The 41,827-nt window shown below is 58.3% G+C and carries 44 protein-coding genes (1 of these 44 running past the window's edge); 31 read left to right on the forward strand and 13 right to left on the reverse strand.

Annotation, left to right across the window (positions count from 1 at the left end):
- A protein-coding gene (locus ACNKU7_RS16705) for a YifB family Mg chelatase-like AAA ATPase (protein ID WP_418298146.1) crosses the window boundary here: on the reverse strand, positions 1-934 show its 5' portion. It extends 557 nt beyond the left edge of the window; 934 of the gene's 1,491 nt are visible here — the first part of the coding sequence; it begins with the start codon at positions 932-934; its stop codon lies off the left edge, out of view.
- 67 nt (positions 935-1,001) lie between these two features.
- Complete coding sequence (locus ACNKU7_RS16710; RefSeq protein WP_418298147.1) at positions 1,002-1,232, reverse strand: accessory factor UbiK family protein; 231 nt, start codon at positions 1,230-1,232, stop codon at positions 1,002-1,004.
- 432 nt (positions 1,233-1,664) lie between these two features.
- On the opposite strand from ACNKU7_RS16710, the gene ACNKU7_RS16715 reads away from it, so the two are divergent.
- The 6 genes from ACNKU7_RS16715 (at position 1,665) to ACNKU7_RS16740 (ending at position 7,252) form a co-directional block, all read left to right on the forward strand.
- On the forward strand, positions 1,665-2,405 hold the full coding sequence (locus ACNKU7_RS16715) for a TorF family putative porin (protein WP_418298148.1): 741 nt from the start codon (positions 1,665-1,667) through the stop codon (positions 2,403-2,405).
- A 52-nt stretch (positions 2,406-2,457) separates the two neighbouring features.
- On the forward strand, positions 2,458-2,796 hold the full coding sequence (locus ACNKU7_RS16720) for a P-II family nitrogen regulator (protein ID WP_418298149.1): 339 nt from the start codon (positions 2,458-2,460) through the stop codon (positions 2,794-2,796).
- A gap of 71 nt (positions 2,797-2,867) precedes the next feature.
- The gene (locus ACNKU7_RS16725; RefSeq protein ID WP_418298150.1) at positions 2,868-4,127 is read left to right on the forward strand and encodes an ammonium transporter; all 1,260 of its coding nucleotides are present in this window, start codon (positions 2,868-2,870) and stop codon (positions 4,125-4,127) included.
- Between the two features lie 121 nt (positions 4,128-4,248).
- On the forward strand, positions 4,249-4,587 hold the full coding sequence (locus ACNKU7_RS16730) for a P-II family nitrogen regulator (RefSeq protein ID WP_043319767.1): 339 nt from the start codon (positions 4,249-4,251) through the stop codon (positions 4,585-4,587).
- A gap of 316 nt (positions 4,588-4,903) precedes the next feature.
- Complete coding sequence (locus tag ACNKU7_RS16735) at positions 4,904-5,116, forward strand: hypothetical protein (protein ID WP_418298151.1); 213 nt, start codon at positions 4,904-4,906, stop codon at positions 5,114-5,116.
- 252 nt (positions 5,117-5,368) lie between these two features.
- Positions 5,369-7,252 carry a DUF3604 domain-containing protein gene (locus ACNKU7_RS16740; RefSeq protein ID WP_418298152.1) on the forward strand — a complete coding sequence of 628 codons (1,884 nt, stop codon included), beginning with the start codon at positions 5,369-5,371 and terminating at the stop codon, positions 7,250-7,252.
- 42 nt (positions 7,253-7,294) lie between these two features.
- Here ACNKU7_RS16740 and xerC read toward each other — a convergent pair whose 3' ends face one another.
- Genes xerC through lptM form a run of 5 tightly spaced genes read right to left on the reverse strand, consistent with a single transcriptional unit; the run spans position 7,295 to position 11,354 of the window.
- The gene (gene xerC, locus ACNKU7_RS16745; protein WP_418298153.1) at positions 7,295-8,209 is read right to left on the reverse strand and encodes a tyrosine recombinase XerC; all 915 of its coding nucleotides are present in this window, start codon (positions 8,207-8,209) and stop codon (positions 7,295-7,297) included.
- A 5-nt stretch (positions 8,210-8,214) separates the two neighbouring features.
- Positions 8,215-8,973: a DUF484 family protein gene (locus ACNKU7_RS16750; protein ID WP_418298154.1), complete on the reverse strand. Its 759-nt coding sequence runs from the start codon at positions 8,971-8,973 to the stop codon at positions 8,215-8,217.
- Between the two features lie 31 nt (positions 8,974-9,004).
- The gene (gene dapF / locus ACNKU7_RS16755; RefSeq protein ID WP_418298155.1) at positions 9,005-9,835 is read right to left on the reverse strand and encodes a diaminopimelate epimerase; all 831 of its coding nucleotides are present in this window, start codon (positions 9,833-9,835) and stop codon (positions 9,005-9,007) included.
- Positions 9,836-9,870: 35 nt separating this feature from the next.
- A complete protein-coding gene (lysA, locus tag ACNKU7_RS16760) occupies positions 9,871-11,124 on the reverse strand; it encodes a diaminopimelate decarboxylase (RefSeq protein ID WP_418298156.1) in 1,254 nt (417 codons plus the stop codon).
- Positions 11,121-11,354, reverse strand: coding sequence for an LPS translocon maturation chaperone LptM (gene lptM, locus ACNKU7_RS16765; protein ID WP_418298157.1), 234 nt, complete (start codon positions 11,352-11,354; stop codon positions 11,121-11,123). Before lptM ends, lysA begins: the two co-directional genes overlap by 4 nt.
- 103 nt (positions 11,355-11,457) lie before the next feature.
- Between lptM and cyaY the strand changes: the two genes are divergently transcribed.
- Complete coding sequence (cyaY, locus tag ACNKU7_RS16770) at positions 11,458-11,790, forward strand: iron donor protein CyaY (RefSeq protein ID WP_418298158.1); 333 nt, start codon at positions 11,458-11,460, stop codon at positions 11,788-11,790.
- Positions 11,791-11,878: 88 nt separating this feature from the next.
- On the opposite strand, the gene argH is transcribed toward cyaY, so the two are convergent.
- Positions 11,879-13,300 carry an argininosuccinate lyase gene (argH, locus tag ACNKU7_RS16775; protein WP_418298159.1) on the reverse strand — a complete coding sequence of 474 codons (1,422 nt, stop codon included), beginning with the start codon at positions 13,298-13,300 and terminating at the stop codon, positions 11,879-11,881.
- 224 nt (positions 13,301-13,524) lie between these two features.
- On the opposite strand from argH, the gene ACNKU7_RS16780 reads away from it, so the two are divergent.
- Together ACNKU7_RS16780 and ACNKU7_RS16785 are read left to right on the forward strand one after the other, a co-directional pair.
- Positions 13,525-14,604 (forward strand): sensor histidine kinase, encoded by a 1,080-nt coding sequence (locus tag ACNKU7_RS16780; RefSeq protein ID WP_418298160.1) that lies wholly within the window; start codon positions 13,525-13,527, stop codon positions 14,602-14,604.
- Complete coding sequence (locus ACNKU7_RS16785) at positions 14,601-15,377, forward strand: LytR/AlgR family response regulator transcription factor (RefSeq protein ID WP_418298161.1); 777 nt, start codon at positions 14,601-14,603, stop codon at positions 15,375-15,377. Before ACNKU7_RS16780 ends, ACNKU7_RS16785 begins: the two co-directional genes overlap by 4 nt.
- A gap of 5 nt (positions 15,378-15,382) precedes the next feature.
- Here ACNKU7_RS16785 and ACNKU7_RS16790 read toward each other — a convergent pair whose 3' ends face one another.
- From ACNKU7_RS16790 to ACNKU7_RS16805, 4 genes are all read right to left on the reverse strand, one after another.
- Positions 15,383-17,086, reverse strand: a complete 1,704-nt coding sequence (locus ACNKU7_RS16790) for an amidohydrolase (RefSeq protein ID WP_418298162.1) — start codon at positions 17,084-17,086, stop codon at positions 15,383-15,385.
- Positions 17,083-17,340, reverse strand: a complete 258-nt coding sequence (locus ACNKU7_RS16795) for a hypothetical protein (RefSeq protein ID WP_418298163.1) — start codon at positions 17,338-17,340, stop codon at positions 17,083-17,085. Before ACNKU7_RS16795 ends, ACNKU7_RS16790 begins: the two co-directional genes overlap by 4 nt.
- A gap of 69 nt (positions 17,341-17,409) precedes the next feature.
- Positions 17,410-18,558 carry a PilT/PilU family type 4a pilus ATPase gene (locus ACNKU7_RS16800; protein ID WP_418298164.1) on the reverse strand — a complete coding sequence of 383 codons (1,149 nt, stop codon included), beginning with the start codon at positions 18,556-18,558 and terminating at the stop codon, positions 17,410-17,412.
- Positions 18,559-18,854: 296 nt separating this feature from the next.
- Complete coding sequence (locus tag ACNKU7_RS16805; protein WP_226668572.1) at positions 18,855-19,889, reverse strand: type IV pilus twitching motility protein PilT; 1,035 nt, start codon at positions 19,887-19,889, stop codon at positions 18,855-18,857.
- 81 nt (positions 19,890-19,970) lie between these two features.
- Between ACNKU7_RS16805 and ACNKU7_RS16810 the strand changes: the two genes are divergently transcribed.
- Positions 19,971-20,666, forward strand: a complete 696-nt coding sequence (locus tag ACNKU7_RS16810; protein WP_418298165.1) for a YggS family pyridoxal phosphate-dependent enzyme — start codon at positions 19,971-19,973, stop codon at positions 20,664-20,666.
- Between the two features lie 36 nt (positions 20,667-20,702).
- Here the strand turns inward: ACNKU7_RS16810 and ACNKU7_RS16815 are convergent, their stop codons facing one another.
- Positions 20,703-22,748 carry a S9 family peptidase gene (locus ACNKU7_RS16815; protein WP_418298166.1) on the reverse strand — a complete coding sequence of 682 codons (2,046 nt, stop codon included), beginning with the start codon at positions 22,746-22,748 and terminating at the stop codon, positions 20,703-20,705.
- A gap of 197 nt (positions 22,749-22,945) precedes the next feature.
- Here ACNKU7_RS16815 and proC point away from each other — a divergent pair, with 197 nt between their 5' ends.
- The 21 genes from proC to ACNKU7_RS16920 all read left to right on the forward strand — a co-directional run bounded on the left by proC (position 22,946) and on the right by ACNKU7_RS16920 (position 41,731).
- On the forward strand, positions 22,946-23,773 hold the full coding sequence (proC, locus tag ACNKU7_RS16820) for a pyrroline-5-carboxylate reductase (RefSeq protein WP_418298167.1): 828 nt from the start codon (positions 22,946-22,948) through the stop codon (positions 23,771-23,773).
- An 11-nt stretch (positions 23,774-23,784) separates the two neighbouring features.
- On the forward strand, positions 23,785-24,390 hold the full coding sequence (locus tag ACNKU7_RS16825; protein WP_418298168.1) for a YggT family protein: 606 nt from the start codon (positions 23,785-23,787) through the stop codon (positions 24,388-24,390).
- Between the two features lie 104 nt (positions 24,391-24,494).
- Complete coding sequence (locus ACNKU7_RS16830) at positions 24,495-25,052, forward strand: porin family protein (RefSeq protein WP_418298169.1); 558 nt, start codon at positions 24,495-24,497, stop codon at positions 25,050-25,052.
- A 220-nt stretch (positions 25,053-25,272) separates the two neighbouring features.
- A complete protein-coding gene (locus ACNKU7_RS16835; protein ID WP_418298170.1) occupies positions 25,273-27,249 on the forward strand; it encodes a dynamin family protein in 1,977 nt (658 codons plus the stop codon).
- Between the two features lie 188 nt (positions 27,250-27,437).
- Positions 27,438-28,634 (forward strand): homoserine O-succinyltransferase MetX, encoded by a 1,197-nt coding sequence (gene metX, locus ACNKU7_RS16840; protein ID WP_418298171.1) that lies wholly within the window; start codon positions 27,438-27,440, stop codon positions 28,632-28,634.
- A gap of 2 nt (positions 28,635-28,636) precedes the next feature.
- On the forward strand, positions 28,637-29,227 hold the full coding sequence (gene metW, locus ACNKU7_RS16845) for a methionine biosynthesis protein MetW (RefSeq protein WP_418298184.1): 591 nt from the start codon (positions 28,637-28,639) through the stop codon (positions 29,225-29,227).
- Positions 29,228-29,340: 113 nt separating this feature from the next.
- On the forward strand, positions 29,341-29,790 hold the full coding sequence (locus ACNKU7_RS16850) for a DUF4426 domain-containing protein (protein ID WP_418298172.1): 450 nt from the start codon (positions 29,341-29,343) through the stop codon (positions 29,788-29,790).
- Positions 29,791-29,883: 93 nt separating this feature from the next.
- Positions 29,884-30,489, forward strand: coding sequence for an RdgB/HAM1 family non-canonical purine NTP pyrophosphatase (rdgB, locus tag ACNKU7_RS16855; protein WP_418298173.1), 606 nt, complete (start codon positions 29,884-29,886; stop codon positions 30,487-30,489).
- Positions 30,490-30,529: 40 nt separating this feature from the next.
- On the forward strand, positions 30,530-31,768 hold the full coding sequence (gene hemW / locus ACNKU7_RS16860) for a radical SAM family heme chaperone HemW (RefSeq protein ID WP_418298185.1): 1,239 nt from the start codon (positions 30,530-30,532) through the stop codon (positions 31,766-31,768).
- A gap of 160 nt (positions 31,769-31,928) precedes the next feature.
- Positions 31,929-32,255, forward strand: coding sequence for a thioredoxin TrxA (trxA, locus tag ACNKU7_RS16865; protein WP_418298174.1), 327 nt, complete (start codon positions 31,929-31,931; stop codon positions 32,253-32,255).
- 382 nt (positions 32,256-32,637) lie between these two features.
- On the forward strand, positions 32,638-33,897 hold the full coding sequence (rho, locus tag ACNKU7_RS16870; protein ID WP_280317676.1) for a transcription termination factor Rho: 1,260 nt from the start codon (positions 32,638-32,640) through the stop codon (positions 33,895-33,897).
- 296 nt (positions 33,898-34,193) lie between these two features.
- A complete protein-coding gene (locus ACNKU7_RS16875; protein ID WP_226668600.1) occupies positions 34,194-34,463 on the forward strand; it encodes an RNA recognition motif domain-containing protein in 270 nt (89 codons plus the stop codon).
- Positions 34,464-34,624: 161 nt separating this feature from the next.
- Complete coding sequence (gene ubiD / locus ACNKU7_RS16880; RefSeq protein ID WP_418298175.1) at positions 34,625-36,088, forward strand: 4-hydroxy-3-polyprenylbenzoate decarboxylase; 1,464 nt, start codon at positions 34,625-34,627, stop codon at positions 36,086-36,088.
- A gap of 25 nt (positions 36,089-36,113) precedes the next feature.
- Positions 36,114-36,509: a hypothetical protein gene (locus ACNKU7_RS16885; RefSeq protein ID WP_418298176.1), complete on the forward strand. Its 396-nt coding sequence runs from the start codon at positions 36,114-36,116 to the stop codon at positions 36,507-36,509.
- Between the two features lie 957 nt (positions 36,510-37,466).
- Positions 37,467-37,850, forward strand: coding sequence for a hypothetical protein (locus ACNKU7_RS16890; RefSeq protein WP_418298177.1), 384 nt, complete (start codon positions 37,467-37,469; stop codon positions 37,848-37,850).
- 141 nt (positions 37,851-37,991) lie between these two features.
- Positions 37,992-38,414 (forward strand): SMI1/KNR4 family protein, encoded by a 423-nt coding sequence (locus ACNKU7_RS16895; protein WP_418298178.1) that lies wholly within the window; start codon positions 37,992-37,994, stop codon positions 38,412-38,414.
- Between the two features lie 124 nt (positions 38,415-38,538).
- Positions 38,539-39,000: a hypothetical protein gene (locus ACNKU7_RS16900; protein ID WP_418298179.1), complete on the forward strand. Its 462-nt coding sequence runs from the start codon at positions 38,539-38,541 to the stop codon at positions 38,998-39,000.
- 735 nt (positions 39,001-39,735) lie between these two features.
- Positions 39,736-39,996: a hypothetical protein gene (locus ACNKU7_RS16905; RefSeq protein WP_418298180.1), complete on the forward strand. Its 261-nt coding sequence runs from the start codon at positions 39,736-39,738 to the stop codon at positions 39,994-39,996.
- Positions 39,997-40,192: 196 nt separating this feature from the next.
- Complete coding sequence (locus tag ACNKU7_RS16910) at positions 40,193-40,465, forward strand: hypothetical protein (RefSeq protein WP_418298181.1); 273 nt, start codon at positions 40,193-40,195, stop codon at positions 40,463-40,465.
- 166 nt (positions 40,466-40,631) lie between these two features.
- Positions 40,632-41,204, forward strand: coding sequence for a hypothetical protein (locus tag ACNKU7_RS16915; protein ID WP_418298182.1), 573 nt, complete (start codon positions 40,632-40,634; stop codon positions 41,202-41,204).
- A 131-nt stretch (positions 41,205-41,335) separates the two neighbouring features.
- A complete protein-coding gene (locus ACNKU7_RS16920) occupies positions 41,336-41,731 on the forward strand; it encodes a DUF4019 domain-containing protein (protein ID WP_418298183.1) in 396 nt (131 codons plus the stop codon).
- Positions 41,732-41,827 lie beyond the last annotated feature (96 nt).

Consider the following 41,827-nt stretch of genomic DNA (forward strand, 5'->3'; position numbering starts at 1 on the left):
GCTCCCGCAGTATCTCCAGCGCCGAGCGCGGGAACTCCGGCATTTCATCCAGGAACAGCACGCCGCGGTGGGCGAGGCTGATTTCGCCGGGCCGCGGCGTGCTGCCGCCGCCCACCAGCGCGGTGGGCGAGGCGGAGTGGTGGGGGGCGCGAAACGGGCGTTGCTGGATCCGGGGCAGGCCGGCGCTGGAATAGAGCGCGGCGACTTCAATCAGCTCGCGCTCGCTCAGTTGCGGGAGTATCCCGGGCAGGCGGCTGGCGAGCATGGTTTTGCCGGTTCCCGGAGGACCGTAAAACAGCAGGTTATGACCGCCGGCGGCGGCTACTTCCAGTGCCCTGCGGGCTCTCAGCTGCCCGCGCACTTCGGCAAGGTCGGCACAATCGCTGTCCGCTTGCGCAATGTCCCGCTCGGCTGTCGGCAGTGGCTCGCGGCCGTGCAACTGCGCGCACACCTGCAGCAGGGAGGACGCCGCTTTTACCGGGGTATCGATGAGAGCGGCTTCGGCGGCAGACTCGGCCGCCACCACCAGTGTGCGGCCGCTGTCTTTGCACGCCATGGCGGCGGGCAGGGCGCCGGGAATCGGGCGCAGGCTGCCAGAGAGGGCTAGCTCGCCGATGAACTCGTAGCTTTCCAGATGCTCGCCGGGCACCTGTCCCGACGCGGCGAGGATCCCCAGAGCGATTGCCAGGTCGTAGCGCCCCCCGGCCTTGGGCAGATCCGCCGGGGCCAGGTTGACGGTAATGCGGCGCTGGGGGAATTCGAAATGGCTGTTGACGATGGCACTGCGCACGCGATCGCGGCTTTCCTTCACCGCCGCTTCCGGCAGGCCGACGATGTTGAACGCGGGCAGGCCATTGGCGAGGTGGGTTTCCACCGTCACCAGCGGCGCATCGATGCCCAGCTGTGCGCGGGCATAGGTAATCGATAGGTTCAAATTTCTTCCCTGAAATTTTCCGTGAGCGATCGAGGGGAAAAGGTCACTACGACCTTTTCAGCATCAGTTAGTCGGCATCGCGATCCAGTTGCGCTTCCATCTCCTTCACCTGGGCCTCAAGCTGCGCGAGTTTTTCTTCCGCGCGCTGCAGCTTCGCGGCCTGAATGTCGAATTCCCGCTGGCTGACCAGGGGCAATTTGCCCAGGGCCACGGCGAGCGCATCCTGCAGATCACTGGTGATCACCGCCCCCTGTTGACGCAGTTCGTTGAGTAACTGTTGCAATTTGTCCGCAGCCAAGCGCAATTCTCCACTAAGAAATCCAAGTTTGATGGCGAGAAATAGTAACGCAGTGGGCTTTTACCACCAAGGTATCTCGCCGTGCCCCTTTCTGGCTCGCGCCGCTGGCCGTGGCGCCTGGTTGATGCGCCCTCGCGGTGCAGGTGCCATTTTGGTGCGCACCGTTTTTGCGCAGATTCGTTGCGCCTCTCCACCTGCGCCTGCTCAGGGGGTGGAAAAATCACCTAACTCTTTGATTTTTAAAGCTGTTCTCATAGTTGGCACTAACTCTGCAAGAGGTTACCTGCAAATCGCACTGACAGTGAAGGACGGGAACCAGCCTTCACCGAGGTACTCAGGCGAGCGCGGCGGGTGCCGGCTCCCCCGGTGTTGTCGAAGCCGCTAATAAAAATAAGTAAGCAGTTTCATGAACAGAGAACCAGGAGAACCAACGTGGGAATCAATACCAATAAAAGTGTGACCACTACTGTCAATGGGCTTGTCGCGGGTAGCGCGCTGGCCATGGCGATTTTCAGCGGCGCAGCTGTTGCCGAAGACGGACCCAGCTTCAGCGCCAATATCGGTGTCGTCAGTGACTACAAATTCCGTGGGGTATCCCAGTCTGATACCGGCCCGGCAGTTCAGGGCGGTGTGGATCTGGATATGGGCAATGGCTTCTATCTGGGTACCTGGGCGTCGCAAGTGGACTTCGCCTACGGCGCAGACGAGACCGAATTCGAACAGGATTTCTACGGCGGTTACGCCGGTGAAACCGCCGGTGGTGTGGGCTACGACGTGGGCTACATCTACTACGCCTACCACGGCAGCGACCAGGACGAGGACTACCAGGAAATCTACGGCAGCCTGAGCTTTGGCGACCTGAGCCTCGGCTTCGCCTACTCCGATGACTACTGGTATCAGGCGGGCGAATTCTACTACCTGAACGCGGGTTACTCCTTCGACCTGGGTAACGACATCGCACTGGGTCTGAGCGCGGGCCTGAACCTGTTTGACGAGGAGATTTTCCTCGATGGATCCGACTCCTACATCGACTACAACGTGTCGCTGAGCAAGGAGTTTGGCGGCCTCGCACTGAGTGCCTCGCTGATTGGCACAGACGCCAGCAAGGCGGAGTGCTACGGCACCGACTGGTGTGAAGCGACGATTGTGGCCGGCGCTACTTACAGCTGGTAATCAAAAGAACCGGGCCCGCCCCAGTGGTGGGCCTTTTTAACAGGGGGAGACCATGAAACTGGTAACCGCAATCATCAAACCTTTCAAGCTGGATGCCGTGCGCGACGCGCTGGCGGAAGCCGGTGTCCGCGGCATCACCGTCAGCGAAGTCAAAGGTTTCGGGCGGCAGAAGGGGCACACGGAACTCTATCGCGGCGCGGAGTATGTGGTGGATTTCCTGCCCAAAACCATGCTGCAGATCGCTGTGGACGACAGCCAGGTGGATGCCGTGCTTGAAGCCATCGGCGCCGCCGCCCAGAGCGGCAAGATCGGCGATGGCAAGATCTTTGTCGCCAACCTGGAACAGGCGATCCGCATCCGTACTGGGGAAAGCGGTACGGCGGCCATTTAATAACGACGAATTCATCTTACGAATGAACAACCGGGGCGACTCGGGAAATTTTGGGTTAAACGGAGCGAAAAATGGAAAATCAAATTTTTCAATTGCAGTACGCAATTGATACATTTTATTTCCTGGTGTGTGGTGCACTGGTCATGTGGATGGCAGCGGGCTTTGCCATGCTGGAAGCGGGCCTGGTGCGTTCCAAGAACACCACGGAAATCCTTACCAAAAACGTGGCACTGTTTGCCATCGCGTGCATCATGTACCTGATCAGCGGCTACGCGATCATGTACGACGGTGGCTGGTTGCTGAGCGGCATTGAGGCATTTGACCTGAATGGCGTACTGGCAAGCTCTGCAGAGAACGGCTTCGAAGGCGATTCCGTTTACTCAGGTGCTTCCGACTTCTTCTTCCAGGTGGTATTCGTGGCCACCGCCATGTCCATCGTTTCCGGTGCCGTGGCCGAGCGCATGAAGCTGTGGAGCTTCCTGGTGTTCGCCGTGGTCATGACCGGTGTGATCTACCCGCTGGAAGGTTCCTGGACCTGGGGCGGTCAAGAAGTCTTCGGCCTGTACAACCTGGGCGACCTGGGCTTCTCCGATTTCGCCGGTTCCGGCATCGTGCACATGGCTGGTGCCGCCGCTGCCCTGGCTGGCGTATTGCTGCTGGGCGCGCGTAAGGGCAAATACGGCCCGAACGGCGAAATCTACGCCATCCCCGGCGCCAACCTGCCGCTGGCCACCCTGGGTACCTTCATCCTGTGGATGGGCTGGTTCGGCTTCAACGGCGGTTCCGTACTGAAACTGGGCGACGCCGCCAACGCACACTCGGTGGCGATGGTGTTCCTGAACACCAATACCGCCGCTGCTGGTGGTGCGGTAGCTGCGCTGATCACCGGTCGCATCCTGTTCGGCAAGGCCGACCTGACCATGCTGCTCAACGGCGCGCTGGCTGGCCTGGTAGCGATCACCGCTGAGCCTTCCACCCCGACCGCCCTGCAGGCGACCCTGTTCGGTGCCATCGGCGGCGTGCTGGTAGTCTTCTCCATCATTACCCTGGACAAGCTGAAAATTGACGACCCGGTTGGTGCCATCTCCGTGCACGGTGTTGTTGGTCTGCTCGGCCTGCTGCTGGTACCGGTCACCAATGCCGACTCCAGCTTCTCCGGCCAGCTGATCGGCGCCGCAACCATCTTCGCCTGGGTATTTGCAGCCTCTATCGCAGTCTGGTTCGCCCTCAAGCTGATCACCGGTATTCGCGTCAGCGAAGAAGAAGAGCAGCAGGGTGTTGACTTGGTTGAGTGCGGAATGGAAGCTTATCCGGAATTCATGAGCAAATAAGCGCTCATTGAGAGGAGCCGCTGGTGTAGTACTGCGCAGCAGGTATCAGCGGCAGCAAGATTTTTCCGGCGCCGGCCAGTAACGGGCCGGTGCCCGAAAGACAAATACAGAGGATAAGTAGATGAAATTGATTACGGCTGTCGTAAAGCCTTTCAAACTTGACGATGTGCGCACCGCGCTGTCTGAAGTCGGCGTGCAGGGCATGACCGTGACCGAAGTCAAAGGCTTCGGCCGTCAGAAGGGACACACCGAACTGTACCGCGGTGCCGAGTACGTTGTGGACTTCCTGCCCAAGGTGAAGCTGGAACTGGCTGTAGACGACAGCATGGTCGACAGCGCGGTTGAGGCCATCACCAAAGCCGCGCAGACCGGCAAGATCGGTGACGGCAAAATCTTCATCACGGCGCTGGAAGAAGTGATTCGCATCCGTACCGGTGAAACCGGCAGCGAAGCGGTCTGATCGAAATCACGATCACAGTGTTTTGCAAAGCCCCGCATGCGGGGCTTTTTTGTGCCCGCTATTCGGCGGTGAGGGGATTTGATTCCGGACTCAGCGCCGATACGTTTCGCGCTGGGGCGATGATTTTTACCTGGCGGGAAAAACAGCATAACCAAGTGCAATAAATCCGGCATGAATTGGTAAAAAATACTCTACTGAAATAAGGAACCTTTTCTGGCAGGCCGCTCAGACACTGCCTATATATATTGCGCCGCAGTAAAGCGGCACAGGGGTTCTTCCTCTGTAACAGGGGTATCAAGTTACAGGGTACAGTGACATGACAGATGAGCAATCCAACACGCGTTTAAACGACTCAGAAGAGTTTGGTGATGAACGCACCGTGACCTCCCGCGAGCGGGCCCGCAGCCAGCTCAGCGCTGAAGTCGAGGCATTTCTTGCCAGCGGCGGCGCGATCAGTGAGATAGCACCAGAGGTCACCGCCGATCCTCCGCGCAAGCCGCAACCGAAGTACGGCAGCAGGCCGATCTGAAGTAGGGCTGGTGAGATTAGCCCTACTTCACCACGGGTCAATGCAAGTTGGCTCGCCGCCCTGGCTTCCGGGGCGATTCCTTGGCTGGCGGGCCGTTGAGCATCTTTTTTCAGCGGCCTGCTAAGCTTTCCGAGCTATACCCCTATCCCTTTCACGATTCATTTTTCCATTCTGTTTGTGAGCCTTTGACGGATCATGTCTACGATTTGGCGCACAAGTAGGCATGGATGTCATCAGAGATCTTCGTCCGCCATGACCAGAGTGCTCGTCTCGATTTTGTTGTTTACGGCGATAAATGGGGCCTTTGCGCAGGATGCGCCGCAGTCTGTGCCCAGTCCAGAAGCAGAGTACGCTCCATACCCCGACCAGAATTTTCCCAACAGGGTCTTCTTTGGCGACACACATTTACACACCAGTTATTCCACTGATGCGGGGATGTTTGGTAATCGCCTGGGACCGGACGAAGCCTATCGGTTTGCCAAGGGTGGGACCGTGACTTCGAGCACCGGGGTAAAGGCACGCCTCAAGCGTCCGCTGGATTTTCTGGTTATCGCCGACCATGCGGAAAACCTGGGCCTGTCGCCAATGATCAGTGAATCGGACAAGCGCTTGCTGGCATCCTCGTGGGGGAAACAAGTCCATGACCTGACGAAGGTGGGTAAGCCTGATGAGGCATATGCCATGTGGGGCAGCGCAGTCGGTGCGCGCAAGGATCCTTTGAGTGGTATTGAAGGCCTGATGGTGTCTATGTGGCAACGCCTGACCAAGGCCGCCGAGAACCACAATACTCCTGGCCTGTTCACTGCCCTGATCGGCTACGAATGGACTTCAAGCCCGGATGGCAACAACCTGCACCGCAACCTGGTGTTCCGCGATGACAAGACGAAAGCCGATCAGGTAGTACCGATGTCCGCTTACGACTCGGAAGACCCAGAGGATCTGTGGAAGTGGATGGAGAGCTATGAAAAGAAAACTGGTGGACGGGTGCTGGCGATACCGCACAACGGCAACCTGTCCAATGGCCTGATGTTTGACAGCGTGACGTTAACTGGCAGGAAACCCCTTGACCGGGATTACGCAGAGCGTCGGGCGAGATGGGAGCCCCTCTATGAAGTCACTCAGATCAAGGGCGATGGCGAGACTCATCCCCTGCTGTCACCCAATGATGAATTCGCGGATTTCGAGACCTGGGACAAGGGCAGCTTTGGCGCGGCAAAGGAAAAGGACATGCTGCCGCGCGAGTATGCGCGCGAGGCCCTGAAGCAGGGCTTGGCTTATGAACAAAAGCTGGGTGCCAACCCCTATCAATTCGGGTTGATCGGCAGTACCGACTCACATACATCACTGGCAACCGCTGCCGAGGACAATTTTTTTGGCAAGGCCACGGCGGTAGAGCCTACCGCTGATCTTATCCGGTTTGAGGAAAAGATTACCGGCTACCTGCCGGATCCCGAGGGCCGCGACTACGCGATACGGCACTATCAGGCCAGCGCCTCTGGGTTGGCAGCCGTCTGGGCGCGGGAGAATACCCGTGAGGCGTTGTGGGATGCCATGGCGCGCAGGGAAGTTTATGCAACCACGGGTACCCGGTTGGTTGTGCGGCTGTTCGCGGGCTTTGATTTCGTGGCTGATGATCTCAACCGCCATGATTTTGCCCGCTACGGCTATGCACAGGGCGTACCCATGGGGGGCGAGCTGCAGCAGTCGGAAACGGCTCCGGCATTTCTGATTCGCGCCATGCGCGATCCAGATGGCGCGAACCTCGACCGCATACAGGTGGTTAAGGGCTGGCTGGATGCGGACGGGAAAACCCACGAGCGGGTTTATGATGTTGCGGTTTCGGATGGGCGGAAGATCAGCCGTGACGGCCGCGCAGGACAGAAAGTCGGCAACACCGTTGATGTGGCCAGTGCTAACTACGACAACAGTATTGGTGATGTATTTCTTCAGGCCTACTGGAAGGATCCGGACTTTCAGCGCACACACAAGGCTTTTTATTATGTGCGGGTGCTGGAAATACCTACGCCTCGCTGGACCACATACGATGCGAAGTATTTCGGCGTGAAACGGCCTGACGGCGTGCCAGCGGCTATTCAGGAGCGCGCCTACACCTCTCCGGTCTGGTATTCGCCCTGAGCGCGCATTGCCCCGCTCGAATAGGGGCGAGTGGTTAAAGCTCTAGATCTTTTTGTGCTTGGCGCGCGGGTGTGCGCTGTCGTAGACCCGGCTCAGGTGCTGGAAGTCCAGGTGAGTGTAAATCTGGGTGGTGCTGATATCCGCATGGCCGAGCAGTTCCTGCACGGCGCGCAGGTCGCCGCTGGACTCCAGCATGTGACTGGCGAAAGAGTGCCGCAGCATGTGCGGGTGCACCCGCTGCTCTGCACCACCGCGCCTGGACCAGTGGCTGAGGCGCGTCTGAACCGCGCGGTTGCTGAGGCGCTTGCCGCGGGCGGTGGTGAACACCGGTTCGCCGCCGCGGTCGTCGCCTTGGGCGGCGGGCGCCTGCCGGCGCCAGTCTTGCAGGGCCTGGCGCGCGTGCCGGCCAATGGGCAGCAGCCGCGTCTTGTTGCCCTTGCCGGTTACGCGAACCTCGCCGGCGCCCAGATCCAGATCCGGCCAGTTGAGGGCGGTAAGTTCCGACAGGCGCAGGCCGCTGCTGTAAAAGAGTTCCAGAATGGCCGCGTCCCGCCGCGCCAGCAGGTCGTCTTCTGCGTCGCTGGCCGGGCTTTCGACAAACTGTGCGGCGCCGTCTACATCCAGCAGCCTGGGCAGCTTCTTATCCGCTTTGGGCGCGCGCAGGCCCTCGGCCACATTGGCGGGCAGCCAGCCCTCGCGCACGCAAAAGCGCAACAGGGTGCGCACCGCAGACAGCCAGCGCTGCAGGCTCTTGGGGCCGAGCCCTTCGCGGTGCAGGTGTGCCAGCCAGCTGCGCAGGCGCATTTCGCCGAGGTCGCGCAGGTCGTCCAGGGATTCCCGGTCTGCCAGTTGCTGCATCTTTTGCAGGTCGCGGCGATAGGCAGACAGGGTGTGCGTGGAGAGGTTCTTGTGCTGCAGGTGCCGCAGGAAGGCGTCCGTCACTGCCGCGAGCTGCATGGTGCTCAGCCCCGCAGCAGGTTTGGCAGCAGGCGCTCGAGGATTTCGCCGATGTAGGACAGGAACAGGGTGCCGAGGCTGGAGCGATAGTGATTCGGGTCACTGGAGCCGACTGCCAGCACACCCAGTTGATCCGCCAGCGGGATCACGGCAGCCGAAGCGACCTGGCTGGCGTCGCTGCCGAACAGGTAGGCGGTTTCCGCCGGGCGCAGGGTGCCGCAGACGGTGCGGCCATTGCGCAGGATGGAGCCAATTGCTGTTTCCGCGCTGGCGCGGGAGCTGCAGCGGACTTCCCCCAGCTTGCTGGCGGATCCGGGCAGGGGGCCGAACAGGGTGAGGGCGGTGAACTCCACGCCAAAATCGTTCTGGAAACTTTTCACCAGCGCACTGCCGGCTTCGGCTACGGTGCGCGCTTCCAGCAGTGACAGCACCAGGCGCCGGCTGCTCATAAACAGCTGGTCGTTCTCGCGGGCGGTTTGCAGCAACTGATCGAGGCGCTGGCGCATCTCGATGTTGCGTTCGCGCAGCAGGTTGGTCTGGTGTGTCATCAGCGACACGGTCTTGCCGTTTTCTTTCGGCAGCTGGATGGTGTCCAGCAGCTCCATATGATCGGCGAAGAAGGCGGGGTTCTGGATCAGGTAGCGGGCCACCTGCCGCGCGAGCAACTTCTTGTTGCGCTGGTTTTCACTGTCCGAGGCTTCCTGTCTTTCCAGGCTGGCCTCGACGGCATTGTCGATCAGAGAGGCATCGCTGTGGTCGGTCATTTGTTCTTTCGCTGATTCCAGGCAATCTTTGTCAGAGCACTATCTGTCCGTGATATACCGCGGTCGCGGGTCCAGTCATGGTAACCGGCGCGCCGGGCCCCGGCCAGTGGATTGTCAGGGTGCCGCCGGGCAGGGTGATTTTCAGTTCTTCATCCACGAGGCCGCGCAGGCGCGCGGACACCATGGCGGCACAGGCTCCGGTGCCGCAGGCGCGGGTTTCACCCACGCCGCGCTCGAATACGCGCAGGCGAGCCTTGTCGCGGGATTCGATCTGCAGGAAACCCACGTTTACCCGCGCCGGGAAGCGCGGGTGCTGCTCAATGGCGGCGCCGAGGGTTTCGACCGGCGCTGTATCCACGTTGTCCACCAGCAGTACCGCATGGGGGTTGCCCATGGAGACGGCGCCTACGTTGTACACCTCGCCATCGACCTCCAGGGGATAGGTTTCCGCCTGGATATCGGCTTCAAAAGGAATCTCCCGGGGCTCGAGAATGGGCGCGCCCATGTCCACGGCTACCTGATCACCTTCCTGCACGTTCAGCTCGAGAACCCCGGCTGCGGTTTCAACCAGGATCTTTTCCTTGGCAGTGAGGCGGCGCTCGCGCACAAAGCGGGCGAAACAGCGCGCGCCGTTGCCGCAGTTTTCCACCTCACTGCCGTCGGCGTTGTAGATCCGGTAGCGGAAATCCATATCAGGATTGCGCGGGGCTTCCACCAGCAGCAGTTGGTCAAAACCGATACCGGTGTGGCGGTCGGAAATAAAACGGATTTTTTCCGGCGACAGTTTGATGCGCTGGGTGATGCCATCGAGCATGACGAAGTCGTTGCCGAGCCCGTGCATTTTGGTGAATTTCAGCCGCATCGATTGGATTCCTAACTGTTTGTTTTTCTTGGTTATCAGTCTTTCGCAGGCACGGTGGTTTCACCGCGCACCAGATCGGCCAGGGACTCGCGCGCCCGCACCAGATAGGTTTTGTCGCCATCCACCAGCACTTCCGCGGCGCGGGTACGGGAATTGTAATTGGAGCTCATGGTGAAGCCGTAGGCTCCGGCCGAGAGCATGGCCAGCAGTTGCCCGGGGGCCAGAGCCAGCTGGCGGTGCTTGCCGAGGAAGTCGCCGGTCTCGCATACGGGGCCGACAATGTCCCAGCTTTCGGTGGCGCCGTTGCCGGGGGTAACCGCGACAATGTCCTGCCAGGCCTGGTACAGCGCCGGGCGCAGGTTGTCGTTCATGGCGGCGTCGACGATGGCAAAGTTGTGTTCCTCGGTGCGCTTGAGGAATTCCACCCGGGTGAGCAGGGCGCCGCCATTGGCGGAAATGGAACGGCCCGGCTCCAGCACCAGCGCGAGGTTGCGCCCGGCCAGCTTGTCTTTCACTGCGCCCAGGTAATCGCTCACTTCCGGCGGCTCCTCACCCCGGTAGCGCACGCCCAGACCGCCGCCCAGATCCAGGTGCTCGAGCACGGTGCCGTCGTCGGCGAGCTGGTCGATCAGTACCAGCAGGCGATCCAGCGCATCCAGGAACGGCGCTATCTCGGTCAGCTGTGAGCCGATATGGCAGTCCACACCGATGGCGTTGAGGTTCGCCGATGCGGCTACCTTGCGGTAGACCTCGGGGGCGCGCTCGATGGCGATGCCGAACTTGTTCTCTTTGAGGCCGGTAGAGATATACGGGTGGGTCTTGGCGTCCACGTCCGGATTCACCCGCAGGGATACCGGCGCAACCACGCCCATTTCCCCGGCCACGGCATCCAGGCGTTCAAGCTCCGCCTCGGATTCCACATTGAAGCAGTGCACACCCACTTCCAGCGCGCGGCGCATTTCCTCCGCGGTTTTGCCCACCCCGGAAAATACCACCTTGGACGGGTCGCCACCGGCCATGAGTACCCGCTCGAGTTCGCCGGCGGAGACGATATCGAAGCCCGCTCCCAGTTGCGCCAGCACCGACAGGATGCCGAGGTTGCTGTTGGCTTTGACCGCGTAGCAGATCAGTCCCGGGTGATCGCCAAGGGCGTCGGCATAGGACTGGTACTGGCGCTCGAAGTGCGCGCGGCTATAAACATAGGTGGGGGTTCCGAACTGTTCGGCGACCTGTTCCAGGCTCACGCCCTCGGCCCACAGGCTTCCTTGCTGATAGTGAAATTCGCTCATTTGGCTACTGCTTCTGCTTCCGTGTGTTGCTGGGAGTTGTCTTTTTCGGCTTCCGTTTTTTCGTTCTCGCTGGTTTCGGCCGCGCTGGTTCCGGCAGGCGTCGTGGCTGCAGCGGGCGCGGGAGACGCTGGCTGCGCAGGATCCTGCGGCAGGTACAGCGGGCCCTTTTGCCCACAGGCGCTGAGCAGCAGAACCAGGGGGATCAACAGTGTGCGCTTCGGTGCGTTCATCAGGGCTTTCATATACGGTTGTCTGCGACGAAAAAGACTGGAAAAGCCTGCTAGTATAGCGACCCATGCCTTCAAGCAACACAGTAACAGAAGTAACCAGATTATGAGCCAGGCCGCCTCTCAAACCGCCTACAACGCCGCTATCGAAGAAACCCTGATTGCGATCGAGGATGCCCTCGATAACTGTGATGTGGATATGGATTACGAGCGCGCGGATGCAGTGCTCACCATAACCCTGGAAGACAATGGCACACAGGTAATCCTGTCGCGCCAGAGTGCGGTGCAGGAACTGTGGGTGGCGGCCCGCTCCGGCGGTTACCACCTCAAGTTCGAGAACCCGGGCTGGAAGTGCACCACCACGGGTGAAGATCTGCCGACACTGCTGGATCGGGTATTGACCGAGCAGCAGGGGACGCCGGTCGCCCTCGGCCTGTAACTTGTCCGTCTACAGCCGGGGCGTCTTTCTTATACGAAGGAACCAGGAAGGAGCCTGCTAGCAGGCTCCTGCGCAAGAGTTGCGTTTATTAGCGCGCGGCAATCAAGGCGCGCGCACGCCCACAGGCCGCGCGCACCTGGTTCGGTGCGGTGCCGCCAATGTGGTCGCGGGCGGCCACAGAACCCTCCAGCGTGAGCACTTCAAACACGTCGTCACCGATCGCGTCGGAGAACTTCTGCAGTTCCGCGAGGCTCAGGTCGGCGAGATCGCAGTCTTTTTCAATCGCGAAGGCCACTGACTGGCCAACGATTTCGTGGGCGTCGCGGAACGCAACGCCCTTGCGCACCAGGTAATCCGCCAGGTCGGTGGCCGTTGAGAAACCCTTGGCGGCGGCCGCGAGCATATTTTCTTTTTTCGGCTTCAGCGCCGGCGCCATGTCGGCGAACGCGCGCAGGCAGTCCAGTACTGTGTCTGCCGCGTCGAACAGGGGCTCCTTGTCTTCCTGGTTGTCCTTGTTGTAGGCCAGCGGCTGGCTCTTCATCAGGGTCAGCAGGGCGATCAGGTGGCCGTTCATGCGACCGGTCTTGCCGCGCACCAGCTCGGGTACATCCGGGTTTTTCTTCTGCGGCATGATCGAGGAGCCGGTGCAGAAGCGGTCGGGCAGGTCGATAAAGTTGAACTGGCTGGAAGTCCACAGCACCAGTTCTTCACTGGCGCGGGACAGGTGCGTCAGCAGCAGGGCGCCAAAGGCACAGAATTCGATGGCGAAGTCGCGATCGCTCACCGAATCGAGGGAGTTTTCGGTGGGTGCATCGAAGCCCAGCAGCTCGGCGGTGCGCGCGCGATTGATCGGGTAGCTGGTGCCGGCCAGGGCGGCAGCACCCAGCGGCGAGCGGTTGACGCGCTTGCGGCAGTCGATCAGGCGCTCGTAGTCGCGGGTCAGCATCTCGTTCCACGCCAGCAGGTGGTGGCCGAAGGTCACCGGTTGTGCGCTCTGCAGGTGGGTGAAGCCGGGCATGATGGTGTCCGCTTCCTTCTCGGCCAGGTCAACCAGGCCGGTCTGCAGGCGGGTGAGCTCGGCGGCGATCAGGTCGATGCGGTTGCGCAGCCACAGGCGGATGTCGGTGGCGACCTGGTCGTTGCGCGAGCGGCCGGTGTGCAGTTTTTTACCGGTGGCGCCAATGCGCTGGGTCAGGCGCGCCTCGATGTTCATGTGCACATCTTCGAGCTCCACGGACCAGGGAAATTCGCCGGCCTGAATCTCTGCGGCGATATCTTTCAGGCCGCCTTCGATCTGGGCGAATTCGTCTGCAGTGAGCACACCCACTTCCGACAGCATCTGCGCGTGCGCCAGGGAGCCCTGGATATCTTCCAGTGCCATGCGCTGGTCGAACATGACCGAAGCGGTGAAACGCTCAACAAAGGCGTCGGTGGCCTCACTGAAACGCCCACCCCAGAGTTTGGCGGCGGGATTCTGGTTGTTGTTTGCGGATGCGTTGTCGTTACTCATGCTGCCTCTGGTCTGAATGGGAAACGGGTCACTGGCTTGCTCACGGACAGTGGAACTGGGCCAGTGATGGCGGTATCTTCACCGCTTGAAGAGCGAGTCCAGAACAAAGATAAAGTGGTATGACATCTTCCCGGCCCGCGCAAGCGGCGGGCATTATAGCGCAGCAAATTCGTAAAACTGCCCCCTCATGCAAAGATTCTGCGTGCCCGGAGGTTGGCGGTGCTGTGCCGTTCCTGCCCGATTTGTGCAGTGTAACGGCAATTGCGGTACTGGTATTGATGGGCGAGCTGCTGGCACTGGTGCTGGTGCTTGCCGTCGACGGGCTCCGTCCCTTCAACTGGGAGCGCCTGGGACTGGTGTCGTTGACCATTCAGTGGGTCATCCTGCCTTCCGCGGCGGTGCTCTGTCGCCTGCGACCGTATCTCGCCCGCCTCGCGCACAAACTTGCCGCCGCGTTGAGCTTTGCGGCGGTTCTGGGGGTGCTGTCCACGGTGCTGTTCGCCCAGCACTGGTGGGTGGCGGATCTCGCCGGTACCGGGGTCGACTACTGGGCGCTGCTCGCGAACCTGCTGGTGGGCGCGATCTGTGCCGGCGTGGTGCTGCGCTACGCCTATGTGCAGCAGCAGTTGCACAACCAGCAGCAGGCGGAGCTGGGGGCGCGTATCGATGCACTGCAATCGCGTATTCGCCCGCACTTCCTGTTCAACAGCATGAACAGCCTCGCCAGCCTGATAGCGGTGGATGCGGAGCGCGCGGAAAAACTGGTGGAAGACCTGTCGGTGTTGTTCCGTGCATCGCTCGCGGACTCAAAGCTGGTTCCGCTGGAGCAGGAAATTACCCTGGCCAAACGCTACCTGGAAATCGAGTCACTGCGGCTCGGTGAGCGCCTGCAGCAGGACTGGGAGATTGGCGAGTTGCCGGAGCAGGCCGAGTTGCCTTCCATGTTGCTGCAGCCGCTGCTGGAAAATGCAGTTTTGCACGGTGTTGCGCGCCTGCGCGCCGGTGGCACCATTCAAATAACCATTCGTCAAAATGTCATTGGCGGCCGCGCAGGCGAGCTGCTATTGTCGATTCAAAATCCTATTGCAGTTTCCGAGACGGAGCGCGGTGCCGCACCCCATAGCGGCAACGGCATGGCGATGGAAAATATTCGCCAGCGTCTCAATGCGTTTTATGGCAATCGCTACCGGTTCTCGGCCGGTGTCCACAATGGTGAGTACCGGGTGGAAATGCTGTTGCCACTGGAAAGCGGATCAACGTTCAAGCCGGCGCGTGCGGCGATCAGAGGGGAGGTTACGCAATGAGTAATATCCCGAGCACCCTTGGTGTGCTGATTGTTGACGACGAACCGCTGGCGCGGGCCAGGCTGGCCCGCCAGTTGCAGGCTATTGATGGTTGCCAACTGCTGGGAGAAGCTGCCGATGGGGAAAGCGCGTTACAACAGCTGGATTCACTCGACCCGGACCTGCTGTTACTGGATATCGAGATGCCCGGAGACAACGGGTTACACCTCGCCGAACAGATTTCCAACCGCCCCAATCCACCCGCCATCATTTTCTGCACCGCCCACGACGAGTTTGCGCTCCCTGCCTTCGCGGTTGCTCCATCGGGTTACCTGCTCAAGCCCGTCAGTCTGGAACAGCTGGCACAGGCGATTGCCAAGGCGCGAAGACTGAGCAAGCCCCAGCTAAAGGCCGGCGGCGGGACACTCCAGGAAGAAGCCGGTACAGGCTCGCAGCCCAGCGGCCGCCGCCAGATCAAGGCAGTGAGCCGCCGCGGGGTGCAGTTGCTGGATGTGGACGATATCCGCTGTTTTATTGCGGAAGACAAATACGTCATTGCCCACCACAGCCGCGGCGAGACGATCCTGGACGAATCCCTGAAAGAACTCGAGAGCGAGTTCAGTGCACGCTTTGTGCGCGTGCACCGCAGTGCGCTGGTCGCGGTGGAGCACATCGTTGGGCTGCGCAAGGTTGCCAGTGGCTACCAGGTACAGCTGGACGGCACTGATGTAGAGCCGCCGGTCAGTCGCAGGTTGCTCGGCCAGGTGAAAGAGTGCATCAGCGAACTCGCCTGAGCGGATCAGCGGCCGTCCAGTAGGGTTTGCACGACTTTGATATCCCGCCACTCGCCGACCGGCGTGGTGAGGGGATTGCGATCCAGTATCACCAGATCTGCGCGTTTGCCCACTTCCAGGCTGCCGATTTCCTTTTCCATACCCAGTTGCCAGGCCGCATTGATGGTCATGGTGCGCAGTGCCTGTTGCGGCCTCAGCGCTTCCGCTTCGCCGACCGGGGTGCCTGCGCGGCTGCGACGGGTAATAGCGGTTTGCATCAGGCTGAACGGCTCCGCTGGGAACATCGGGCTGTCGGAATGCAGGGTGGGGTGCATGCCGAGCGCAAACGCACTTTTTAGCGGCAGCATTTGCTCGCTGCGTTCTGGCCCCAGCAATTGGGAATTCAGGGCATCGCCATAGTAGTAGAGATGGTTGATGTGAAAACTCGGGGATAAACCCAGCCGGGCGAAGACCGGCAGCATGTCTTTGCCGAGCAGAAGCCCGTGTTCGAGGCGGTGACGGCGCGCGATGAACGCCTGCTGTTCCGCTTCGGGCAGGTTTTCATACACCTGCTGCAGGATCTGCAAGAATTCCTGCGCGGCGCGGTCACCCTGCACGTGGGTGGCAATCTGCCATCCGCGCGCATTCAGTGCCTCAATCTGGCTGCGCAGTGCCTCCGGCAGGATTACCGGTTCGCCGTGACTGTCGTGGGCAATACCGAGCTGCCTGGCCAGTTGGCTGTCCGTATAGGGCTGTTCCACCACCATGCTGCCGCTGTAGGGCGAGCCGTCGTACCAAAACTTGGCGCCGCGCACGCGGAAAAAGTCCCCGTCATGATCCGGCGCACCAGCAAGCTTGTTCAGGTTGTCACCGCGGTAATAAAAAAACTGCCTGATACGTGGCTGCAGATTTTCCGACGATGCCCAGCGGGCCAGCCAGGCGGGTACATTGAATCCCAGCGAGGCGACACTGGTATAGCCCGCCTGGCGCAGATCGGTGAGCACGTCGGCGTAGGCCGCGCTGACCTTGAGCGGATTCTTGTGTACGGCGAGAAAAGGTTCCAGTGCCGGCTTCTCCACCAGCGTGCCGTCGAGGCGGCCATCTGTATCGCGACCGTAGTAGGAGCCTTCGCCCGGATCCGGCGACTGTTCATCGATTTCCATCGCCGCCAGCGCGGCGGAATTCACCCACGCGGTGTGCATGCTCTGGGCGAGGATGAATACCGGGTTGTGTGGCGCAATCTCATCGAGCCTGTTCCGATCCGGCAGCTGCAAGCCCTCCAGCAATACCGGATCCAGGCCCATTGCATAGACCCACTCGCCCTCGGGTGTTGTGGCAATCGCGCTGTCCAGGGCCCGCCAGGCTTCTGCGGCGGTGCGATGTCGGAAGCCGCTCATATCCACGAAGTTGCGAAATACAGCGCTGATGGCCGGGTGCTCGTGCACCGCGATAAAACCGGGCAGCACAGCCTTGCCATTCAGGTCGATGGTTTCTGTGCGCGCACCGGCCAGCGCCGAAATTTCCCCATGGGTACCGATGGCGAGGATCTTGCCATCTTTGATGGCGAGTGCACTGGCGACCCGCTCTTGCTCATCAATGGTGAGGATATGGCCATTGGTAAAAACCCGGTCGGCGTGTGGTGATTCGCTGCAGGCAGGGAGCAGCAGGGTCGCGAGCAATGTTGCGGCGGCCGCGCGGATACCTCCGGTAATCAGGGAAGCTCTGGTCAAGGCAATATCAACCCTGCTTTTTCCAGACGATCACGCAGCGCGGCCATGGAATCCCTATATTCCCAGTACATGATGCGGCCGTGCGACCCGGTAACCAGCACGTACTGTTCACTGATGGACTGGATCCGCTCGACGGTGATGAGCTTGGTCATGTATTCCGGGTCATTGACCTCTTCAACGATTTCCCGGTTGTGCTCATCGTAACCGTGCACGATCCGTGCGGTGCGCACGTCCAGCTCGAGGAATCTCACCATTACCCTCCATAGAAATAAAAAAGGCAGGCCGTTACCCGGGCCTGCCTGTGCAGATTTTTGATGATGCGATCAGTAGATGCTCGGCCCGCCACCGCTGTCGGTGTCGCTGGCAATGCTCAGCTCGTCGGCGGCGCTGTTGAGGTACTCGGCGTCGGACTCGGACTTGAGCTTGATCATCAGGCGCAGGTCATTGGCGGAGTCGGCGTGGGCGAGGGCATCTTCGTAAGTGATTTCGCCGCGGTCGTAGAGTTCGTACAGGGCCTGGTCGAAGGTCTGCATGCCCTGTTCGACGGAGCGCTTCATCAGCTCCTTCATTTTGTGCACTTCGCCTTTGCGGATCAGGTCCGACATGAGCGGGGTGTTGATCATGATCTCGAGACAGGCGCGGCGGCCATCGCCGTCCGGGGTGGGTACCAGCTGCTGGGCGACCATGGCCTTGAGGTTCAGTGACAGGTCCATCCACAGCTGCTGGTGCCGGTCGGCGGGGAAGAAGTGGATGATCCGGTCGAGGGCCTGGTTGGCGTTGTTGGCGTGCAGGGTACACAGGCACAGGTGACCAGTTTCGGCGAAGGCGATGGCATGGTCCATGGTTTCGCGCGAGCGCACCTCACCGATGAGGATGACATCGGGGGCCTGACGCAGGGTATTTTTCAGGGCGGTTTCGAAAGAGTCGGTGTCGAGGCCCACTTCCCGCTGGGTGACGATGCAGCCGCGGTGCTGGTGGATGAATTCGATCGGATCCTCGATGGAGATGATGTGGCCTTTGGAGTTTTCGTTGCGGTGGCCAATCATGGACGCGAGCGAAGTGGATTTACCGGTACCGGTGGCGCCCACGAAGATGATCAGGCCGCGTTTGGTCATGGCCAGTTCTTTGAGCTGTTCGGGCAGGCCGAGGCCGTCGATGGTGGGGATCTTGGTTTCGATCCGGCGCAGCACCATGCCGACGAGGTTGCGCTGGAAGAACGCAGATACCCGGAAGCGGCCAACGTTGCGCACGGAAATGGCAAAGTTCAGCTCTTTCTGCTCAACGAATTCGCGCTTCTGGCGCTCGTTCATGATGCCGACGACGAGTTCGCGGGCTTTCTCCGGGGTCAGCGGGGTGGTGCTGACAGGGACGACCTTGCCGTGCAATTTGATCGACGGCGGTACGCCGGCCGTGATGAAGAGGTCGGATGCCCCTTTTTCGGAGACGAGTTGCAGGAGGCGTTCGATTTCCATTTTGTATTACCGCTTTTTTGCGTGCTCTTTTATATGACCCGGAGGGTGTGTCGTTACAGTCCGGTGGCGGCTGGGCACCGGGTGCGGATTTTCAGGACCGCTGTAAACCCGTCCCTGGGCGCTGCGGCGCAAACATCCTGTTTGCGACGCTCCTGAAAATCCGCACCCGGCACCCAGCCTTTTATTCTGAGTTCTTCACTTCGTCAGCTGCTCAGCTCTCTGGTCGAGCCTTTTTCTCAACGATACGTCATCCCGGCCAGGAGCCGGGATCCAGTACCCTGATCCCGGGCTAAACCTTAAAAGTTCTCCGGCATCTTCGCCTTCTCGCGCGCCGATTCACGGCTGATCACGCGGCGCTCCACCAGATCCTGCAGGCACTGATCCATGGTCTGCATGCCGACGCTGGCGCCGGTCTGGATTGCCGAGTACATCTGCGCAACCTTGTCTTCGCGGATCAGGTTCCGGATTGCCGGGGTGCCGCGCATGATTTCGTGGGCGGCGACACGGCCGCCGCCGTTGCGCTTGAGCAGGGTCTGGGAGATTACCGCCTGCAGGGATTCCGACAGCATGGAGCGTACCATGGCCTTTTCCTGCGCCGGGAAGACGTCTACCACACGATCGATGGTCTTGGCGGCGGAGGTGGTGTGCAGGGTGCCGAATACCAGGTGGCCGGTTTCCGCGGCGGTCAGCGCCAGGCGGATGGTTTCCAGGTCCCGCATCTCACCTACGAGGATGATGTCCGGGTCTTCACGCAGTGCGGAGCGCAGGGCTTCGGCGAAGCCGTGGGTATCGCGGTGGACTTCCCGCTGGTTCACCAGGCACTTCTTGGATTCGTGTACGAATTCAATCGGGTCCTCGACGGTGAGGATGTGCTCGTACTTATTGTCGTTGATGTAGTCGATCATCGCCGCCAGCGAGGTGGACTTACCGGAGCCCGTGGGGCCGGTGACCAGTACCAGGCCGCGCGGGGTGTCGGAGATCTGTTTGAACACCTGGCCCATGCCCAGGTCTTCCATGGTCAGTACCTTGGAGGGAATGGTACGGAATACCGCGCCGGCGCCGCGGTTGTGGTTGAACGCGTTCACACGGAAGCGGGCCACACCGGGGACTTCGAAGGAGAAGTCGGTCTCCAGGAACTCTTCGTAATCCTTGCGCTGCTTGTCGTTCATGATCTCGTAGATCAGGCCATGCACCTGCTTGTGCTCCATTGGCGGCAGGTTGATGCGGCGCACATCGCCGTCCACCCGGATCATGGGCGGCAGGCCGGCGGAGAGGTGCAAGTCGGAGGCGTTCTGTTTGGCGCTGAAGGCGAGGAGTTCTGTAATGTCCATACTGCTACCTTATTCTTCTGATATGACTCACAGGCGGTGAATGCATAGAATGCCCGCCGAGCAATAGTTGGGTCCCAGTATATGCGCAAAGGGTCGATCGTCGAAAACCTCAATTCTGTCACTGAGCGGATTATCACAGCCTGCCGCAGTTGCGGGCGCGATCCTGCGGCGGTGACGCTGCTGGCGGTGTCCAAAACCCGGCCAGCGGAAGACATCCGCACCGCGTTTGCCGGCGGGCAGCGTGACTTTGGTGAGAATTACCTGCAGGAGGCGCTGGATAAGCAGGCTGAACTGACCGACCTGAATATCGTGTGGCACTTCATCGGCCCGCTTCAGTCCAATAAGTCCCGCGATGTGGCGGAGCACTTTGACTGGATGCATACGCTGGATCGGTTAAAAATTGCGCGCCGGCTGTCTGAGCAGCGCCCGCAGGGCCTGCCGCCGCTGAAGGTGTGTCTGCAGGTAAATATCGACGGTGAGGATACCAAGTCCGGTGTTACGCCGGAGCAGCTGCCGGCGCTGGCGGCCGCGGTGGCCGCGCTGCCAAACCTGGAACTGCGCGGATTGATGGCGATTCCTGCGCCCAGGGCGGTAACCGAGGATCAGCGGGCTCCGTTTGTTCAGCTTGCGGGGCTTTTGGATGAACTCCGCCGCCAGCTGCCGGAGCAGCCGCTGGATACCCTGTCGATGGGTATGTCCGGCGATATGGAGGCGGCGATTTTCAGTGGCGCTACCATCGTGCGCATTGGCACCGATATTTTTGGGCGGCGCGGCTGAGCGTCAGCACGTGCTGACGCCGGCCGCGCCTCCGGTTCACTGATTCAATTCCGCGGACTGGACGACCTCGCCCGGGGCGGCTTTCCAGCTGGAAACCGGCTCTGCCAACAGGTGCTCGGAGAAGAACAGTGCGGTGGCCTGGGCGAAGATGTCGACGTTCTCTTTCTTGCGATAACCGTGACCTTCGTTGAGCGCGTTCATATACCAAACGGGTTGGTCGGCCTCGCGCAGTGCGGCGACGATCTGCTCCGCCTCGCTGACCGGAACCCGCGGATCGTTTTCCCCCTGTGCGACAAAGATGGGCACGCGGATTTTGTCGACGTTGTTACTGGGGCTTATCTTTTCCAGGAAGCTGCGCATTTCCGGGTCGCGCTCGTCCCCGTATTCAACGCGGCGCAGGTCGCGGCGGTAGTCGCGGGTATTTTCCAGGAAGGTGACAAAGTTGGAGATGCCGACGATGTCCACCGCTGCGCGCAGTCGATCGCTGTAGTGCATCGCACTGGCCAGTACCATGTAACCGCCGTAGCTGCCGCCGAACACGGCTACGCGCTCCGCGTCGAGATCCGGTTGGGTTTCAATCCAGTCCAGCAGGGCGCCGATATCCTGCACAGAATGTTCGCGCTTGAAACCATTATCCAGAGCCAGGTAAGTCTTGCCGTAGCCCGCTGAGCCGCGCACGTTGGGCGCAATCACCGCGACGCCCAGTTTTTCCAGCCACAACTGGTAGGTGCTGCTGAAATAAGGGCGGTACTGGCCCTCGGGGCCTCCGTGGATGGAAATGACCACTGGAACCTTGCCCTTGGCATTGCGCGGGCGGTAGATAAACGCGGGAATTTGGCGCTGTTTGCCGTCCACCTGGTCGAAGGTGGGGTAGTGCACCAGTTGCGGCTCCACGAACTTGTCGGTATCCAGGCCGCCCACTTCACTCGATGTCCAGCGCACCAGGTCACCGGCGCGCAGGGGGTTGCGGCGCAGCTCGAGGACAAACGTGTCCGTGGGTGTTTTTGCCGTGTTGATTGACAGCGCCAGGCGGTCGCCCGCTGCGTCGAACTTGAGGCCGCCAATCACCCCAATGGGCAGCGAGTCCACTTTGCGGTAGCGCAGGCTGCGCGGGTCAAACAGGTACAGCTTGCTAATCCCGTCTTCGTTGACGGTGAATGCGCCGCGGCGTTTGTCGGCACTGAGGGCAAGGTCGCTGACATCCCAGGGTATGTCGGCAGTCACTACCTGATCCTTGCCTGTGGCGATGTCGCGATGGAACAGCTGCGCGAACTCCCCGGAGCGGTCGCTCACATAGAATACGCCCTTGCCATCGGCCGCAAAGCCCATGGCGTAATTGCGCGATTCGCTGTCGGCATTGCCGGCGATGCGCTGCAGCTGTCCGCTCTGCAGGTCGAGCAGGTGCACCAGTGAGTTGGTGGCGGAAATGTACTGCTGTACCAGCAGGGTGCGATTATCCGCATCGAACGCTGCGGGCCCCCACCAGCTGCCGTCTCGTGATTCCAGCGCCAGAGTGCTGGTGTGGCCGCTGCCGGTAAAGTGGGTGATCCACAGGTCGTTTGAGCGGCCGTTGCGGCGCGTGCTCTGGTACGCCAGGAACTGGCCGTCCTCGCTCCACACCAGCGCGCCATTGCGGGATTTACCGTCTGAAAGCATGCGGCTTTCGCCGCTGGCGGGATCGAACAGGAAAATCTGCGCATCTTCACTGCCACCGGCATCCATGGTGAATGCCACATCGGAAAACGCCGGGCGTGGACTGACCTGCCCCACGGGTTCCTGGAAAAATGTCAGCTGTCGCCGCGCACCGCTGGGCTGATCCACGCGGTGCAGCTGGTTTACTTCGCCAAATCGGGTGGAAACGTAAAGTCCCTGCGAGTCGTTTACCCAGCCAACAAAGCCTGCCGAACGTACATTCTGATAGCGGTTCAGGTCATCGGCTACTCGGGTCGGTATTGCCGGAATGTCTTCGAGTACTAAATTGCCGTTGTTGAGGGTGCGGCTTTCCACCGCGGCAAAAGAGAAGCTTGCTGCGCCAACGCCGAGGGCAAGCGCCAGCCAGTTGAGGGTAGGGCGTAAGTTCATGGACTTTCCTTGTTATTCTTAGTGGCGCCCCCATGGTAGGGGTCGATGGCGGTGCTGCCAAGCAGGTGGGAACCTGCGTAGCGATCGGGCAGATCAGCCGCCAATAATTCGGGATGAGTTCGGTAGACTGAAAACCATCGGCAATCTGGCGAAAGAAAACTCATTATTTCCGGTGGAATTTGCGGCGAGAGGTACTCGTGACAGCGTCCAAAATGGTTTTTATCGGCGGTGCGGGCAATATGGCCGGCGCGGTGATCGGTGGGTTGGTGAGCAGTGGCTATCCGGCGGACAATATTGTCGCCACCGGCCGCAACGAACAGAAACTGAAAGACTTTGTTGCCCGCACCGGTGTGCGCGGCAGCACCGACAACCACACGGCGATCAGGAATGCCGATGTGATCGTGCTGTCGGTAAAACCGCAGGTGATGAAAGAACTGTGTGAAAGCATCGCGGCGGAAGTGAGCGCCCGCAAACCCCTGGTGATTACCCTGGCCGCGGGTATCCCGCTGGCTGCCTACCAGCGCTGGCTGGGCGCCGGCGTGCCGATTATCCGCGCCATGCCCAACACCCCGGCGCTTGTCGGTACCGGCGTGACTGGTCTCTATGCCGGGGATGGCGTCACCAGTGAGCACAAATCGGTTGCCACACAGATGGCGGATGCGGTGGGTATTGCGCTGTGGGTCGAGGAGGAGTCCGGCATTGACCAGGTGATCGCGGTTTCCGGTTCCGGCCCCGCCTACTATTTTCAATTCATGGAATCCATGATCGATGCGGCGGAAAAGGCCGGCATGAAGCGCGCGGATGCCGAACGCCTTACCTTGCAAACCGCATTGGGCGCGGCGAAACTGGCGGTAGCCAGCGACGTGGATGTGGCGCAGCTCAAGCGCAATGTTATGTCGCCCAATGGCACCACAGAGCGCGCGGTAAAGCGCTTTCAGGAAGGTGGCCTGCCGCAACTGGTAGAGCAGGCGATGAGCGACTGCGCGGCGCGCGCGGCGGAAATGGCGAAAGAATTGGATAACTAAAAGGACAGTTGATGGTCAGCACTTTCAGTAATATCGGCGTATTCATTCTCGCCACCCTGGGGATACTGTTCCTGTTTGCGGTACTGCTGCGCTTTATGTTGCAGCTGGCGCGGGCCGATTTCTACAACCCCATCTCCCAGGGCATCGTCAAAGTCACCAACCCGTTGCTGCGGCCATTGCGCAAATTGATCCCCGGCCTGTTTGGCCTCGATATGGCCTCACTGGTACTGGCGCTGCTTGTGGGTTGGGCCATGATCATGGGCGCGGGCATGCTGGCTGGGGTCGGGCTCCTGAACCCGCTGGCAGCGCTGCTGTGGTCACTGATCGGCTGTACGATGACCCTGATCGCGATCCTGTTTGTGGGGATGCTGATTTCCATCGTCGTCAGCTGGGTTGCACCTCACAGCTCCCACCCGGCGCTGATGCTGCTGCGGCAGTTGCTGGAGCCGCTGTATGCGCCAGTGCGCAAAATCATCCCGCCACTGGGGGTGATCGATATCAGCCCGATCTTTATCTTTATCCTGCTCACCGTGGCTGACAAGCTGCTGCTCGGTTTTGCCCAGAGCGCGCAGATGCCACAGCTGGTATACAACCTGTTCTGGCACGTCCCGTTTTGAAAGCCAGATTGCCTGGCATTGACTTTACGTTTGGTGGCGTAAAAAATGTGATAAGGGTCGCGTTTCGACCCTCGTGAAGTGCTAAAAATAAGGAATAATTTCTAATGTTGAAAGAAGTAGTAAGTGTCACCGCAGTATTAGCTGTATTGAGTGGAGCCGTAAATGCTCAAGCTGAAGGATTTTATGTAAAAGGCGGAGTAGGCAGCGTTGATTTCGATACCGAGCTCGTTGATAACTCTTTCGGCTTTGAGCTTGGTGGTGGCTATCAGTTGAATAATCACCTAGGTTTTGAGGCTAGCTACTGGAACTCTGGCTCGGCTGATATTGAGTTTTATGATTTTGCAGATGATCGTGTATGGGGGGATGCGGAAGTTTCTGCATTGACTATTGGAGCAGTTCTGTCAACCGATATGGCGCAACCGCTATTTGGTGGTGCAAGGATAGGTCTCAGTGCTTGGGAGCAGACCGGTAGCTTGACCGACGGTTATAGTGGTTATTACGAAGACCTAGACTACGATGCGGATGGTACAGATGCATATTACGGCCTGTTTGCAGGATACAATCTGTCACCGAATGTTGCGGTAGTCTTTGATTACACTAAATTCAGCGGTGATGACGTAGATCCCAGCACCTTTGGTGGCGGTGTTCGTATCAAGTTTTGATCTGCAGTAGGGGGGCCGCTCATGGGCTCCCACTCCGATTGGCTGTTTTTTATCTAGTACTTCCCGTCTTCATTTTTCTGTCTTAGTTGCCAATCTGCGATCTAGTTACAGCTGGCCCACACTGGTTCTCGAAATCACACGAACGTACTTTATCTTGGCGCCGCCATGCTCGAAAATGGCCGGCTCATTGAAGCAAGTACCGAAAACAAGAACTGATAACATGGAAGATGCGACTTTGCGCCAGCACATTGCCGATTACGACCGCTGGAAAAAGACCCTGGATTGCCAGTTTGACTCCTTCAGCAATTGGCTGGAGGAGCACTTTCCCAACTCTGCCGGCGCGCGCCAGGTGGTGCAGCAAGCGCGCCAGCTGCTGGCGGATGACCAGTTCACCGTCGCCCTGGTGGGAGAGTTCTCCCGCGGCAAGACCGAGCTGATCAATGCACTGCTGTCGCATACCTACGGCAAGCGCCTGTTGCCCTCGCGCCCGGGTCGCACCACCATGTGCCCCACCGAAATTTACAGCGATGGCACCGAGCGGGCCTCAGTCAGGCTTCTGCCGATCGAGACACTGGCAACCAATACCAGCCTCGAAAGCTATCGGCGTATTCCCCAGAAATGGGTGAACCACAGTTTCGATCCCGACGACGCCGACGCCACCCGCGATGCCCTGATGAAAGTGGCCGACACCAAAGCGGTCACGCCGGAAGATGCTGCCCGTTACGGCTTTGACCGCCGCCACCTGGATGGCAAGGGCAACCTGGTCCAGATCCCGGCCTGGCGTTACGCACTGATTTCCCTTCCGCACCCGCTGCTGGCACAGGGGCTGCGCATCATCGACACCCCCGGGCTCAACGCACTCGGCAATGAGCCGGAACTGACCCTGTCGACGCTCCCCAGCGCCCAGGCGGTGGCGTTCCTGCTGTCCGCGGACGCGGGTGTGAGTGGCACCGACCTGAATATGTGGGAGACCCACCTGGTGCCCCTGCGCGAGCACCGCGGCACCGCGGTGATGGCGCTGCTGAACAAGATCGACGTCCTGTGGGACGACCCGGATGAAGATCCCGAGCAGATGCAGCACCGCATGCGCGCGGAAGTCAGCAAGCTGCTCGACCTGCCGAAGGAGCACGTCATCGGCGTCTCGGCCAAGAAAGCCCTGCTGGCGCGCGCGCAGCGGGATCCGGTATTGCTCGAGCAGAGCCGCTTTGGCGACTTTGAGCAATTGCTGGTGCAGCGCCTGATGAGCCATCGCGACAAGGTGGCCAATCACCGCTCCCTGCACCAGGCGCTTACCCTGATGGCGGATACCCGCGATCTGCTGAAACGCCGCCTGAACAGTGGCCGCGCGACACTGGAGCACCTGAAGCGCCAGGGTTCCACCAGCGCCGAGCAGCTCGCGGAGCTGAAGCAGCAGCACCAGACCGCCCGTGAGCAGCACAAGTACTGCCACCAGGAGCTGCTCAATCTCAAATCCAGCCAGCGCATGCTCGCCCGCCAGCGCGCATCGCTGCTGGCGCCGGTGTCCAGCCAGCAGCTGCAGCAACTGATCGACGAAACCCGCCGCGCCCTGAATGAGCGCTGGTCACCGCTGGGACTGGCGCGGGCGATCGATGGATTTATGGGGGGCGTGGAACACCAGCTGTCTAACCTCGAGCGGGAAGTGGATCAGGCCAACCGCCTTGTCGACGCTATTTATGAGCGTTCGACCCTGAAGAATATCGTTTCCGCAGAGCAGCACTTTGATATCGACGCGTTCCGCGCCGCATTGCGCGGCCTGCACCGACAGGCGGCACAGCTGCGCCGTTCGCCGCAGCTGTTGCTGGCGCGTCGCAATCGGCTGACCGAGCGCTTTGTGGCCACCCTCGCCAATGAAGTCGGGCGCATGTACAGCCAGATGATCTCCTCTGTGGATGGCTGGCTGGATCAGGCACTGGAACCGCTCAAACAGCATGTGCAGTACCAGAAACACCTGCTGAACCGCCACCTGATCAAGCTCACCGAGCTGAAACAGAAAACCGAAAACAAACGCACGGATCTGCATGCGCTGGAGGAGGAGCTGGTGCGCAACCACAGCGCTCTCGGTTCCCTGGAAGATCTGCTGAAGCAAACCAGTAGCGCGCCACAGCCCATTGCCCCGGCGCCGGTAGCGACGGTCGCGAGTAACGTGACACCGCTGAAGACCCCTGCCGCATCCTGAGGATGCCGTTTCCCGCGGTGAACCCGGCCGGGCTCACCGCGGGGTTTATCCGCTGGCGTGCGGCGATGTCCGTGCAATTGTGGCTTCGAACTCTATGCCGCAGGGCGTGATCATTTTTACGGCGGTGTACTACGCCGCCCACCTTTCGTAAACTTGGCGCCCCGCCAGCCAGACGAACACGCAAGATTTTGACCACGGAAGCGCAATCTCAACGCCCCCGCAAGCCGGCCGAGCTGCCGGCCAATTCGGTTGGGCTCGTCGAACCCCAAAGCCATACCTTTGCCGGGCCATTCAAACTGGCCTGCGGCCGGGCGCTGGATGAATACACCCTTGTGTATGAAACCTACGGCACCCTGAATGCCGACAAGAGCAACGGCGTTTTGATATGCCATGCCCTGTCCGGCCATCACCATGCCGCTGGCTATCACAGCCTCGACGACAAGCGTCCCGGCTGGTGGGATCACTATATCGGTCCCGGCAAGCCCATCGATACCAACAAATTCTTTGTGGTGGCGCTGAACAATCTCGGTGGCTGCCACGGATCCACCGGGCCGGCCTCCATCAACCCGGCGACCGGCAAGCCCTGGGGGCCGGATTTTCCCCCGCTGCGCGCGCGCGACTGGGTGCACAGCCAGGCGCAACTTGCCGATTACCTCGGGATTGGACAGTGGGCCGCCGTTGTCGGTGGCAGCCTGGGCGGCATGCAGGCCATGCGCTGGACGCTGGAATACCCGCAGCGGGTGCGCCACGCGGTGGTGATCGCGTCGGCGATGAAACTCTCTGCGCAGAATATCGCGTTTAATGAGACCGCCCGCCAGTCGATCACCTCGGATCCCAACTTCCGCGATGGCCGCTACCTTGAAGCCAATACCCTGCCGCGCGACGGACTCGCGGTGGCGCGCATGATCGGGCATATAACCTATTTGTCCGACGACGGGCTGGGCAAGAAATTCGGGCGCGAGCTGCGCTCCGGCACCTTTGAGCAGGGCGTGGAGGAACTGGTGGAGTTTCAGGTACAGAGCTACCTGCGTCACCAGGGGGACTCCTTCTCCGGCAGCTTCGACCCCAATACCTATATTTTGATGACCCGCGCACTGGACTATTTTGATCTGGCGCGGGAGTACGACCACGACCCGGTCAAGGCGTTTTCCCACGCGCGCTGCAAATTCCTGCTGGTGTCGTTCACATCCGACTGGCGCTTTGCCCCGGAACGCTCGCGGGAAATCGCCGATGCACTGATGCATGCCAACGTGCCGGTGACCTACGCCGAGGTGGAATCCGCAATGGGCCACGACGCCTTCCTGTTGCCGAATGACCGTTACGAAAAAATATTTGCCGCCTACATGAACAATGTCGCGGCAGAAGTGCAGGGCGGGGTGCAGTGATGTTGCGTAAAGACCTCGACATTATCCACAACTGGATTGTTCCTCAGACCCGCGTGCTCGATCTCGGCTGTGGCGATGGCGCCCTGCTGGAGAGGCTCGCACGGGAAAAGCAGGTGAGTGGCTACGGGCTGGAAATTGACCCGGACGAAATCCAGCGCTGTGTAGAGCGTGGCGTAAACGTGGTGGAGCAGAACCTCGACAAGGGGCTCGGCAACTTTGCCGACCAGAGCTTTGATACCGTGGTGATGACCCAGGCGTTGCAGACCCTGCGTTTCCCGCACCTAGTGGTCGAGGAAATGCTGCGGGTGGGGCGCGAGTGCATCATCACCTTCCCCAACTTCGGGCAGTGGAAGGCGCGCTGGCACCTGGCCTTCTCCGGGCGCATGCCGGTGTCTGACTTATTGCCATACGAATGGTACGACACGCCCAATATTCACTTTTGTACTTTCAAGGATTTTGAGGTGCTGTGCCAGCAGCACAACTGGCAGATTCTGCACCGCCAGGTGGTCTCGGAGTCCGCGGCAGGTAGTCTTTTGAAGGACTTTTTGCCAAATCTGTTCGGGGAGACGGCGATTTACCATCTGACTCGCTAGAATAAAGGTCGGATAGTTGTAATACGCGCCGACGGGATAAGTGCCAGGGGCGCTTGCCGCGCTGGGATCCAGCGACGTTGAGCGAATAAGGTTGAGTGAAAAAGGAGGACGCCGTGAAACGTCTGTTTGCTGCATTTTTTTCCATGGCCCTGTTGTTGTGGGCAGCTGCTGCTGCGGCGCAGGGAGCCAAAATCATTGAAAACTACACGGATTTTGGTGAGTACCGGGTAACCTATTCGGTCTTCAACAGCGACTTCATTTCCCCGGAAATGGCGCGCACCTACAATCTGGTGCGGGCGCGGGATCGCGCTTTTGTGAATATTTCCGTGGCCAGGAAGGGGGAGATGAAAGGCTCTAGTGCCGGCATTTCCGGTACCGCCACCAACCTGATCCAGCAGTCGCGCAATCTCGAGTTCAAGGAAATTCGGGATCAGGACGCGGTGTACTACCTGGCGCCATTCCGGTTTGAGAATGAAGAGAGCCTGACCTTCAATATCGATCTGGTGATGCCCGATGGCAGCAGCCAGCAGCTCACCTTCCGCCGTCAGCTGCACAAGAACTGAAGACGGTTCTTCACAAAACCAGAACAGCGGGCCCTGTGAGCTCGCTGTTTTTGTTTGTGGCGCGTTAGTTTCAAAAGAATTGGAAACTCTTCCATGGAAAAAATTGTTCTCGCCAGCGGCAACGCGGGCAAGCTGAAAGAATTTTCCCAGCTGTTTTCCGGCTGGCAGATCGCCGTGCTGCCCCAGTCTGAATTCGTGCAGGAGGAAGCGGAGGAGACCGGCCTCAGCTTTATCGAAAATGCCCTGATCAAGGCCCGCCACGCCAGCCGCGCCAGCGGTTTGCCGGCGCTGGCGGATGACTCTGGCCTGGCGGTTGATGCACTCGGCGGTGCGCCGGGCATCTATTCCGCGCGCTATGCCGGCGCCGGTGCCAGCGACGCCGACAACAACTGCAAGCTTCTCGAAGCACTCGAGGGGATTCCCGCAGACAGGCGCGGTGCCAGTTTTCACTGTGCGCTGGCTTTTGTGCGCACCCCGGAGGATCCGGTGCCCCTGGTGTGCACCGCGCGCTGGAGTGGCCGCATTCTCGAACACGCGGCGGGAGACCAGGGGTTCGGTTACGACCCGCTGTTTTTTGTCGAATCCGAGAACATGACCTCGGCGCAATTGCCCCGGGAGGTGAAAAACCGGCTGAGTCACCGGGCGCAGGCGGTGAAAAAATTTGAACAGCTGTGGCGGGAGCAGATGCTGGGTGAGTAATCCCGATTCCCATTTCTCAGGTGACAGCGCCAGCAGCCTGATGCAGCTGCCACCGCTGAGTCTCTACGTGCACATTCCCTGGTGTGTGCGCAAATGCCCGTATTGCGACTTCAACTCCCATCAGGTGAGCGATGGCCCGGTGGAGGGGCATGTGGATATCCACCACGCCACCAGCGCGAAAACCGCCCCCGGGCAGCTGCCTGAGCGCGAATATGTGGAGCAGTTGCGCCGAGACCTGGAGAGCCAGCTGCCCTGGGTTCAGGGCCGCAGGCTCGGCTCCATCTTCTTCGGCGGCGGCACCCCGAGCCTGTTTTCACCGGCGGCGATCGGGGAGATCCTGAATATGGCCGACTCCATGGTCGGCTTTACCCCGGATATCGAAATAACCCTGGAGGCCAACCCGGGTACCTTTGAGCAGGCGAAATTCGCCGGCTACCGCAGTGCCGGCGTGAACCGCCTGTCCATTGGTGTGCAAAGCTTCGACCCGCTGCAGTTGCAGAACCTGGGCCGGATTCACTCGGGGCCGGAAGCGGAGACAGCGGCTACCCAGGCGCGCGGTGCCGGCTTCGACAACATCAATATCGACCTGATGCACGGACTGCCGGGGCAGGGCACCATCGACGCCCTGCGGGATCTGCAGCGCGCGGTGGATCTCGGGGCCGAGCACATTTCGTGGTACCAGCTCACCATTGAGCCGAACACCGCGTTTTATTCCGCCCCCCCGGTGACCCCCGGTTCGGAGCAGATCGCCGAGATCCAGCGCGCCGGACGGGCATTTCTGGCAGAGCGGGGTTACCCGCGCTACGAGGTTTCCGCGTACAGCCCGACGGGCCGGGAATCCCGCCACAACCTGAATTACTGGTCCTTTGCGGATTACATCGGCATCGGTGCCGGTGCCCACGGCAAGTTCACCCTGCCACACAGCGGCGAGATCATACGTACCCAGCGCACCCGCATGCCGCGGGACTATTTAGCGCTCGGGTCGCGCGACCCTGGTACCGCGAAGGGCCGGAATGCCTTTCCGCTGCCCAAGTGCACCGGGGTTGCCGTGGCAGAGCGGCCGCTGGAGTTCCTGATGAATGCACTGCGCCTGGAAGCCGGGGTGCCCGCGGAGACCTTTACCGCGTACACCGGGCTGCCGCTGTCGGCGCTGGCTGGCGAGTGGCGCCGGCTGGAGGCGATGGAGCTGGTGGCCCCGCTGGGCCCGCGGATAGCCACCACCGGGTTTGGGTATGACTATGTAGACGAGATACTCCAGCGCTTCCTGCCGGAAGCGTGATGGTGCCGGGGTACTTGAAAACCGGATTGTGGCCCTCATAAAGGGGGGAATGCCGACATACAGGCGGGAACCATTTGCCTTGCGGGGTCAGCTGGCCGTACTTATCATGTGAGCCGGTGCGGCCCGCAGGCCAGAAGTTACAGAACTACAGGAAACCATTATGAGCGCGAACATCGTCAACGTCACAGACGCAGAATTTGAAGCCGAAGTACTCAAGGCGGAAGGCCCGGTACTGGTGGACTTCTGGGCCCAGTGGTGCGGCCCCTGCAAGATGATCGCTCCGGTACTGGAAGATCTGGCTGGTCACTACGGCGACAAGCTGAAGATCGTCAAAGTCGACGTGGACAGCAACAAGGAGTCTGCGGCCAAGTACAACGTACGCGGTATCCCGACCCTGCTGCTGTTCAAGGGCGGCAACGTCGAAGGCACCAAGGTGGGCGCCCTGTCCCGCGCGCAGCTGACCGAGTTCATCGACAGCCAGATCTAAAACGGGTCAGGCTGCCGGCGCCCCCCGGGGCGCCGAAATCTCCCGCAAGGCCGCGAATTAGGCCTTGCAGGTTAGTGAAGTGCCGTTATACTGCCTAGTAATCAAATTAACTGTTCAGTCCAAACCTGAGCCAAGTCGCCAACCCCGCTGTTGACACAGCCTCTCCGGCGCGCAAACTCCTCAAGTTGAACGACCCCCCTGGCGCCTTAGCCAATAAGAGTGCCGGCGTTGCGGTAACCCGTTTCCCGATGAGTTTTCGTGCGGCCAGCTGAACCGTCGACAACGTGTTACGGGCAAGATCAACATCGAACTTTCAGATCCCTCCGCACAAGTTTCCGGCGCGTCCGCGCCATCTGACATAAAGAAACCTTAATAAAGCAATATGAACCTTTCTGAATTAAAAACCAAACCCATTGAAGAGCTGATTGAGATCGCTAAGGGCATGGGCCTTGAGAACCTGGCCCGCTCGCGCAAACAGGACATTATTTTCAATATCCTCAAGCGCCACGCCAAAAGCGGTGAAGACATTTACGGTGAAGGCGTATTGGAAATACTTCAGGACGGGTTCGGATTTCTCCGTTCGGCCGACTCTTCCTACCTCGCCGGCCCCGACGACATCTATGTTTCCCCCAGTCAGATCCGACGCTTCAACCTTCGCACTGGCGACTCCATTTCCGGCAAGATCCGCCCCCCCAAAGAAGGTGAACGCTACTTCGCACTGCTGAAAGTCAGCGATATCAATTTCGACAAGCCGGAAAACGCCCGCAACAAGATCCTGTTCGAAAACCTCACTCCGCTGTTCCCCAATGACCGCCTCACCCTGGAGTGCGGGAACGGCTCTTCCGAAGACCTCATCGGCCGTATCATCGACCTGATTGCCCCAATCGGCAAAGGTCAGCGTGGCCTGATCGTGGCACCGCCGAAGGCTGGTAAAACCATCATGTTGCAGAACATGGCCCAGGCCATCACCCGCAACAACCCGGAATGCCACCTGATCGTCCTGCTGATCGACGAGCGCCCGGAAGAAGTGACCGAAATGCAGCGCTCCGTGCGTGGTGAAGTGGTTGCCTCCACCTTTGACGAGCCGCCGGCGCGTCACGTACAGGTGGCCGAGATGGTGATCGAGAAGGCCAAGCGCCTGGTTGAGCACAAGAAAGACGTAGTGATCCTGCTGGACTCCATTACCCGTCTCGCGCGCGCGTACAACACCACGGTCCCGAGCTCCGGCAAGGTACTGACCGGTGGTGTGGACGCCCACGCCCTGGAGCGCCCGAAGCGCTTCTTTGGTGCGGCGCGTAACATCGAGGAGGGCGGCAGCCTCTCTATTATCGCTACCGCGCTGGTCGACACCGGCTCCAAGATGGACGAAGTGATCTTCGAGGAGTTCAAGGGCACCGGTAACATGGAGCTGCAGCTGGATCGCAAGATCGCTGAGAAGCGTGTCTACCCGGCCATCAACGTGCGCCGCTCCGGCACCCGTCGCGAAGAGCTGCTGATGCCGGAAGGCGAGCTGCAGCGTGTCTGGATCCTGCGCAAGCTGCTGCACGACATGGAAGACCTGGCCGCGACCGAGTTCCTGATCGACAAACTGAAGGACTTCAAGACCAACGACGAGTTCTTCCTGTCCATGAAACGGAAATAATTCCCTTTCACAATTGAGGCTGACATCAAATGTCGGCCTTTTTTGTTGGCCTTGGATCGATTTTGCAACCTGATGAATGAGGCGTGAAATTAAGCCGAATTCAGTTGAAAAGGCATGGCGATAGGCATATAAAGGCCAACATTGAAGCGTTGAGCACTATTTCAACGCTGACCGAATTGGTCCCGCGCGGCTGGGAAGTCGAGCGATTCTGGATCAATCTCAAATGGTGAACTCGGTGGAGCTGGTTGCCATTTGTGAATTGCTCGACAGCCCACTGACTCATGTGAGACTTTTTTGTGAATATCTATATCGGAAATCTGGCCTACGGCGTAACCTCTGACGATCTGCACGAAGCATTTGGTGCGTTCGGTGAAATCTCCCGGGCTACTGTAATCACTGACCGGGAAACTGGCCGTTCTAAAGGTTTTGGTTTCGTAGAAATGCCGAACGACGACGAAGCGCGTAAGGCAATCGAAGAAATGAATGACAAGCCGCTGTCTGGCCGTAACATCCGTGTTAACGAAGCCAAGCCGCGCGAAGACCGCCCGCGTCGTCCCCGCTTCTAAGACAGCTATATCGTCTTGAAGTGAAACAGCCCGCGGCCGGCGCTGCGGGTTGTTGCCCTCCCTGCATTCTGCGATCACGCCCCAATCCTGCGGCGTAAATTCCCCAATTGTCCCGTCTGCTTTACACTGGCCGCTGCCTATTTGTCACCGCCCGGTAAAGCATGAAATACAAAGATTTGCGCGACTTTCTCCGCCTGCTGGAAAAGCGCGGCCTCCTGAAACGCATCAAGCATCCCGTTAGCCCCTTTCTGGAAATGACAGAAATCGCCGACCGCGTACTGCGCGCTGGTGGCCCCGCACTGCTGTTCGAAAACCCCGTGGGTTACGACACCCCGGTACTGGCCAACCTGTTCGGTACCCCGGAGCGCGTCGCCCTGGGCATGGGGCGGGAGAGCATCAGCGAGTTGCGGGAAGTGGGCGAGCTGCTCGCGTTTCTGAAGGAGCCACAGCCGCCGGAAGGGCTCAAAGATGCCTGGCAGAAGCTGCCCATCTTCAAGCAGGTGATGAACATGGGGCCCAAGATCATCAGCAATCCCGACTGCCAGCAGCATGTGCAGAGCGGCGACGACATTGACCTGACCCGCCTGCCGATCCAGACCTGCTGGCCCGGAGACGCCGCGCCCCTCATTACCTGGCCCCTGGTGATCACCCGCGGCCCGGAGAAGAAGCGCCAGAACCTCGGCATCTACCGCATGCAGCTCATCGGCAAAAACCGCCTGATTATGCGCTGGCTCTCCCACCGTGGCGGCGCACTGGATTTCCGCGAGTGGCAGCTCAAGCACCCCGGTGAGCCCTTCCCGGTTGCGGTTGCCCTGGGCGCAGACCCGGCCACGATCCTCGGCGCGGTTACGCCGGTGCCGGATACCCTGTCGGAATACGCCTTTGCCGGCCTGCTGCGTGGCAGCAAGACCGAAGTGGCGGAAGCCAAGCTCAGTAACCTGCAGGTTCCGGCGAGTGCAGAATACGTGCTCGAAGGCCATATCTACCCGGACGACATGGCCGATGAAGGCCCCTATGGCGACCATACCGGCTACTACAACGAAGTCGACAGCTTCCCGGTATTCACCGTCGAGAAAATCACCCACCGCAAAGATCCCATCTATCACAGCACCTACACCGGTCGCCCGCCGGATGAGCCGGCGGTACTCGGTGAGGCGCTGAACGAAGTGTTCGTGCCGATCCTGCGCAAGCAGTTTCCGGAGATCGTCGACTTCTACCTGCCACCGGAAGGCTGCTCCTATCGCCTCGCGGTGGTCACCATGAAAAAGCAGTACCCCGGCCACGCCAAGCGCGTGATGATGGGGGTCTGGTCGTTCCTGCGGCAGTTCATGTATACGAAGTTTGTCATCGTCACCGATGACGACGTGAACGCCCGTGACTGGAACGATGTCATCTGGGCCATGACCACCCGCATGGATCCGGCGCGGGATACCACCATGGTGGAAAATACCCCGATCGATTACCTGGATTTCGCCTCGCCCGTTTCCGGTCTCGGCTCCAAAATTGGGTTTGACGCCACCAACAAATGGGAAGGCGAAACCACGCGCGAATGGGGCCGCCCGATTGTGAAAGACCCGGAAGTGACCCAGAAAGTGGACGAAATCTGGGATAAGCTCGGGCTCTAGCGAATAACCATGCCATGGAGGGCAAATGAAGGTTACCAAAACCTACAAACCGGGGGATGACGGCAGTAAGCGTTACCACGATAAGTACGGCGAACAGCTATGCGCCGTACGCTACCGGCGATCCCCCTGCAGCAAAACCATCTATACCACCGTAGAGATTATTGTCGCCGAGCGCGATGCCTATCCGCGCAAACCCGCCCCGCACTGTGTAACCGCGCCAGCCAGCAATCAGCAAAAATGGGTTGCAGTAAAAATCGCCTTCGATGAACTCGAATTGCGCAATGAAATAAAACGAATCGGCGGAAGATGGAGCAAGTGCGCACAGGCGTGGGTCGCCAGCAGGAACATGGTCGAGCGTTCCAATCTAAGCCACCGCATCGTCGAAGGCCTGATAGACAAATGCCTAGATGTGCCTATTTAACAGCATGCCTATATGTAGGCATTAAGCCTATATATAGAAAAATATGTGTGTATCTAGGCATAATGCCTAGATATGGGGCGTTTGAATAAAACTGTTAGCTTCACTTGAGAATATATGGACTTTGGGATAGCACTCATTCTTTACTTGCTATTACTACCCATGACCTATTTAGGGGTAGTTGGATCAATTTTTGAGAACGATGAAAATGTAGAACCCGGGAAGTTTGGCAGAATCAATCACTACCTCATGGAAAATTTTGGTCGGGTGATGCTGTTTGTATATTTAGCAGCTCTCCCTGTATTCGTACTCGGCTGTATGGTTGGGTTCTTTCAGCGAAGAACTCAAGATCCAGCCAAGAATGTAATGGCAAACATCGTTGCAGTTGTAGGTTGTATCTGGTTCCTTGCATTAGGTTCGTACCTTGGGGGCAGGTTAAGCTAACAAGCTAATGAACTTCGCGCGCGAAAGACGCGCGCCGGACAGCTTACGCTGCGCTCCAGCTGCCGGTTATTAGAACGTTAATGTCTGGGTTCGTCGAGCCGCCGCCCAAAAAATTCAGTGCAGTTTGAGGGTATTCGGCCAGTTCCAGTGTTGCTAAAGCATTATCGGTAGCAGAATTTTATAGGTGGACTTTACGAGCTCCAGTGGCTTCCATTCTTCCTGTTCAGCAATGGCGGCGGGGCGAGCACAGTAGAGTTTTCCTGCCTGGCACTTTAGCCGCTTCAGGAAAAACGTGGTGCGGTATGGCCAAACGTGCCACTCGCAGTACATTAGCAACAAGTGGGTTTTGGGTTTGGTGGTTCTTGCGGTTATAAACCGGTAGAGGGCCGTCACATTAACAAGGCGCTGCAGCCGACGGCTAACTTTGTGCACTTTCTGCGCGGTCGCTGTCGCTCCTATTTTCGCGCATAAAGCGCACAAAGTTAGCCGCGGCTGAGCGCGGCGTTAACTGTAAGTATGAAGAAAGCCCTGTACCTGTTCATAGTCTATTTAATGCCTGTGATTTCGGCTTTAATTCCTTTGGAGCACTTCCAAGATCTATGGATTTGGCTTTATTTACCGTTCGCGGTTGCCTATGGAACTTACATTTGGTTCCAACCAGATTCTCGCATGATGATTCTGGTCAGTTTTACACCAATTGTTTTTCTATGCCTTGTACTGGTGGTTTTTCCATTTTTAGCGGCTATGGATGCAGGTGCAATTGAAGGGTTAAAATTTCTTGCGGTGGTAGCGCTATTCGCTGTTCCGGCTAGTGTTGTAATAGGTTCAGTTTTCGTACTTTTGGCTTTTGCCATTTATGCGCTATTCCGGCGCTACGACCTTTTGCCAGGCAACAGTTAACAAAGCCAGGCAGGATGCTGCGGGCCTTCGGCCCTCCGCGGGACAGCTTACCTTGTGCACCTTTTGCGCTGGTCGCTACGCTCCCATTTTTGCGCAAAACGCGCACAAGGTAAGCTGCCCCTGCTGGCGGCGTTAAGCATCATGAGTGAAATCGAAGAGGCATTGAGGAGATTAAGAGAGCTGGATAAAAAGGTTCCGAAACCACTTCGTCTTCCTACTATTTCCGATGTAAAGGAATACGAAAGAAGATTGAATTATAGTTTTCCAGAACACTATAAGAAATTTCAGCTTGAAGCAGGGAATGTCACTTACGGAACTATCGAACCTGTCGTATGTTTGCCAGATATGGATCCGTATATAAATCCATATATCGTTGCAACTGACGGATGGAATGAAGGGGTTTCTAAAGAATGGCTTCCGTTCTGCTGTGACAATGGATGTTACTACTGTATATCGGGAACTGGAGAAATTAAATTTTGGGACAACGAAGACTGCTCTTTTGGTCTAGAAGCATGGAGTTTCCCAGAGTGGATCAACGACGTCTGGCTGGAGAGCAATGCTTAACAAACAGCGGCAGGGCGACAGCCAACACTACGCGCCTTTTGCGTTACTCGCTGGCGCTCAAACATTAACACAAAAGGCGCTCCGCGCTGGCTGCGCCTGCGCTGGGCGTTATGCGACGTAAAGTATGAAGAAGTTATTACTTTTAGTATTCATGATTTCTTGGATTCCTTTCACATCAGCATGTGACTATGCATTGCCCACAATCATTCCACCTACGTCTCCTAATGGTAATTTTCAATATATTTATCCGGAGATTGGGCCAGACTATGAAGGTATTGCTAGTAACGAAAACGTGGCAGTAGTAAAAATACTTAAAGTTGCCGGTGAGAAAAACTATCCGGACGTTGTAATCGTCGAATTGCTGCATGGTTGGGGTTATCAAAGTGGCCGGTATATGAAGTATCTCAACCCGAGAACTTCCTGTGACAGTACTAGCGTGGCGGAAGTAGGTTGGTATGTTGCAGTAATAGATCGGGGAGAGATAGTTATATTAGTTCCGTATAAAAATGTAGAGAAACACTTGAAAGAGCGTGGAAAACCAGATTACGTGTACTCTGCAATTGGCGTCCGCGCTGGTGGCGCATAACAAAGCGCTGCAGGCCGACAGCTTACTTTGTGCACCTTTTGCGCGGTCGCTGTCGCTCCCATTTTCGCGCAAAATGCGCACAAAGTAAGCTGCGGCTGAGCGCGGCGTTATGAGTCCACATGAATAAAATCGTATTTATCGTATTTTCAGCGCTGTTTCCATGGGGCGCTTTCGCATGCGACGAGGATAAAGTTGATATTCTGAAGTATGTTACTGATTCTCGGTTGGTAGAGTTTCCTGAACATCTGGACGAACCGTCGGAGGGCGGCTGTTATTGGATAAATTTTTTACTGTCACCTAGGTACAGTAACGGATCGTTATACTTGTCGGAGATGACTGTAAAGTTAACGAGTATTGAGGATTCAATAGTTGCAAGTTTGCCAATAGCGATCCTTGATTACTCAGGGTATCGAACCGCTTATGTTTGTCTTTCAGAGAAGGCACTAGAGAAGAGTGAGTTGGAGCTACATTTTTTGCACAAATCCCATGCAGAGTTGCATGGTGATGGATTTCGTGTTTTTGGAAGTATGGCGTGCTCCCACACGGAAACAGTGCGTCTTACCAGCTTGCTAGAAACTCATAACAAAGCCAGGCAATAAAGCTACGGGCCTGCGGCCCTCCGCGGGACAGCTTACCTTGTGCACGTTTCGCGCAGGTCGCTGCGCTCCCATTTTCGCGCAAAAAGCACACAAGGTAAGCTGCCCCTGCTGGCGGCGTTAGCTGCGCGATCAAAATATGAAAACTATCAAGGCGAAAAAAATAGTAAATATATGGGGTGAAAAGAATGCATGGAGCCATGCACCACACCCAGGAACCAATCAGCGTTGTAGCCAATCGTTAACTGAGCTAGAAATTCAAGGCGACGATCAAAGTGGCTACCACTTGGTTATGAGTCCAGTTGGTTACTTTTCCGCGGATTATTGGTATGAGTCCCTGCAAGAAGCCAAGGAATCTGCGGAGAAGTTTTTCGGAGTTACAGACAAAGAGTGGTTGTAAGGCTCAGCGAGAGCCACTGCCAAACAGCAGCTAACAATCACAGGCAGTTTGCTACGGCCCTTCGGGCCTCCGCGGGACGTTTTACCTTGTGCACATTTTGCGCGGGTCGCTTCGCTCCCATTTTCGCGCATAATGCGCACAAGGTAAGCCGCCCCTGCTGTGGGCGTTATGTATAGGACTCACCTAAGAGCGGAAAATGAACGAAAAACAGTTTGAATCCTGGAAGAGGCAAAGAGAAAAAGGTAAGAAAAATTATGTTCTCTACAATGGAGTTCTAGCATACGGACTTCCCATGTTCATCGTAATGACGTTCTTCGTTAATAAGCCTGAGTCTGGCTCAATGCCGTTCTGGCTACTGGCGGCAAACCTTGTTCTTTGGGCAGTAGCTGGCCTAATTTTTGGTCTCGGCACATGGCACGCATTTGAAAAGAAATTTAACAAAGAGCTAGCGCGCCGGCAAAATACATAACAATCGCAGGCAGTTTGCTACGGCCCTTCGGGCCTCCGCCGGACGCCCAACGCTATGCACTTTTTGTGCGGGTCGCTGCACTCCCAGTTTCGCACAAAAAGTGCATAGCATTGGTCGCCCCTGCTGCGGGCGTTAGGCAACCGAGTTACCCACAAAAATTAAAAAAATGAACAAAATTTGCTCTTTCTTATCTGCTGAATTTGTACTGAAGTTCATGCCCAATGGGGGCACTGCAGTAATACTAAGAACGCTTTTCGTAAGCTTGCTAGTCTATTTTTTAGCGATAGGCTTGAAGTCATATACCGAACCAAATGCAGTTCTTAAGTTTAATCTCGATCAAGCCAAAAGAGAGGTTAATTCAACGTTGCATTGGCTAGGAGCGATAGTAGCTATCGTTTATGCCTCACTGTATACAAGGTTTGCATCTCAGTGGTCCTATTTAGCATCGCTTTATAATCAAATTATGTCAGTTCGATGTGCTTTAGATCAGGATACGATAGATCAAAACAAAAATTTAATGCATTGGGAAGCAGCATTTTTAGAAGATGCTTTCGATCTCCATTTGGCTGCAAAACCTATGTTTTCTCTATTTATAAAGCAGTTGCTAGAGGAGTCGGATGTGTATTTCCTATTCTGCGAAGTCACTGATTGTGAAAGAAAAGTAAAAAGCTTTAGAAAACTTACCAGGCTTACAGTTTCAATTCCGAATGAAGGTTCCGAGTCAGAGAAATCTGCCTAACAAACGGTTGTAGTCGCCGCGAAAGACGCGGCTGGGACGGCTTACGCTACGCTCCAGCCGCCCCTAAACCGAGCGTTAGCTATATACTCAAGCTCCGCTTTTCAAAACGATTGGAACACAAAGGAAATTCTATGAAAAAACTAATACTAATTTTATCAATGTGTTTTTCTTCTTTTGTGTGGGCTAACGAATCTGCCGGTGTCACAGCGGCAAAAGAGTGGCTCAGAATTGTCGATTCTGGTGAATACGCTGAAAGTTGGCAAAAGTCTGACTCTTTCTTCAAGTCCCAGCTAACTCAAGAAAATTGGGCTGTTGCTCTGAAAGAGGTGCGCGCTCCACTGGGTACAGTTGTTTCTCGAATGGAGTTGGAGGCTAAAGAGTATTCCACACTGCCAGGTGTACCTGATGGACAGTATCTGGTTATTCAATTTCAAACTGATTTTCAGAACAAAAAGTCGTCTACTGAAACGTTGACACTGAGCAAGAGTAGCGGGGACTGGCTCCCAATTGGCTACTTTATTAAATAAGCCTTGCCCCCGCTACAGCTAACAAGCGACTGTGGTGTCAACCACCCAAAATTTAAGTTGCACACCACGCTTGTTTTTCTCGAATCATCGCATTCA

Origin of the sequence: Microbulbifer weihaiensis (genome assembly GCF_048323715.1) — a bacterium.
Classification (GTDB): domain Bacteria; phylum Pseudomonadota; class Gammaproteobacteria; order Pseudomonadales; family Cellvibrionaceae; genus Microbulbifer.

Excerpts from the sequence above, each read along its gene's own strand:
- ACNKU7_RS16720 (WP_418298149.1), top strand. The coding sequence starts at position 2,458 with ATGAAACTGGTAACCGCAATCATCAAACCTTTCAAGCTGGATGCCGTG.
- ACNKU7_RS16725 (WP_418298150.1), top strand. The coding sequence starts at position 2,868 with ATGGAAAATCAAATTTTTCAATTGCAGTACGCAATTGATACATTTTAT.
- ACNKU7_RS16730 (WP_043319767.1), top strand. The coding sequence starts at position 4,249 with ATGAAATTGATTACGGCTGTCGTAAAGCCTTTCAAACTTGACGATGTG.
- ACNKU7_RS16735 (WP_418298151.1), top strand. The coding sequence starts at position 4,904 with ATGACAGATGAGCAATCCAACACGCGTTTAAACGACTCAGAAGAGTTT.
- ACNKU7_RS16740 (WP_418298152.1), top strand. The coding sequence starts at position 5,369 with ATGACCAGAGTGCTCGTCTCGATTTTGTTGTTTACGGCGATAAATGGG.
- xerC (WP_418298153.1), bottom strand. The coding sequence starts at position 8,209 with ATGCAGCTCGCGGCAGTGACGGACGCCTTCCTGCGGCACCTGCAGCAC.
- ACNKU7_RS16750 (WP_418298154.1), bottom strand. The coding sequence starts at position 8,973 with ATGACCGACCACAGCGATGCCTCTCTGATCGACAATGCCGTCGAGGCC.
- dapF (WP_418298155.1), bottom strand. The coding sequence starts at position 9,835 with ATGCGGCTGAAATTCACCAAAATGCACGGGCTCGGCAACGACTTCGTC.
- lysA (WP_418298156.1), bottom strand. The coding sequence starts at position 11,124 with ATGAGCGAATTTCACTATCAGCAAGGAAGCCTGTGGGCCGAGGGCGTG.
- lptM (WP_418298157.1), bottom strand. The coding sequence starts at position 11,354 with ATGAACGCACCGAAGCGCACACTGTTGATCCCCCTGGTTCTGCTGCTC.
- cyaY (WP_418298158.1), top strand. The coding sequence starts at position 11,458 with ATGAGCCAGGCCGCCTCTCAAACCGCCTACAACGCCGCTATCGAAGAA.
- argH (WP_418298159.1), bottom strand. The coding sequence starts at position 13,300 with ATGAGTAACGACAACGCATCCGCAAACAACAACCAGAATCCCGCCGCC.
- ACNKU7_RS16785 (WP_418298161.1), top strand. The coding sequence starts at position 14,601 with ATGAGTAATATCCCGAGCACCCTTGGTGTGCTGATTGTTGACGACGAA.
- ACNKU7_RS16795 (WP_418298163.1), bottom strand. The coding sequence starts at position 17,340 with ATGGTGAGATTCCTCGAGCTGGACGTGCGCACCGCACGGATCGTGCAC.
- ACNKU7_RS16800 (WP_418298164.1), bottom strand. The coding sequence starts at position 18,558 with ATGGAAATCGAACGCCTCCTGCAACTCGTCTCCGAAAAAGGGGCATCC.
- ACNKU7_RS16805 (WP_226668572.1), bottom strand. The coding sequence starts at position 19,889 with ATGGACATTACAGAACTCCTCGCCTTCAGCGCCAAACAGAACGCCTCC.
- ACNKU7_RS16810 (WP_418298165.1), top strand. The coding sequence starts at position 19,971 with ATGCGCAAAGGGTCGATCGTCGAAAACCTCAATTCTGTCACTGAGCGG.
- ACNKU7_RS16815 (WP_418298166.1), bottom strand. The coding sequence starts at position 22,748 with ATGAACTTACGCCCTACCCTCAACTGGCTGGCGCTTGCCCTCGGCGTT.
- ACNKU7_RS16825 (WP_418298168.1), top strand. The coding sequence starts at position 23,785 with ATGGTCAGCACTTTCAGTAATATCGGCGTATTCATTCTCGCCACCCTG.
- ACNKU7_RS16830 (WP_418298169.1), top strand. The coding sequence starts at position 24,495 with ATGTTGAAAGAAGTAGTAAGTGTCACCGCAGTATTAGCTGTATTGAGT.
- ACNKU7_RS16835 (WP_418298170.1), top strand. The coding sequence starts at position 25,273 with ATGGAAGATGCGACTTTGCGCCAGCACATTGCCGATTACGACCGCTGG.
- rdgB (WP_418298173.1), top strand. The coding sequence starts at position 29,884 with ATGGAAAAAATTGTTCTCGCCAGCGGCAACGCGGGCAAGCTGAAAGAA.
- hemW (WP_418298185.1), top strand. The coding sequence starts at position 30,530 with ATGCAGCTGCCACCGCTGAGTCTCTACGTGCACATTCCCTGGTGTGTG.
- trxA (WP_418298174.1), top strand. The coding sequence starts at position 31,929 with ATGAGCGCGAACATCGTCAACGTCACAGACGCAGAATTTGAAGCCGAA.
- rho (WP_280317676.1), top strand. The coding sequence starts at position 32,638 with ATGAACCTTTCTGAATTAAAAACCAAACCCATTGAAGAGCTGATTGAG.
- ubiD (WP_418298175.1), top strand. The coding sequence starts at position 34,625 with ATGAAATACAAAGATTTGCGCGACTTTCTCCGCCTGCTGGAAAAGCGC.
- ACNKU7_RS16885 (WP_418298176.1), top strand. The coding sequence starts at position 36,114 with ATGAAGGTTACCAAAACCTACAAACCGGGGGATGACGGCAGTAAGCGT.
- ACNKU7_RS16890 (WP_418298177.1), top strand. The coding sequence starts at position 37,467 with ATGAAGAAAGCCCTGTACCTGTTCATAGTCTATTTAATGCCTGTGATT.
- ACNKU7_RS16895 (WP_418298178.1), top strand. The coding sequence starts at position 37,992 with ATGAGTGAAATCGAAGAGGCATTGAGGAGATTAAGAGAGCTGGATAAA.
- ACNKU7_RS16900 (WP_418298179.1), top strand. The coding sequence starts at position 38,539 with ATGAAGAAGTTATTACTTTTAGTATTCATGATTTCTTGGATTCCTTTC.
- ACNKU7_RS16905 (WP_418298180.1), top strand. The coding sequence starts at position 39,736 with ATGAAAACTATCAAGGCGAAAAAAATAGTAAATATATGGGGTGAAAAG.
- ACNKU7_RS16910 (WP_418298181.1), top strand. The coding sequence starts at position 40,193 with ATGAACGAAAAACAGTTTGAATCCTGGAAGAGGCAAAGAGAAAAAGGT.
- ACNKU7_RS16915 (WP_418298182.1), top strand. The coding sequence starts at position 40,632 with ATGAACAAAATTTGCTCTTTCTTATCTGCTGAATTTGTACTGAAGTTC.
- ACNKU7_RS16920 (WP_418298183.1), top strand. The coding sequence starts at position 41,336 with ATGAAAAAACTAATACTAATTTTATCAATGTGTTTTTCTTCTTTTGTG.